Below are 57491 nucleotides of genomic sequence, written 5' to 3'. Positions count from 1 at the left end.
ACTTTCACGGGGGAATTCACTATGTCAGCCATTTCGCAATCTACTGCATTGCCAGCTGAAAAACTGCCAGCGCCGCTGGTGTTTACGCTCGCCGCAGGTGCCGGGCTTAGCGTGGCATCGATTTACTACAGCCAGCCGATGCTGGATATCATCAGCAAACAATTTAACGTCGGGATTGGTAGCGTCGGCATGGTACCCATGCTGACGCAAGCGGGATACGCGCTCGGCATCCTGCTGCTGGCACCGCTCGGCGATCGTCACGACCGCCGCACCATTATCCTGATTAAAGGCCTAATGCTGGTCGCCGCGCTGCTGCTGTGTGGCTTCTCTGGCGGCATCAACGCATTACTGATCGCCAGCTTTGTCACCGGCTTAACCGCGACAGTAGCGCAGGACATCGTGCCCGCTTCGGCGGCGCTAGCGCCGGAGCGCAGTCGAGGTAAAACCGTTGGTACGGTGATGACCGGCTTGCTGGTCGGTATTCTGCTGTCACGCGTGGTGAGCGGCGTGGTGGCGGAGTATTTGGGCTGGCGCACCATGTACATGGTGGCGGCGGTGGCCGTGCTGTTGATTAGCCTCGCGCTGTGGCGTGTGTTGCCGCGCTTCAAACCGGGCACCTCTGTCAGCTATCCGCGTCTGCTGCTGTCGCTGGCGCACCTGTGGCAACACCACCAGACGCTGCGCCGTGCTGCGCTGGCACAGGGTTTGCTGTCAGTCGCTTTCAGCGCCTTCTGGTCGACGCTGGCGCTGATGCTGAGTGAGCGCTTCCATTTTGACAGTGCGGTCGCGGGTGCATTTGGTCTGGCAGGTGCAGCGGGTGCGCTGGCCGCACCGCTGGCGGGAAGCGTGGCGGACCGCATTGGTCCAGCGCGCGTGACTCAGTATGGTGCTTCGCTGGTGATGGTCTCCTTTGCGCTGATGTTCCTGCTGCCACTCTTGCCGGTTCCGGCTCAAATCGGCCTGATTATCATCAGTACTATTGGTTTTGATTTGGGTGTGCAGGCCACGCTGGTGGCGCATCAGACGCTGGTGTACAGCCTCGCACCGGAAGCACGTAGCCGACTGAATGCGCTGATGTTTACCGTGGTGTTTATTGGCATGGCAACCGGTGCGGCGCTCGGCAGTCTGGCGTTGGCCCACTTTGGCTGGAGCGGTGTGGTAGCACTTTCCACACTTGCCGCTGCGCTTGCACTGATGATCCGTCTGGCGAGCCGCCATCTGAAAAACTGATCGAGTATCTTGTGCCAGGCTTAAGGGAGAATGTTATTTAAAAACGGAGCGTTATGAACTTCCTGGCCTGGACCGCCGCCACCGGTGGTCTGCTACTTCTCATGTCACTGGCTTCCGGTTGGATACACCGTGGGCCAGTGACTTCATTTGGGCTTTATCTGTTCGCGGGCATCTTGTGTGGCCCGTGGATGCTCAATCTTCTGCAGCTCGACATCATTGGTCATGCCAATTTGGCCGCCCACCTCACTGAAATCGCCATGGCAGCCTCGCTGTTTATTACCGGGCTCAAACTTCGTCTGCCGCTTAAGGCGCATGCCTGGCGGGTGGGTGTCCGTTTAGCTTTTCCCGCCATGCTGCTGACTGTGGGTGGCATGACGCTGCTGGTGCATTGGATTACCGGCTTTGACTGGGCGCTGTCGCTGGCGTTTGGTGCCATTGTGGCACCGACCGATCCGGTGTTGGCGAGTCTGATTTCCGTCAACGATGCGCGTGATGATGATGCGCTGCGCGTGGCGCTCTCCAGCGAAGCGGGGATGAACGACGGATCGGCGCTGCCGTTGCTGATGCTGGCGCTGCTGTTGCTGGCACCTGATAGCATGAGCCTCAGCCACCTGGGCGAGTGGGCGCTCAAGGATGTGGTGTGGGCCATTGCGGGCGGGTTGGCGATAGGTTATTTGCTGGGGCGATTAATCGGTCAACTGGCGACGCATCTGCGCAGTGCCCATGAGGATATCGCGCCCAATGATTTCCTCACGCTGGCGCTGATTGCGTTGAGTTATGCCGCCGCGCAATCACTGGATGCCTCTGGCTTCCTCGCCACCTTTGCAGCGGGCGTCGGGCTTCGTCGAGCCGAACTGCGAGTGGTGAAGCACTATCCACAAGAAGAGTTGTCAGAAGAGGAGCAATACCTGCCAGCAGAAGCGCGCGTCAATCCCAACCAACGACTGGCGCACGGTGGCAGCGGTATGGTCAAATCAATGGGTTTGGTGGTCGGCGATGCGTTGTCGTTTGGTGATACCATCGAACGCCTGCTGGCCGCGGGCATGATGGTGGTATTAGGCATCACGCTGGCGCAGCACTGGAATCTCACCGGGATTGGGCTGGCGCTGCTGCTGTTTGTGGTGGTGCGACCGCTGGCCGTGTGGATCACCACCTGGCGCTGCGACATCCCATTGATGCGCCGTTTGATGATCGGTTGGTTAGGGATTCGCGGCATCGGCAGTATCAATTACATTGCTTACGCCTGGGTGCACGGCATGCGCGGCCCACAGGCGGAGCAAATGGTGGATATGGCGTTGACGTTAGTGGTGTGCAGCATCGTGCTGCACGGCATCACGGTGACGCCGTTGTTAAACTGGCGTGCAGCCCGTCAGGCGGCACGTGCGCAACATCATCAAAAGTGATTTTCTGGAAATTACTGGAGCCTGTTATGAAAGCCTTGTTCATTGCCCTTGTGGGGCTCTCACTCTCCGCCAGCGTCTTCGCCGCCGATGGCGATAACACCAGCGAAGAGAATGTGTATGCCAGCCAGCTGTGTCATCTGGTGAGCAGCGAAAAGAAGACCAGCGACCTGGATACTTATACTGCGAAGATGAAGTCTCAGCTGGCCGCCAGTCAGTCTTCGTCTGCGGTGGATAAGCCTGAATTTAATGAAGAAATCGCGCAGGAAGTGATTAGCGCCTGGCTGGAACTGGGCGAGGACGAACGCACGCAGCTGCGTCATAATCAGCAGCAGTGCGAGCAAACCGTTATGACCCAATTCCAGCAGCAAGATTAAATCCCCGTCATACTTCGAGCTGTGGCGGCGTTGGCTGCGTTTGCTCGCCCCGGTCACTTACTGCAGTAAGCTCCCGGGGACTCACGCACTTGCCGCCTTGCTACAGCTCGAATTATTTAGGGAATTAAATCCCCGTCATACTTCAAGCTGTAGCGGCGTTGGCTGCGTTTGTTCGCCCCGGTCACTTACTGAAGTAAGCTCCCGGGGACTCACGCACTTGCCGCCTTGCTACAGCTCGAATTATTTAGGGGATTTCAGCGTCTAACTAATAACGTTATCTCGAGTGCCCGCTTTAATGTAGCGGCAAAAGTTTGGCGGATTCACTATAAAATAAGCGCCTTTATGGGCGCTTTTTCTATGGATCTTTTGTACAAAATGCGTACATAATCGCCAGCGTTGAAAGTTGACACGTATCACATAACGAGACGCAGCCCACAAGGCTGACATATTTTTCAATACTGGCTACCGGGCATGAAACTCACACGGCGTCACTTTTTGTTGGCAACCGGGGCAACCGCCCTGTCGATGACCACGGGCAAACTGTTTGCCCGCGATGACATCATCCCATTGTGGCCAGACGATCCGCCGGGCGGCGGTGGGCCATCTGGGCTATTGAAAGTCAGTATGAATGGCTCATGGACCAACATCGTCTCTCCCGCGATTCAGCGTTTCCGCCCGGAAAACCCCAACGGCGAAGCAGTGATCGTGGCGGCCGGCGGCGGCTACCGCTTTGTCGGCATGGGGCGTGAAGCCTGGCCGGTGGCGCGCTGGTTGAATGCCAACGGCTACACCGTGTATGTGCTGAGTTATCGCTTGCCGGGCGAGAAGTGGCAGGCGGGGAATCTTGCGCCGCTGCAGGATGCGCAGCGCGCGATTCGCCTGGTGCGTTCGATGGAGAGCAAAGTGCATCTGCTTGGCTTCTCCGCCGGTGGGCACCTGCTCGGTATGGCCGCGGCGCGTCCCGATTTTGTCACTTACCCGGCGCAGGACCCGCTCGATCAAATCCGTCCAACGGGTGACAGCGTTGGGCTGATCTATCCGGTGATCACCCTCGAAGCGCCTTATCAGAACACCAAAACGCACCTGATGATGGTGGGTGAACACGCCACGCCAACCCAGGAAGCCAACTGGTCAGTGCAAAACTACGTGACACGCCAGTATCCGCCGACGTTCCTCGCTCAGGCGGAAGACGATCACACCTCGAATCCGCACAACACCGAAATGATGCGCGATGCCTGCCGCCGTATGCAGGTGCCGGTGGAGTTGATTGAACTGAGCAGCGGCGGGCACGGCTTTGGTCTGGGGAAAGCGGGTACGCCTGCTGCGCTCTGGGATCAGGCGTATGTGCGCTGGCTGGATCTGCACAGTTAACTGAGCTGTGGTCGCCATGAATGGCAACCCTACGACGATATTGTACGGTTTTTCGTAGGGTGCGTATTTATGCGCATCGGGCAATTGGACGCATTACGTCAAATTAAAATGCTCATCCGGCTGGCGCGGTTCCGGCAGCGGGAAATCATTGTTCATCGCCTTCAAATTACGTTCGATATTCACGCACAGCGCATCCAGTGGCAGATGGTTAGGCGCAGTGCCGAACGGATCTTCCAGCTCTTCCGCCAGTGACTCCAGCGACAGGAAGGTGTAGGAGATAAACACTGACACCAGCGGCGTCATCAGATGCAAATCCGCCACCAGCGCAAACGGCAGCAGGGTACAGAACAGGTACACGGTGCGATGCAGAATCAGGCTGTAGGCAAACGGAATCGGTGTGCTGGCAAGGCGATCGCAGCCGCCCAGATAAGCCGACAGATGATTGAGATTGTCATCGATACTCTGCCAGACAATATCCGACACCAGACCCTCATCACGCCGCTGCGCCAGCCATTCGCCCATGCACATCAGCGTCTGCGAGGTTGGCATCGGATGGCTCAATACGGCAATGTGCCACTTCTCCGGCAGCAAGCGCGCTAAGTCCGTCCTGGCATCGGTTTGACGTAACCGGTGTTTCAATGCCCAGCTAAACGCCAGCTGTAGCCCGATAAACTCCTGCACCTGCGCTTCACTGATTCCGCGTATGCATTTTATCTGGCGCAGCAGCGAGCGCTGAGTGATGTGCATATTGCCCCACAATGTGCGGGCCTCGATAAAGCGCGCATAGCTGGCGTTGTTGCGAAAGCCGAGGAAAACCGCAATCGACACACCAATCAAGCTAAACGGCGCAGTAGTGAGGTGGATGCCAAAAGTGGAGTACCACGGATAGCCGAGGATGGCGATCACCGACATCAGCAGGTTGAGTGACAGGCGAAAGACAATGCTTACCAGTACCGAGCCGTGCCAGTCGAACAGCCGGAGGAACCAGTGTTGATGAGGACGTACGATCATTTTGCGATGGTGTTTTTTATGATTTTGTTGGCACAGGTTACGCCCGCTATTACACCGGACGCAATGTGAAAATCGGGTAATTTAAGGTGAAAAACGGTGTGTTATGGGTGGATTTTTCTTTTTAAATCAGCCTTCTAAAAACACTTTGAACAAGTTGTAAAATTCTTTGCGTTATCTCTTTTCGGCCCCTTTCTCTAAAGTTCATTCCAGCAGCACATCATACAAATTTAAAAACACTTTAGAGGAATACACCATGTCTAAACTTGACCTGCTCGACCCACAGAACTCAACCCTGATTTTTATCGACCACCAGCCGCAGATGGCTTTCGGCGTCGCTAACATTGATCGCCAGCAGCTCAAAAATAACACCGTCGCTTTGGCAAAAGCGGGCAAAGTTTTCGACGTGCCGGTGATTTATACCTCTGTAGAAACCGAAAGCTTTAGCGGCTACATCTGGCCAGAACTGCTGGCGGTGCACCCGGAATCCAAGCCAATCGAACGTACCTCGATGAACTCGTGGGAAGATGCCAAATTCGTTGAAGCGGTGAAGAAAACCGGGCGTAAGAAGCTGATCATCTCTGCGCTGTGGACTGAAGTGTGCCTGACCTTCCCGGCACTGATGGCGCTGAAAGAGGGCTTTGAAGTGTACGTCGTGACCGATACGTCCGGCGGCACCAGCGTCGATGCCCATGAACGTTCAATTCAACGCATGGTGCAGGCTGGGGCAGTGCCGGTCACCTGGCAGCAAGTGTTGCTGGAGTATCAGCGTGACTGGTCACGTAAAGAGACCTACGACGCGGTGATGGATCTGGTACGTGAACACAGCGGCGCTTACGGTATGGGCGTGGATTACGCTTACACCATGGTGCACAAAGCACCACAGCGTCAGGCTTAAGTTACGGTTGGCGCGGCAGGCTGCTTTTCAGTGCATCGATAAACAGCCGCAGCGCCATCGACTGATGCTGGTTTGGCGGGAACCACAAGGCCAGACCTGCCGACTGCACCCGCCAGTCGGCGAGTAACTCCACTAACTGGCCGGATTGCAGCGCCGCTTCGGCGTAAAGCGATGGCAAATAAGCAATACCCAATCCGCTGATGGCCGCCCGGGTCATCAGCGCGTTGTTGTCTAACGTTATCGTGCCTGGCACATCCAGTTACAGCGTTTCCCCGACTTATAATACTCTCGGAATTAGCATTTGCTTCTTTTGAATCAGTAGCATACTTCAAAAATTTTATTCTTAGGCACAAGAGCGTAGATCATATAATAATGTGAATCATTTCATATTGTTAAAATCGATATGATAAAGTCGGTTGACCATGCATGCTTATATAGTATTCTGATTATGCTAAAGATAATTTTACCAATCATTACCTATGATGCATTAGTAATGCTTGGCCCTATTGTTAGCATCATTTCTCATTAAAAATCTAACAGAAACAACTGCTTTTAATAAGTGATATCTATTTTTTTGGAGTTTAACTTTTCATTTATAAAAATTATTTAGAAAATAAATGCATTTAATTAAAATTAAAGAAATTTCTTTTCGATGATGAGCGGAAGAACTCATTAAAGGGGGTGTTAAAAAATACAATTAAATTTTCAGTGTCATTCTAATAATATGCTATTAAGAGTATCACAAAGAGTATGGATGAATTTAAAATAGAGGTGTTAAATGGAAATTAGTGAGAAATTAGCTGCACTTTCTGGAAAAATTAAAAATCAGGCACATATGATACAAACTGAAGAGGCTACGAAAGCAGCATTCGTTATGCCTTTCATCAGCAGTGTTCTTGGTTATGATGTATTCGATCCTGAAGAAGTTACTCCAGAATACATCTGTGACATAGGGACTAAAAAGGGAGAGAAGATTGATTACGCGATCAAGAAAGATGGCAATATACAGATTTTGATTGAGTGTAAAAAGATTGGTGAATCGTTATCCATAAATCATGCTATGCAGCTCTTTAGATACTTCCATGTCACTAGTGCAAGAGTCGCAATACTTACGAACGGTCAGTACTATAAATTTTTCACCGATCTTGATACGCCTAATAAGATGGATGAAAAACCCTTCCTTGAGCTGGATATGCTTGATATTGATGAGTATGCGATCCCAGAAATAATAAAGCTTAATAAACAAACATTTGATGTCGAATCCATAGTTAATGCGGCAGGTGAGTTGAAGTATGTTAGTCAAATCAAAAAGGTGATTGGCCTCATACTTAATGAAGGTGATGATGATTTTACAAAGTATATGGCATCAAAGGTTTATGATGGTGTGGTAACACAAAAAGTGAGAGATTTGTTCTCCATTTTAATTAAGAAAGGTTCAGCGCAATATCTTAACGATCAATTGAACATTAGACTGAAAAATGCAATGTTCAATACTAGCGGCCTTGCTGACGACACGATACCTGTCAAAGAGACTGTCAGTGATATTCTTGATGGTGGAGAGATCGAAACAACCGAAGATGAAATTAATGGCTATCTAATTGTTAAAGCTATAGCCAGTAAAGTTGTTTCTCCTTCCAAGGTCTTCCTTAGAGACTCAAAGTCATATTGTGCAATACTTTTCGATGATAATAACAGAAAGCCAATTTGCCGATTTAGATTCAACACAGCTCAAAAATATTTAAGTTTGTTTGATTCAGAGAAAAAAGAAATTAAACATGCGATTAATGATCTGGATGACATTTATAAGCATGCCGACGCTATTGTCGCAATGATCGAAGGGTACGTGAACGCTTGATTACATTGATGGAAGCCTGCTTGTTACTACAAGCAGGCCTAAACCATGGTGCACAAAGCACCACAGCGTCAGGCTTAAGTTACGGTTGGCGCGGCAGGCTGCTTCTCAGTGCATCGATAAACAGCCGCAGCGCCATCGACTGATGCTGGTTTGGCGGGAACCACAAGGCCAGACCTGCCGACTGCACCCGCCAGTCGGCGAGCAGTTCCACTAACTGGCCGGATTGCAGTGCCGCTTCGGCGTAAAGCGAGGGCACATAAGCAATGCCCAATCCGCTGATGGCCGCCCGGGTCATTAGCGCGTTATTGTCTAACGTTATCGTGCCTGGCACATCCAGCTCGCAGCGTTCTCCCGCTTTTTCATACTCCCAACGATAGCGTTTGCCGCTCGGTAAACGATGGCGAATGCACTGCTGCTGCATTAAATCCTGCGGCTGCTCTATGGGGTCGTGCTTAACAAGATAATCCGGTGAAGCTACGGTGATAAAGTTCAGTGGGCCGCCCAGTGCAATCGCCACCGTATCCTGCGGCACATCTTCCAATAAACGAATTCCGGCATCGAACCCGGCGGCAGTGATATCCACCAGTTCACCCTGCGCGGCTAAATCGAGCTGGATATTAGGGTAATCAGCGCAAAATCCTGGCACCACCTTTTCCAGCAGGATACCGATCGCGGCGTCGCTGGCGCTAATGCGCAACGTGCCCACATGCTGTTGGCGGCGGGCACTGACATCGTGCAGCACCTCATCCATCTCATTCAACAGCGGTGCCAGCCGATCCAACAGTTGTTGCCCGGCATCGGTGAGCGACACGCTGCGGGTAGTGCGCTGAAACAGTTGCACGCCGAGGTTGTGCTCCAGCGTTTTCACCAAATGGCTGAGTGAAGATCGCTTCAGGCCGAGCATTTCGGCGGCGCGCCGAAAGCTGCGCTGTTCACCCAGCGTTTTAATGGCCTGCAGTTCATGCCAGGAAGGTCTTCTCATTGGTGGTATTTCCTCACCAGGTCATGCGCGATTAGGGAGACGATAACCACCAGTAAAGCGATCTACCATCAGGTTTTCAACTGGAGGGCGTGAAAATGAAAACCTGGTTAATTACCGGTGCCAGCAGTGGGCTGGGCCGTTTGATGAGTGAAGAGTTACTGGCGCGCGGCGATCGCGTACTGGCGTGTGTACGCCGTACTGCAGCGATGGCTGATTTGCAGGAGCAATACGGCGAACAGCTACAAGTGATTGCACTGGATTTGGCGAACACCGCCAGCATCGCGCCCGCTATCGCCAAAGCCTTTGCGCAGGTGGAACGCGTTGATGTGGTGATAAGTAATGCCGCCTATGGTCTGTTTGGCGCAGCGGAAGAGCTGAATGATGCGCAGATTGAACGTCAGATTGCCACCAATCTTACCGGCTCGATCCAGCTGATTCGCGCGGTGATTCCGCTGCTGCGCCAGCAAGGCGGCGGGCGCATTGCGCAAGTTTCCTCAGAAGGCGGGCAGGTAGCCTATCCCAACTTCAGCCTGTATCACGCCAGCAAATGGGGCATCGAAGGATTTGTTGAAGCGGTACGCCAGGAAGTCGCCAGCTTTGGTATCGATTTTCTGCTGGTGGAGCCGGGGCCGACCGCTACCAACTTTGGTGCCGGGCTGGATATTGCTGAGGCGCAAGAAGTCTATCAGGACACCGCCTCCGGTGAAGTGCGCCGCGCGATTTTGTCTGGCGAGTTCGCCATCAAAGGCGATGCCGCGAAATCTGTCACGGCGATGATCGCCACACTGGATCAACCCGCCATGCCGCTGCGTCTGGCGCTGGGCAGTACGGCTTATGACAATATCGAAGCCGCACTGGAACGACGCCTGGCAGAATTGCGTTCACAAAAAGCGATAGCCTATCGTGCGGATGTGTAGAAGCTGTTCGCATTACCGCACGGAGTAACAGGCAGGGAAGCAGCATCGCTGCCAAACTTAGCGCACAAAAGAAGGCATGCACGTTTCGCAGCGGCATGCTTTGTATTGAGCATTTTGCTAAGGAGAAAATGGTTATGAAAGCGATGATCCTGAAACAACCTGGCGGTTTAGAGCATCTGCAGCTGGCGGATCGGCCCGATCCCGGTAAACCGGGCGCCGGAGAGATCCGCGTGGCGATCCATGCCACATCACTCAACTTCCACGATCTGCTGGTGGCTAACGGATCGATCCCCACCGAGCAAGATCGCATCATGATGGCGGACGGCGCGGGCGTGGTTGAAGAGGTCGGTGCAGGCGTCACTGACTTCAAGCCTGGCGACCACGTGGTTTCCTGCTTCTTCCCGCAATGGCAGGACGGGCTGCCTCTCGCTCAGGTCGGCAACTTCACCCAAACGCCAGGTGATGGCGCTGATGGTTTTGCCGCTGAAGTGGTAGTGCGTCCGGCGAATCATTTCACTCTGGCTCCACGCGGCTGGCGTCATGCGGAAGCAGCTACCATCACCACTTCGGGCCTGACGGCTTGGCGTGCCCTGGTGGGCGATGCACAGATCAAAGCGGGCGATACCATCGTCACGCTGGGCACCGGCGGCGTGTCGATTACCGCGCTGCAAATCGCCAAAGCGATGGGTGCGCGCGTGATCGTCACTTCATCTTCTGATGAGAAGCTGGCCAGAGCCAAAGAGTTGGGGGCCGATGCGGGTATCAACTATCGCAGTACGCCGGAGTGGGGCAAAGCGGTACAGCAGCTCACTGAGGGTAAAGGTGCGGATGTGGTAGTGGAACTCGGCGGGCCGGGCACCATGGCGCAGTCGATCGAAGCGGTGCGCGTCGGCGGCCACATTGCCTTAATTGGTGTGCTGACCGGGTTCGAAGGCGTTATCCCGACCTCGCTATTGATGGCGAAGCAGGCGCGCATTCAGGGGTTGATTGTCGGCCATCGTCGTCAGCAGCAGGACTTTGTGCGCGCACTGGAACACACCGGTATTCGTCCGGTGATCAGCGACAGTTACGGTGCGTTGAGCGATCTGCCTGCGGCATTCCAGCATCAGCAGTCAGCGGGACACTTCGGCAAAATCACCGTGGAGTGGTAGCGGGGAAGCCTGTTTTCCACATCGGGAAACAGGCTTATTACATCAGTAGTAATCGCCGTGGCGGTAATCCCATGACGGGAAGATATCCGACAGCAGCGCCATGATTTTATCGACATCAAGGCCTTTGCGGATCAGCACCGGGCACGGCGTGATTTTACGCTCACCGTTCTGCTGTGGAATCAGACGACCTTCGCTGTCCACCATCGACACCATCACGCCCTGTTCGTAGCGCACTTTATTGTCGTCGTTGGGCTGAATAGATTTCACGTAATCATTGGCTTCGATAATTAAATCGGCACGCGCTTCAATACGTTCGCCAATTCCTTCAACCAATCCACGGTTACCCTGACCTGATGGGTTCGCAGAACTGGCAAAAGAGAATTTCCCGTGATCTTCCCACAGGGCTTTCGCGATATTTTCGCCTGGGCGACCAAATTTAATCACGAAGCAGCTGGTCTGGCGGCCATCCATCATCAGCTCTTTTGAACCATCAGCCGGAATACGCGCCAACGCATCATCGCGCCACGGTAAGATACAGCCCAGCAAAATATCCTGATCCCAATGCTGCTGATAAAGCTGATCAATTTCCGGTGTCAGCTGAGCCAGAGAGCGTAGCTGCTCCAGCGAGCCACACAGCACCACGCCTGGCTTGTTGCGCTTGCGCTGCTTGGCTTCGAATTTACGTTCCAGCCCGGCTTTATCGGAGGTCATGATGATGTAACCCACTTTGGTGGGGCTTACAATCATGCCGCCGTCTTGTGACAGAATCTCGATGGCTTCAGGTTGTAACCCGCCATTCCACGTTATTTGCTTACCGCTCATGGATCTACCCTATCTGCGTATCAATAGATGACGTGCAGGAATATTACCTGCAATGTAATTAAGGAATTAATTAACCGGATAATTCATCGGGATTAATGGGTTTGTGCAAAACCATGCTGGTGATAATAGTACGATAATTAAAGGCGATGCAACTGATGAAAATAACGATGAAAGGAATAGGGTTAATTTAAAATAACACGCGGGAATTGTAGTGTTATTTAAGTTGGCGCTGAATAAGTGCTTCAGCGCCAGCGTTAATTAAAATATCAGGGCGTGTGCCACACCGCGCAGTGCGATGCCGAGGATGATGCCCGGCACGGCGAAACGGAACAGGCGTGGGAAACGGCTCGACAGGCCAAGGAAGATACCAATCCCCGGCAAATCAAAGGTCTGAATCAACCAACCCGCTGAGGCATTAATATTGTGCGCACTGTACAAGCCTTTTTCGACCAGTCCAGCCACCACGCCGTAATAGGCGGTGCCGCCCGCCAGGCATTTAGTCAGTGCAGGCAGAATGTACACCTCAGAGATGTTGAATCTGTCCAGCAGCGGAGAAACCAGCCGGGTAAGCATCTCAATCCCGCCGGATTCCTTCAAAATACCCACCACCGACAACGAAAGAATCAGCATCGGCAACGAGCCCAGCGCCAGGCGAATCGCATCGGCGCCGGCACTGTTGATAATGGCAATCAGCCCCATTTTGCTTTCATTATTGGCGACGGTTTCGTCTTCATTCAGTAACGATGCATCCGAGAGTTTGCGGCCAAAGAAGTGGTAAGTCGCTGCCGCCGCCAACACCCCGCCGCAGATGGAGATCAGCAACGCGGCGCTCCAGTTCAGGCCCGCCGGAATCAACGGGTAAAAAGCATTGGCTTGTCCCATGGCAAACAGCATCGCCAGCGTCGCCGCCATATGGCGATCGGAGGTGCCGCGTTTTTCCATAATCGCTAATGCCGCTAACGGAGCAGCGAAACTCACGAAGTTAAGCTGAATCAGCGCAAATAACGCCAGTCCGGTAATTCCTAAAGGTTTTAATAACGGTGTGGAATGGCGTACCACAAAATCCAGCACGCCTTTCACTTCCAGGTATTTCATGATGAATAACATCACCACCATGATAGGAATAAGCGTATACAGCGCGACATCGACCGAAGCTTTACCCGCAGACATAATAATGCTGATGATATTCATGCGGTTGCCTGAACCTCGAACCACTGCTTAATACCGACAAACATGCTGCTCCCCTTGCCTTGAAATACGCATAAAAATGCCAGCGCGAAGGGCGCCAGCAAAGGGATAAATAGTATCCCGGCGGCGTAAACTTGAGTAGTGAAGAAATTGAATTTTATCTTGCAGGAAATGAGAGAGGGAAATAACCGTGCGCCGACGTTTGTGCGGCGCACTGGAATATTATTCGACGTTTATTCGCTCATCTGGCGAATATTACGCGCGGTACTCTGCAATAATTTAAATGCATCATAACGGTGCTGATGCAGCTGCGTCAAAGCTGCCACATATGAAAATGGCAGCCTTCCTCAAACATAACCTTGGCTGACAAGCATGGCGGCAAATGCCGCCCCACTCATCAACGCATGGTCACAAATTCTTCCGCCGCAGTCGGGTGAATCGCTACGGTGTTGTCGAAGTCTTTCTTGGTGGCGCCCATCTTCAGTGCCACCGCAAAGCCTTGCAGCATCTCATCCATACCGTTACCGATTCCGTGGATGCCGACAATCTTCTCTTCTGCACCGACGCATACCAGCTTCATGCGGCACGGCTGGCGATGCTGGGTGACGGCGGTGTACATCGCGGTGAACGAGGATTTATACACTTTCACCTGATCGTCACCGTACTGCTCGCGCGCCTGCGGTTCAGTCAGGCCGACAGTACCAATGGGTGGATGGGTGAACACCACAGTTGGAACGTTGCTGTAATCCAGATGCTCGTCCGGTTTGTTGTTAAACAGACGCTCGGACAGGCGGCGACCGGCAGCCACGGCGACGGGAGTCAGTTCCACCGCACCGGTGTTGTCGCCCACTGCATAGATGCCTTGCACGTTGGTGTTCTGGAACTTATCAACGTTGATATAGCCTTTGTCGTTCAGCGCCACGCCGGTCACGGACAGGTTGAGATTGTCGGTCGCCGGTTCGCGCCCAATCGCCCATACCAGGCAATCGACGGTTTGCTCATGACCGTTTTCCAGCTGCAGCGTCAGGCTACCGTCAGCGTTCTTGATTACCGCTTTCGGGATCGATTCGGTGTGCAGCGCGGGGCCTTCGGCCTGCATCACTTCCACCAGCGTATCGACAATCAGCGGATCAAAGCTGCGCAGCGGTGCATGCTTGCGCACAAACAGATGGGTTTCGGCACCCAGCGCGTTGACCACTCCGGCCAGCTCAACTGCGATATAACCTGCGCCAACCACCGCCACACGCTTCGGCAGCGCATCCAGTTCAAAGAAGCCGTCAGAGTCGATACCGTATTCCGCGCCAGGCACTTGCGGATGGCTTGGACGGCCACCGGTGGCGATCAGGATGTGATCGGCCGTAATGGTCTCGCCGTTCACTTCCACGGTGTTCGCATCGATAAAGCGCGCGAAGCCTTTGATCACTTCAACGTTATTCTTACCCAGCACGTTGTCGTAAGAGGTGTGGATGCGATCGATATAGGCGCTGCGGTTTTTCACCAGCACCGACCAGTCAAAGTGGTTCACGGTGGTATCGAAACCGTAATCCGGGCCATACAGGTGGATGGCTTCAGCAATCTGCGCCGCGTGCCACATCACCTTTTTCGGTACGCAGCCGACGTTGACACAGGTGCCGCCCAGCTCTTTCGCTTCAATCAGCGCGCACTTCTGGCCATGCATCGCTGCACGGTTTATCGAGGCGATACCGCCGCTGCCGCCGCCGATGGCGAGGTAGTCAAAATGTCTGGTCATCCGTTGTGTCCATCAGTTGGAAGAAAATTGGCATAGAGTGTAACGCTGCTTGCGCAAGCGGCGCAAAGGTTCAGCCTATGATTATGATAGGGTTAAATCTCGGTTCCGCTAACATGGAAGACATTATGCACCTGACTTTTCTCGGCACCGGCGCGGGTGCGCCGAGCCTGCAACGTAACGTCACCGCCATTGCGCTGACGCTGTCGAAACGTGGCGACACCTGGCTGTTCGACTGCGGTGAAGCGACGCAGCATCAGTTTATGCGCTCCGCACTCAAGCCGAGCAAGCTGGAAAAAATCTTCATTACCCATCTGCACGGTGACCACATTTTCGGTCTGCCGGGCTTGCTCACCAGCCGTTCAATGGCCGGCCTGCTGGAGCCGCTGACGATTTATGGCCCGAAAGGCATCAGACAATTTGTCGAAACAACCCTCAGTCTCAGTGGCTCTTACACCGGCTTCCCGCTGGAGATCGTTGAAATTGAAGCGGGCGAAGTGCTGGATGATGGCGATTATCGCGTCACGGCCTATCCGATGAATCATGTAGTGGAGTGCTATGGCTATCGCATCGAAGAGCATGACAAACCGGGCTTCCTCGACGCACCACGCCTGAAAGCGGAAGGGGTGCCACGCGGGCCGTGGTATCAGGATCTGAAGGACGGCAAAAAGATTCAGTTAGACGATGGGCGTGAAATCAACGGCGCGGAGTATCTCGGTCCCGGCACCAAAGGCAAAGTGGTGGCCATCTTCGGTGACACCGGCCCGACTGAGGTGGCACTGCTGCTGGCGGCGGATGCAGATGTGATGGTCCATGAAACTACCATGGAAGCGGCGATGGCAGAGAAAGCCAACGGTCGCGGCCACTCCACCACGATTCAGGCGGCCGAAGTGGCAAAACTCGCAGGCGCAAAACGCATGATTGCCACGCACTTCAGTTCGCGGTATTTGTCGGGCGATAGGGAAAGATTGCTGGCGGAGTGCCAGTCGGTGTTTGCGGCGACCGAGCTGGCACGAGATTTCGCGGTGTTCGAGATTTAGTGCTGCAACGCCGGATAGGTGAAGAACAGCAGGTGTGTCATGTTGAACAGGAAATGGACGCCGGTGGCGACCCACACGCGTCCACTCCAGTGCCACGCCAGGCCGTAAATCAACCCGGCTAGGGTAGCGAAGGCAACCAGCATCATGCCGCCAGGGAAGTGCGCCAGCCCAAACAGCACTGACGCAATCAACAGCGCCGCCACGCCACCGATTTTCTGGCGCAGGCGCTGTTGCACATAGCCACGGAAGAACGCTTCTTCGGCCAGCGAGACAAAGAACAGGTTTGCCAGCATAAAGCTGCCGAGCCACTCTGGCCAATGCGGCTCAATCGCCAGTCCACCCAACAGCACCGCGACATACAGCAGCAGCGGAATCGCCGCCAGTAATAGCAGCCATAGAATCTTGTGCGGCGCGGGAAACTTCTGCGCACGGAACAACGTGGGCAATGCGGCCAGCAGCACAAATGGAATCAGTGCTTTATCGAAGTTGTAGTAGAAGCTAAAAGGCTGGCTATTGGGGCCAACCTGCATTTCCTCGATCTGGCGCGGGTTGTTAAAGCCCGGCAGCAGATGCAGGAACAGGCCGCCGGCAATCAGCACCAGCAACGCCTCGCTGATCAGCAGGACCGCGCGGTTGGTAGGGTTTTCCACCCGCACCCACGCCAGCAAAGCGATGGCGCCCAAAATGGCGAGAGCAGGCCAGTCCAGCACATCCTGGAATAGGCCCAATAGCGTTGCCAGTAACAACAGCAATACGGCAAGACGTTTGGCAGGCGATAGCACGGTGAGTGCGCCAGCCAGAATGATCCACATAAATAGTGTCCTTAGAAGGGCAACGGCAAAGGGCGGCTCAGGAGCCGCACCCTGTCAGCACGTTATTCTGGAACGATCTGCGTCACGCTATAGTGACCGGTGCCCGCTGGAACCAGCTTCTGATGCAGCCACGGCAACAGCTCTTCCATCTGCGCTTTCAACTTCCACGGCGGGTTAATCACGATCATGCCCGATGCAGTCATGCCGCGCTGATCGCTGTCCGGACGAACGGCCAGTTCAATCTGCAGGATGTTGCGGATATTGGTCGCCTGCAAATCTCTCAACATGTGTTTGATCTGCTGGCGCATCACTACCGGATACCACAGTGCGAACACGCCGGTGGCGAAGCGCTTGTGACCTTCCTGAATGCCTTTCACCACATCCTGATAATCGCTTTTCATTTCATACGGCGGATCGATCAGAATCAAACCGCGACGGCTCAGCGGTGGCAGCTTGGCTTTCAACTGCTGATAACCGTCACCACGCGCCACGCGCGCGCGATCATCTTTGCTGAACTCATTACGCAACAGTGGGTAGTCGCTGGAGTGCAGTTCGGTTAATTCCAGTTTGTCCTCTTCACGCAGCAAATAGCGGGCGATCAGCGGTGAGCCCGGATAGTAGCGCAAGGTGCCATGTGGGTTGAGGTTGCGAACGGCCGTCAGATACGGCTTCAGCAGTTCCGGTGCGTCCGGCTGCTGCCAGATGCGGCCAATGCCTTCCAGATATTCACCGGTGCGCTCGGCGTGCTCTCCGCTCAGCTGGTAACGTCCAGCACCGGCGTGGGTATCCAGATAGAGGAAAGGTTTTTCCTTCTCCATCAGGGCGGTGAGGATCAGGCTTTCAACGGTATGTTTGAGCACGTCGGCATGGTTGCCGGCATGAAAACTGTGGCGATAACTCAGCATAAAAAAGAGGGGTCCGCGGTTGGATCAAAGGAGATAAAAACATCGTGTGTGGCGCGATTATAGCCGCGCTGCGTAAAAATTGCTGACGTTTTGGCTCTCGCGCTTTTTTCTTAACGAGTCCATCCTTACTGGCATTGATTTTCATGCATGCTGACCGCATGTTAGAAGCATTGCGTCGCGCGAAACCTCGCGCCCGAACTCTATGATGAAAGGACTGCGCTGATGACCAATCCATTACTCACCCCTTATTCGCTACCGCCTTTTTCCGCTATCAAACCTGAGCACGTGGTTCCCGCTGTGACTGAAGCGCTGAACAACTGTCGTGCCGAAGTGGAACGCGTTGTGGCCCAGGGTGCGCCTTACTCCTGGGATAATCTGGTGCAGCCGCTGGCCGAAGTGGATGACCGTCTGAGCCGTATTTTCTCCCCGGTGAGCCATCTGAATTCCGTTAAAAACAGCCCGGAACTGCGCGAAGCCTATGAGCAAACGCTGCCGCTGCTGTCTGAATACAGCACCTGGGTGGGACAGAACGAAGGTCTGTATCAGGCTTACCGTGATTTGAAACAGGGCGACAACTACGCCGCACTGGATATTGCGCAGAAGAAAGCGGTGGATAACGCACTGCGTGATTTCGAACTCTCCGGTATCGGCCTCGATAAAGAGAAGCAGAAACGCTACGGCGAAATCGCCGCGCGTCTGTCTGAACTGGGCTCGACCTACAGCAACAACGTGCTCGACGCTACCATGGGTTGGAGCAAGTTGATCACCGATGAAGCGGAGCTGGCGGGCATGCCGGAAAGCGCGCTGGCTGCGGCCAAAGCGCAGGCCGAAGCCAAAGAACAAGAGGGCTGGCTGCTGACGCTGGATATCCCAAGTTATCTACCTGTCATGACTTATTGCGATAACGCCGCGCTGCGTGAAGAGATGTACCGTGCCTATTCAACGCGTGCTTCTGAGCAGGGCCCTAATGCCGGCAAATGGGATAACGGCCCAATCATGGCGGAAGAGCTGGCGCTGCGTCACGAGCTGGCACAGCTGCTGGGCTTTGACTCCTTCGCGCACAAATCACTGGCGACCAAAATGGCTGAGAATCCGGCTCAGGTGATCGACTTCCTGACCGACCTCGCCAAACGTGCCCGTCCGCAGGGTGAGAAAGAGCTAGCTCAGCTGCGCGCCTTCGCCAAAAAAGAGTGTGGCGTGGACGAGATGAATCCGTGGGATCTCACTTATTACGGCGAGAAGCAGAAGCAACATCTCTACACCATCAGCGACGAGCAGCTGCGTCCGTATTTCCCGGAAGAGCGCGCGGTGAGCGGCCTGTTTGAAGTGGTGAAACGCATTTACGGCATCACCGCCAAAGAGCGCAAAGACGTTGATGTTTATCATCCGGACGTGCGCTTCTTCGACCTGTTCGATGAAAGCGGCGAGCTGCGCGGCAGTTTCTACCTCGACCTGTATGCGCGTGAGCACAAACGCGGCGGTGCCTGGATGGACGATTGCGTCGGGCAGATGCGTAAAGCCGATGGCAGCCTGCAGAAGCCGGTGGCCTATCTCACCTGTAACTTCAACCGTCCGGTCCAGGGCAAGCCTGCGCTGTTCACCCACGATGAAGTCACCACCCTGTTCCACGAGTTTGGCCATGGCTTGCACCACATGCTGACGCGCATCGAAGCGCCGGGCGTGTCGGGCATCAGCGGTGTGCCGTGGGATGCAGTCGAGCTGCCGAGCCAGTTTATGGAAAACTGGTGCTGGGAGCCGGACGCACTGGCGTTTATCTCTGGTCACTATGAAACTGGCGAACCGCTGCCGAAAGATCTGCTGGATAAAATGCTGGCGGCGAAGAACTATCAGGCAGCGCTGTTTATCCTGCGTCAACTGGAGTTCGGCCTGTTCGACTTCCGCATGCACACCGAATTCAATCCGGAAAAAGGCGCGCAGATCCTCGAAACCCTGCGTGAAGTGAAGAAGCAGGTTGCCGTGGTGCCAAGCCCGGAATGGGGTCGCTTCCCGCATGCGTTCAGCCACGTCTTCGCCGGCGGTTATGCAGCGGGCTACTACAGCTATCTGTGGGCTGACGTGCTGGCGGCGGATGCCTACTCACGCTTTGAAGAAGAGGGCATCTTCAACCGTGAAACCGGTCAGTCGTTCCTCGACAACATCCTGACGCGCGGCGGTTCTGAAGAGCCAATGGAGCTGTTCAAACGCTTCCGTGGCCGTGAACCGCAGCTGGATGCGATGCTGGAACACTACGGAATTCAGGGATAAGCCTGCTTGTGAAAATCGGTTTAATCGATGAATCAGGCGCCGGAGACGGCGCCTTATTACATCTGGCGCAGCGCTGGGGCTTAGAGCATGACGATCAGGCGCTGATGGCGCTGGTGCTGACGCCGGAGCGCCTTGAGCTGCGTAAGCTGGATGAGCCTAAACTGGGCGGCATCTTTGTGGATTTCGTCACCGGTGCGATGGCGCATCGCCGTAAATTTGGCGGTGGTCGCGGCGAGGCGGTGGCAAAAGCGGTGGGCATCAAGGGCGGCTATCTGCCGGATGTGATCGACGCGACGGCAGGATTGGGGCGTGATGCCTTTGTGCTGGCGGCATTAGGCTGTCGGGTGCGCATGCTGGAACGCCATCCGGTGGTTGCGGCTTTGCTTGATGATGGTTTGCGCCGCGGTTATGCCGATGCGGAAATCGGTGGCTGGCTGCGTGAGCGTCTGACGTTGCTGCATGTGGTAAGCCAGCAGGCATTGAGTGATATCACGCCCGCGCCGGATGTGGTGTACCTTGATCCGATGTATCCCCACCGTCAAAAGAGCGCAATGGTGAAGAAGGAGATGCGCGTATTTCAGTCGCTGGTGGGACCCGATGAGGATGCCGATGCGCTGCTGGAACCGGCGCGTCGTCTGGCGAAGAAACGCATTGTTGTGAAGCGCCCGGATTACGCGCCGCCGTTAGCGGGGGTGGTGACGCAATCGGCGGTGGTCACCAAAAGCCATCGCTTTGATATCTATCCGCCGTTGGTTTAAAAAAACAGGGCCAGCTAAGCTGGCCCTGCTCTTATTCGTCTTCTTCGTCACGCAACGGCACAATCAACATATCGATATGTACCGTGTTAATCAGCTGGCGCGCTGATGACATCAGCTTGCTCCAGAAATCCTGGTGATGGCCACAGACCACCAAATCCACATCATATTTCTTAATCGCATCCACCAGCACCTGACCGAGATCGCCGCTGCCGCTCAGGGTTTCACTGATCGGATAACCGGCGTTGGTGGAAAGCTCTTTCAGCGCGGTGTGCGTCTCTTCAGAAATGCGTTTCTGCATATCGCCCAGATTGACGTCAATCAGCCCGGTGTAGAGGTCTGAGTAATTCACATCAACGTGGATCAGCGAGATTTTTGCATCGTAAGGGCGGGCCAGTGAAACGGCTTTATCAACCAACAACTGGCTTTCCGGGGAAAGGTCTACGGCAATCAGGATGTGTTTATAGGCCATGATAAAACTCCTTCTCAAGATTCTGGGGGCAACCCGTTGTTTGCCTTCACGGCAGGCGTTGTCCTTTGCGCACAATGGCGATGAAGCGCCGCCAGCCATAATTTATGCCATCAGGCGTATGTTGTTATGCTTTGAGTATAGCCAGAGTTGTTAACAAATGCTGCAATCCACGGCTCGCTTGTGAGGAAGATCAAGCGCTATCGCAATTTTCACTCGCGGTGAACGAAAATCATCGCTGGAAAAAAATTGAACAGATCTCCTACACTGAAAATGAGTGCCACTGCCGTCTGGGTGACGCGCTCGGGTTCGCACAACAACAATGCAATTCGATTCATCTGTGGCTGGTTAATTTCCCGTGGGACGTCAGCAGCATTTCCCCGCTGCCTTCGACGTCATTACGGCTCCAGCTGGGAGGGGAACATGATCAGCACTATCGCGCTTTTTTGGGCTCTGTGTGTGGTTTGTCTGGTGAATATGGCGCGCTACTTCTCTTCTTTACGCTCGCTATTGGCTGTGCTGCGCGGATGCGATCCGCTGTTGTATCAATATGTGGATGGGGCGGGTTTCTTCACGTCTCATGGTCAGCCGAGCAAGCAGGTGCGGCTGGTGCGTTATATCTGGGATAAACGCTATCGCGATCATCACGACGACGAATTTATTCGCCGCTGCGAACGCGTGCGCAGGCAGTTTGTCCTGACCAGCGGTCTGTGTTTTGTGGTGGTGGTGAGCCTGATTGGTCTGGCGATTTGGCATTAATCAGCGGCAATAAAAAAGGGCGACCTGTGTTGAACAGTCGCCCTCTTGTTTACTGATACCAGCTTAGATAATTTTCAGCGCGATCCAGTACAGCGAACCTGACAGCACAATACACACCGGCAGGGTGAACACCCACGCCATGGCGATATTTTTAATGGTGCGGCTCTGCAAGCCACCGCCATCTACCAGCATGGTACCGGCAACGGACGATGACAGGATATGCGTGGTGGAAACCGGCATACCGGTGTAGCTGGCGATACCAATCGACACCGCCGCGGTAACCTGAGCCGACATGCCCTGTGCGTAGGTCATGCCTTTCTTACCGATTTTCTCGCCGATGGTGGTCGCCACACGACGCCAGCCAATCATGGTACCGATGCCCAGAGCTAACGCCACGGCCATGATGATCCAGATTGGTGCATATTCCACGGTGCCCAGCAGATCGCCCTTCAGCTTATTGAGGAAGCGCTTATCATCCGGAGTGGTCTCTGGCAGCTTCGCGGCTTTATCGGCGGTGTCCGAGACGCACATCAGCAGGCGACGCATCTGGCTGCGCTGATCAACTGTCAGTTGGTCATAGCTGTTCAGATTAGTCAGCAACACCTGCGCACGGTCAATGGCTTGCAGCGCGCGGCTGCTGTCGCAATGGAACTCATGCGGACCGCCCACGGCTTCTTCCGGTGAAGGCACAGCAGGCGGTGCCATCTGGATGATATGCGTGAGTGAATCGCTGTGTTGCTGATAATACTGTTCCAGATGATTGACCGCATCGCGAGTACGCGTGATGTCATAACCTGAGGCATTCATGTTGACCACGAAACCAGCAGGTGCCACACCAATCAGTACTAACATAATCAGGCCAATGCCTTTCTGACCGTCGTTCGCACCGTGGGAGTAGCTCACGCCAATCGCCGAAACAATCAGTGCGGTACGCGTCCAGAACGGCGGCTTTTTCTTGCCATCGATCTTTTCACGGTCGGCGGGCGTCATATGGATACGCGCGCGTTTAGGCGTGTTGCTCCAGTAACGGCGCAGGATAAAGATCAACGCACCCGCAATCACCAGGCCAACAATCGGTGACAGAATCAGAGAAAGGAAAATATTGATCACTTTCGGCAGGTTGAGCGCATCAACCACCGAGGTGCCGGTCATCAGCGCATTGGTGAGACCAATACCGATAATGGCGCCAATCAGGGTGTGGGAACTGGATGCCGGCAAGCCCAGATACCAGGTGCCGAGGTTCCAGATGATGGCCGCCAGCAACATGGAGAACACCATGGCGAGGCCGTGCGCGGAACCCACATTCAGCAGTAAATCGGTTGGCAGCATATGCACGATGGCATAAGCCACGCTTAAGCCGCCCAGCAAAACGCCTAAGAAGTTGAAAACACCCGCCATCACAACCGCCAATTGCGCCCGCATCGCACGGGTATAAATGACTGTAGCGACTGCGTTAGCAGTGTCGTGGAAACCGTTGATTGCCTCATAGAACAATACGAACAGCAGAGCTATTACCAAAAACAGGCCGGTACTGAGGTCAAGACCAGCGAACAGATGTAGCATAAACGTTACGCCATTTTTTGGAGGACATGAACGCGGCGCATTATCTGCGACAACCCGCATGATGTGAAAGGAAAATATAGTCCCTTTTTGACTTAAATTTGCCATTTAAGCGCTGCGATTGGGTAAAAAGGCTGAAAAATAAGCGAGTTACAATATGACATATTTACGGCATTTTTTTGACGCTGGCGCGAAATGCCGCAGATCTCTACAATCACCGCCTTTCAATTGAGTGGATTAAGCGCAGTGGACAAGTTTGACGTTATCGTAATAGGTGCAGGCGCTGCCGGCATGTTCTGTGCAGCGCAGGCAGGGCAACTGGGCCGCCGCGTGCTGCTGCTGGATAACGGCAAAAAGGCAGGGCGTAAAATCCTGATGTCTGGCGGCGGTCGCTGTAACTTCACCAATATGTACACCGAACCGGCGGCGTACCTCTCGCACAACCCGCACTTCAGTAAGTCGGCGCTGGCGCGTTACACCCAGTGGGACTTCATCGATCTGGTGAATCGCCATAACATTGCGTATCACGAGAAGACCCTCGGTCAGTTGTTCTGCGATGACTCGGCGCAGCAGATTGTTGATCTGCTATTAAAAGAGTGCGAAGACGGGCAGGTCACGGTGCGTTTGCGCAGTGAAGTGCTGAGCGTGACGCGTGATGAAAATGGCTACACGCTGCAGCTGAACGGTTCAGAGGTGGAGGCAGAGAAGCTGGTGATCGCCAGCGGTGGCTTATCGATGCCGGGCCTGGGGGCGACACCGTTTGGCTATAAAGTGGCTGAGCAGTTTGGTTTGAAAGTCTTCCCGACGCGGGCCGCGCTGGTGCCATTCACTTTGCATAAGCCGCTGCTGGAGCAGTTAAACACGCTGTCGGGTGTGGCACTGCCCACCACCATCACCGCGCAAGATGGAACGCTGTTCAAAGAAGCGATGCTGTTTACCCATCGCGGCTTGTCGGGCCCAGCGGTTCTGCAAATCTCCAGCTACTGGCAGCCGGGGGAATTTGTCACCATCAACCTGTCGCCGGAAACCTCGCTGGAAGATTTCATCAATGTACAGCGCGAGGCGCATCCGAATCTCAGCCTGAAAAATAGTCTGGCGAAAATCCTGCCAAAGCGTCTGGTGGAAGTGTTACAGGAGTTGAAGCAGATCCCGGATGTGACGCTGAAGCAGCTTAACAGCAAGCAGCAGGCCGAGTTGGTGACCACGTTGCATCAGTGGCGCGTGCAGCCGAATGGCACCGAAGGGTATCGCACTGCCGAAGTGACGATGGGCGGCGTCGATACTACCCAGCTCTCCTCCAAAACCATGGAAGCGCGTGACGTGCCCGGTTTGTACTTTATTGGCGAAGTAGTGGATGTCACCGGCTGGCTCGGCGGATACAACTTCCAGTGGGCATGGAGCTCAGCCTGGGCGTGCGCGCAGGCGCTGTGAGTTATCACGTCGCCATCAATGGCGACGCTACAGGGTTAATGTGTGGGTCTGCGTAATGGCGACGCTACAGGGTTAATGCGCGGGTCAGCGTAATGGCGACGCTACAAGGCTAATGCGTAGATTGGCGTAATGGCGACGCGACAACCCAAATGCGCGGATTTTCGTAGGGTGCGCATTCATGCGCACCTGGTATTATTGAGCGGCTTTGCCCGCTAACGCTGCTGCGGGTGTCAGGGTTTTCGACTGATCGTGCAGCAACACTTGCCCCAGCAGGCTATCGCTGTTCACCACCCCATATTTAAGATGCGTCGCGATATATTTGCGGTCAAAGCTGGTGAGTTTATACACCGGCGGCAAAACCTCCGGTAAAGCATCCACCATCAGCATGCGGCTCAATTTCACCGGACGCCAGCCGCTCAGGGTTTGATACAACAACGCACCGGCTTCCGCTCTGCGTAAGTAGAAGTTGTAGTGATTCTCTTCCCGCAGCGCCTGCTGCTGAGCGATATACACCACCAGATAGTCCGGCGTCTTAATGCCCTGCAAAATCGTGTCGTAGTTCGGCAACGCCAGCAATTGCTGGAAGAAGGCTTCTGAGCCTAACTCGACAATCGGGCGGAAGCACTGCAGCCAGCGGCCGATAAAGGCATTGTTTTTCGGCGCGGCAAGAAACCAGGATTCAATCACCGGATAGGCGCGATCGCGGGTGGATTCATCGCGATAAAAGGCGATCAGGTCGTAACCGTCATCCGAATTTACCGCCAGCAACTCATCAAGGGTGCGGTTAAGGATGATGGTGGCATCCATCCAGATCCCACCATAGCGATGCAGCAACTCCAGACGAATAACATCGCTTTTATGCGAAGCCCGCATCCCCGCGTGAACAAATTTCAGGTCTGGCAAATATTCGTGCAGATTGAGATTGTTGATCACCGTCAGCGCATAGCCAGGATTTTCACGGGCAATTTTATCGACAAAAATCTGGACTTCAGCCGGGAGCTTTTCACTTTCCCAGTACATCCAAATTTGTCGCGGAATTGGCGCAGGCGGATTAGCGCGAGCCTGCAGGTTAATATCCTGCTCGGCCAAGGCGTGATAGGCGGGAAGGCGCTTGCGTGTGGTCAGCTTTTTTTCCGCCAGCAATGCCAGCGAAATCAAATGCATTTTAAGTATATGGTCAGACATGGTCATTCCTGTAACCCGGTCGGCCGCTATCCCAGCTTTTGCCACTTTCAGGCGAAAAACTGGCCCTGTGACAGCGGGCACGATGAAGCGCTAATGGCGTGAAAAGTGCCTCAAAATTAACAAACAGCGCCGGGCTGCTCAATAAATAAACGCTGAAAGCGTCACTTTAAGAGAATACGCAGGCGGCGTTTGCCAGGCGTGCCGTTGAAGCGGGTGTTTAAGGGCTGTTGACCGGCGAATCTGTTAAGATCGCCGCGTTTTTTTCTAACCGGCCCATGATTCTATGTTCAAACTTAAATTCCTTCTGCCCGTGCTTATCGTCATCAGCGCGGCTGTCTGGTGGCTGATGCCACACTATAGCGATGAAGACAAAGGCTATTACATCGCCATGTTCTGCACCCTGACGCATGACGGGCGCGATAACTCACCACAAGCGATGCAGCAGATCATTGAAGGCAGTAATTCCGATTACGCGTTGCAGAAAATCCATTTCCAGTCGGGTCTGGCAGAACATCTGCAAACAGTGTGGCAGGATTTGACAGCGGAGCAGCAGCAGCAGGCGCGGCAGGAAGCGCTTTCCTGCCGCAAGGTGATGTCGGAAAAGTTATTACCGGGTAAAGCGGTGCAGTGATTAATGCAGCGGCAGCGCTAATACCGCGTCGGTGGTTTTGATCTCAGCAAACACATCGGCAACGCCTGCTAATGCGCTCTGCTGCAGCACCTTGTGATCGACCACCTTGTTATCCCAGGTCGCCAGATCGCGCGTGGCGGTGGCATCTTCCGGAATGATCACTGCATAGCCGAGAGGCACGGCATCACGCGCGGTGGATGACACGCACATGTGAGTCATCAGGCCAGTGACAATCAGCTGTTTAATACCGAGCGCATCCAGCTGCTGTTGCAGGTCAGTGCCGACGAAGGAGCTGGGGGTGGCTTTGGTAATCACCCGGTCATTCTTACCCGGTTGTAAATCCTTGTGGAAATCGGCAAAGCGGCTGCCTTTAGCGAACAGCGGACCATCTGCCGCGCCAAGATGCTGTACAAAGAAGACGGGCATCCCATTTTTGTGTGCATGTTCCACAATACGTTTACTGTTTTGCAGGGCTTGCATACCATCTGGGATCGGCATCTTACCGCCTGGAAAGTATTCATTCTGAATATCAATGACGATGACCGCCGTTTGTTTGGCCGTGAGTTGCGTTGTCGCGGTGGCACCGCTGAGCGTGCGAATCGTTGGTGCCTGACCGGCCTGACGGTCTTCCGCAAATGCATTGCCGGAAATGGCCATAGCCAGTGCTAAGGTTCCTGAAGCAATCATGTTTTTCATCGATGATAATCCTTTGTCAGTGAGCGAATGCCAGAGGTCAGGCTGACCTCCGATACTCAGCAGTATGGCCATTTGACCGACAGTGAAGGAGTACGGCTGATGACAAAAAACGTTCACTTTGCGCCAAAAACCGCGCATGCCCATGCCCCGATTAAAGTGGGTGTGGTGGTGTTTGACGACATCATTCCGTTCCACCTGTCAGTGCCCTGCGCGGTGTTCGAAAAAGCAGAAAATGATGACGGTACGCCGTTTTATCAGTTACTGATCTGCGCGACCCATCCCGGCCCGCTGAAAACCAACAGCGGCTTTTCCATTGTGGCGGAACATGGACTGGAGCAACTGGCACAGGCCGATATGGTGGTGGTGCCAAGCTGGAGCGATCCCGCGGTGGCTCCGCCTGCAGCGCTGATAGCGGCGCTGCAGCAAGCCGCACAGCGCGGCGCACAGATTGTGGGCTTGTGTCTGGGCGCCTTTGTGCTGGGAGCGGCTGGCTTGCTGCAACAGCAGCGCGCCACCACGCACTGGCGCTGGATGAGCGATTTTGAACGTCTCTATCCTGATGTAACGATTGATCGCGACGTGCTGTATATCGATGAAGGGCAAATTGTGACCTCGGCAGGCACTGCGGCGAGCATTGATTGCTGCCTGCATCTGGTACGTGAGCAGTGCGGGGTGGATGTCGCCAACAGTGTGGCGCGCATGCTGGTGGTGCCGCCACATCGGCAGGGTGGCCAGGCGCAATATATTGAGCAGCCGGTGTATCACTCGGCGGGTAACGATCGCTTTATGTCGGCACTTAGTTGGGCAACGGAAAACTTGCAGCAGGCACTGACGCTGGAGCAGCTAGCCGAAAGGGCGCTGATGAGTCGTCGTAGCTTTACACGCCGTTTTAACCAGACCACCGGCAGTTGTTTCAGTGATTGGTTAGTCAATCAGCGCCTGGCGCTGGCTCAGCGATTTTTAGAAAAAACCGATCAGCCGATTGAACTGATCGCTGAAAAAGCCGGATTCTCTTCGCCGTTAATGTTAAGACGACATTTTAAAAAGAATTTGAATACTTCTCCGTTACAGTATCGGAAAACTTTTCGTGGTCGGATTTGAAGTAATAGTCGGTAAATCAATCCATTAATAAAATGCAGTGAAAATATAACGGATCATGTAATCACTGGATTGTTTTTAGCAGGTTGCCTGATGATGTGCATATTTTTGCGTAAATGATGGCTAATCTTATCAACGGATGGCGAACCATCCGTTGTGATAAATTTAGCGTGAAGAAAAATAGTTACGCGGTTTATTAACGCATCACACAATCGATGCGCGAGGGGAATTGGCCTGAACGCAGCGTTGGCGTTCTCACCTCTTTCAATTGATCGCTGCTGTTAAATTCATGCCTTCGGCAAATCACGCACGGGTCAGCGCTCTCTTTCAGTTGCTGCTGGGCTTCACTCCCCAGCTGGCGCTTACGGCAGAAGAGCGGGGTGCAGCCCATCACTTGCTTAAAGGAGCGAGTGAACGATTGCTGGCTTTCAAAATGGTATTTTACTGCCAGGCCGATGATCGGTGCATTGCTGTATTTCAGCTCGCTGACACAGCATGCCAGTTTCTTTTTACGGATATAGCGGGCCAGCGTTTCGTTATGATAGCGGGCAAATAATTTCTGCAAATACCATTTGGAATAACCAGATTTCACTGCGATATCATCAATACTTAAACGCTGATCCAGGTTGTCCATAATCCATTTGGTCACCGAATCAATAACCCCTTCGTTGTATTTTTGCGGCATCTTTATGATCCTCCATTAACTGGACACAGTGTAAAATAATTAATCTTTCCAATCATCCGATTAACGTAAAGTTTTATAAGGAATTGGCTGTTTTATTATTTGTCATCAAGACGGGTCTTGTATTTAGTGAAATTAAAGCCTTTTTTGTTGAGCCGATGTTGAATGTTTGGCGTAATCACGCCCGTTATTTTTAACTCAAATTCTCCATCGCTTTGTCGCGCTTAACAGTCTGAGAAAAGCATACCGCTGGCACACCTCATCAATACGCTTTGGTGCATACCGTGCCAGACTGAGGGCTTTTGCATAGCTCAGGAGAAGTGCGCATGGCTTTTCGTTTCCCGCTAAAACAGTCACTTGCCGTGATTTTGACCGCGATGGCTGTATTACCCACCACCTCCGCGTTAGCGGCCAATGAGTATGGCGAGCAGCTGGAAGGTTTTCAGTATCCTTATTCACTTGAGCATTTTAATTTCTCTTCTCAGCAGCAAACGCTGAGCATGGGGTATATGGATGTGAAGCCCGCTCAACAGCCCAATGGTCAGACGGTGGTGCTGCTGCACGGTAAGAACTTCTGTGGCGCAACCTGGGAAGACACCATCAAGGCGCTGAGTCAGCAGGGTTATCGCGTGATTGCACCGGACCAGATTGGTTTCTGCAGTTCGACGAAACCCGCCAATTACCAGTACAGCTTCCAGCAGCTTGCGCTGAATACCCATCAACTGCTGCAACAGCTCGGTATCGATAAGGCGGTGATTGTCGGGCATTCTACCGGCGGGATGCTGGCCACGCGCTATGCGCTGATGTATCCGCAGCAGACGCAGAAACTGGTGCTGGTGAATCCGATTGGGCTGGAGGACTGGAAAGCCAAAGGCGCGCCGTGGCGTTCAGTGGATCAGTGGTATCAGCGTGAGCTGAAGCTCAATGCGGCGGGCATTAAAAAGTATGAGCAAGCTACTTACTACAGCGGTCAGTGGAAGCCGGAGTATGACAAATGGGTGGATATGCTGGCGGGTCTCAACAGCGGCCCGGGCCACAAGAAGGTGGCATGGAACTCGGCGCTGATTTACGACATGATTTTCACCCAGCCGGTGTATTACGAATTCAAAGACCTGAAAGTACCCACGACGCTGATGATCGGTACAGCGGATACCACGGCGATTGGTAGCGATATCGCACCACCGGCAGTGAAAGCGCAGTTAGGTCATTACAATGTTTTGGGCAAGCAGGTAGCGAAGATGATTCCTGGCGCGCGCTTAGTGGAATTCCCTGGTATGGGACACGCGCCTCAGATGGAAGAGCCGCAGAAATTTAACCAGACACTGATTAGCGATTTGGCGCGTCCGCTGTAAGGGACGGTGGCAAATGGGCGTGCCAAGGCACGCCCTCACATCACTGCGCCAGTTTTTTCTTGCCGTTCTTGGCTTCGTACATGCGTGCATCGCTGCCTTCCAGCAACTGCTCCAGCGATTGCGGTTGGTCAGGATCAAACTCCACGATGCCCGAAGAGAAGTGCAGGGCGTAGCGGCGGTCGAGATCCTGAGTCTGCTTCTGCAGGAAATGGTCAAAGCGCGCGAGCACACCTTCGGCATCGTCGTGCTGTAAGCCGTTAAACAGCACCACAAACTCATCACCGCCCAGACGGGCAAAGATATCGGCATGACGGAAGCTCACCTTCATCGCGTCGGCAAAATCCATCAGCGCGCGGTCGCCTTCACGGTGGCCCAGCGTATCGTTAATGGCTTTAAAGCGGTCGAGATCAAGGAAGGTCAGGCTCGCCGGCAGTTGCTTCACCTGGCACTCATTCAGCGCCAGCTGTCCGAGCGTCATAAAGCCGCGACGGTTGGTGATTTGGGTCAGTTCATCTGAGGTAGCGGTTTGAAACGCCACCAGCTCGGCTTCTGCCATCGCGGCCAGATCGCGCAGCGTATGCATATCGTCTTCGTTGAACTCGCGGGCATGGTGATCGACGATACACAGCGTGCCGACTTTAGCGCCAGAAGGCGTACGCAACGGACAACCGGCGTAGAAGCGCACAGGGCTGTCTGAGGTATTCACTAACGGATTATCGTGGAAGCGCTCATCTTCGAGGGCGTTCTCCACCACCATCACATCATCTTGTAAGATGGCGTGGCCACAGAACGACGTATTGCGGGGTGCGGTCGCCGCGCCTGGCCCCGCGACAGATTTGAACCACTGGTGGTCCTCCTCCAGCAGGCTAACCAGCGCAACCGGCACGCCGAACAAACGACGGGCAAGGCGGGTTAAACGGTCAAAACGCTCTTCTGCAGGCGTGTGCAGAATGTTGAGCGCACGTAACTGGGCCAGACGAATCGCTTCGTCCGCAGGCAGTGCAGGTGCTTTCATCGCGTTACTCTTTCTTTTGAATTATTCGGGTACAACAACACTGGTGTTTTGGTGCCACAAAGGCATAAAGCGCCTGGCAATGGTAGCGATATCCACTGCCAAGCGTAACGGATATCAGAGCACTTTTTGCTCGGCGAGATCAAGGGCAAAATAGCTGAAAATCAGGTCGGCACCGGCACGTTTAATCGCACCAAGACTCTCCAGAACCACATTACGTTCGTCGATGGCACCCGCCTGCGCGGCGAATTTGATCATCGCGTATTCACCACTAACCTGGTATGCAGCCAGCGGCAGAGTAGTGCGTTCGCGGATATCACGCAGAATATCGAGGTAGGCGCCCGCCGGTTTCACCATCAGTGAATCGGCCCCTTCGGCTTCATCGATCAGAGACTCGCGAATCGCTTCACGACGGTTCATCGGATTCATCTGATAAGTTTTACGATCGCCTTTCAGCGCCGTTCCCGCCGCTTCACGGAATGGACCGTAGAACGATGAGGCGAACTTGGTGGAGTAAGACATGATGGCGGTATCGGTGAAGCCTGCCGCATCCAGCGCCTGACGAATGGCTTTCACCTGACCATCCATTGCCGCTGAAGGGGCGATGAAATCAGCGCCGGCCTGTGCAGCCACTACGGCCTGTTTGCCAAGGTTAATCAACGTCTGGTCGTTGTCCACGCCGTGATCGCACAGTACGCCACAGTGACCGTGGCTGGTGTATTCGCAGAAGCAGGTATCGGACATCACGATCATCTCTGGCACGGTGTCTTTGCAGATGCGCGACATACGCGCCACCAGGCCATTTTCATTCCATGCATCGCTGCCGGTTGCATCGGTGTGATGCGAGATACCGAAGGTCATCACCGAGCGAATACCGGCTTTAGCGATACGCTCAATTTCATACGCCAGACGTTTCTCAGGAATACGCCTCACACCCGGCATGGCGTTGATTGGCACGTAATCGTCCACGCCTTCTTCAACGAAGATCGGCAGAGCCAAATCGTTCAGGCTGAGGTTGGATTCCTGGAACATTTCACGCATTGACGCGCTTTTGCGCAGTCTTCTTGGACGCTGGAGCAGATTGAATTCAGACATGTTCGTACAACTTTTGCTGGTGAAAAAAGTGACAATAGTTTACCCCTTTTCGCCAGCGGGGATGAAGGATTGTGTGCGGAAACGAAAACTCCCGCCGGGCGGCGGGAGTAGAGAAGATTACTCGTTGATGTCCGGGTGCTGCTGCACCAGGTTTTTACGTTTCGCCTCTAGCTTGGCGATCTCATCATCAATATCTTCAATTTTCTGCTCAATATTGTCGTGATGCTCCTGCAGGATTTCACGCGCTTCTTCAATATCCGAAGCCGCCGGAGTGGCACCGCGCAGCGGCTTGTTGGCGGTCTCTTTCATGTAGATACCGGTGATCAAACCAATCACCGCCACCACCATCAGGTAGTAAGCCGGCATATACAGATTGTTGGTTGTCTCTACCAGCCACGCGGCGAAGGTTGGGGTTAAACCGGCAATCAATACTGAGATGTTAAAGGCACTCGCCAGCGCACTGTAACGAATGTGCGTTGGGAACATCGCCGGCAGCGACGAAGCCATCACGCCGGTAAAGGCGTTAAGGATTACCGCAAGCAGCAGCAGACCAGCAAAAATCAGACCCAGCACGCCGCTGTTAATCAGCATGAAGGCCGGAATTGCGCAGGCAAACAGCGCGATACTACCAATGATGATAAACGGACGACGACCAAAGCGGTCACTCAGCATACCCATCACCGGCTGGACAAACAGCATACCCATCATGATGGCGATAATGATCAGCACGCCGTGATCTTCTGAATAGTGCAGGTTATGCGACAGGTAGCTCGGCATGTAGGTCAGCAGCATGTAGTAGGTCACGTTGGTGGCAATCACCAAACCGACACAGGCCAACAGACTCTTCCAGTGCTTAGTGGCGATCTCTTTGAACGACACTTTCGGGCCGTCGCGCAGACCTTCACGGTCGCCTTGCTCCAGCTTCTCAACGTGCTGCTGGAACGCCGGGGTCTCTTCCAGTGCATGACGCAGATAAAGACCAATCAGGCCCAACGGCAAGGCAAGGAAGAACGGCAGACGCCAGCCCCACTCAAGGAACTTCGCCTCACCAATCACGGTGGAAATCAGTACGACGACGCCCGCACCCAGCACGAAGCCGGCGATCGAGCCGAAGTCGAGCCAGCTACCCATAAAGCCACGTTTACGGTCTGGCGAATACTCTGCGACGAATATCGACGCACCGGTGTATTCACCGCCCACCGAGAAGCCCTGCGCCATTTTGGCCAGCAGCAGCAGAATCGGTGCCCAGATGCCAATGGAGGCATAAGAGGGGATCAGGCCGATACAGAAGGTACTGATCGACATGATGACAATGGTGATGGAGAGGATTTTCTGACGACCGTATTTGTCGCCGAGCATACCGAAGAACAGTCCACCCAGTGGACGAATCAGGAAGGGAACCGAGAAGGTACCCAGTGCAGCAATCATCTGCACGCTTGGCGATGCATCCGGGAAGAACACCTTACCCAGTGCATAAGCCACAAAGCCATAAACACCGAAATCAAACCACTCCATCGCGTTGCCCAGAGACGCGGCGGTAATGGCTTTTCGTAAACGGGCGTCATCGATAATCGTGACGTCATCCAGCCCGATAGGTTTTACACGCTTCCTACGTAGTTTCATGATGTAACCCTGTATTGGAATTCGAAAAATCCTCAACGCTGCAGACTACATTTTGTGGCCAGTCCACGGCGTTGAGAAAATTTAAGCATAGCCGTGAAAGATGGTTTTATCCGGCATTGCTTGGGTAATAATTAGGGGCGAAATGATTACGTCCCGCGACAGAGTATACCGATTTTGTGTGATATTTGTCATGTTTCGGCCGGCAACTGGCTATTTTTTGGCTAAAGATACGGTTGAAAGCGGGCCGAAACGCAGCAAATAAAATCACATAAACGGGGCGAAGAGGCGCGTATTGCCTGCTTTTTATCGAAGCGGTGAGGGGCGAGGGGCTTTGATAACGAAAAAATTATTTTAGCGCTCCTGCGGAGTAAGGAAATCCTGATGGTTATCAGTGGGATCAACTGCGCACCACCTTTAAATTAATCCATTGTTCTGCTAAATCGTGGCTTTGTTTCCACACCTGATTGTTGCGCAAATAAATAAGAAAAGCTTACCAATAAGCGAAGCGGCAAGCTTTGCTTGCCAGCCTGACATCATTCGGTAATACTCTGCCGCCTGGCTCAGGTGGAGTGTTCATGTCGAGAAAAAACGCCCGATTGTTTGAGAATCCCTGGCTGTCGCAAATCGACAGTGTAGAAAGGAATCTTATCAATTATGCGCCTGATGCACGGCGAATTGCTCCTGTTTCCATCGTGCCGGTGGGGTGGATTGAGTGCGGTGAGCGGGCCGATGCACAGCTGACACTGTTGGCACAACGGCCCGATGAGCTGGTGAAGCGTTTGAAAAGCTGGAGGCAGGCGGGATTGCTGACCAGCCAGGCCGCGGAGAGCTTTCGTCAGTTGCAGCGTCTGACGCAAACCAGTATTGCGCGTAACCAACCGATTACGCAGCTTGAAGAGTATCAGCAGTTGGTGGGGCAATTAACGCCGACGCTGGAGCGCATTAACCAACGCCTAAACGCGCAACGCCAGTCCGCCAATTTGGCGGAAGACAGCCTGGAAGTGGCATTGCGCATCGCGGAGAAGCGCCGCCGTTCAGAGTAACGAGCGCAGCGGAGCACCCGTCACCCATCCCTGAATATCTTCCACGGCCTGCGTAAAGTAGGTGCGGTAGTTGCTATCTGCAACGTACCCAAGATGCGGTGTGGCGAGTACGTTGGGCAGATGGCGCAGCGGATGATCAGCGGGTAACGGTTCCTGTTCAAACACATCGATCCCGGCGCCAGCCAACTGACCCGATTGCAGCGCCGCAATCATCGCCTGCTGGTCGACAATCGCGGCGCGCGAGGTGTTAATCAACAGCGCACCCGGCTTCATCTGTGCCAGCGCATCGCTATCAATCAGATGACGCGAGCGCTCGCTAAGCACCAGATGCACGGAAACGAAATCGCTGATCCGCATTAGCGCATGTAACGAGTCCATACGCTCGACACCGCATTCGGCCGCACGCGCGTCGGTGAGATTCTGGCTCCACGCGCAAACGCGCATGCCAAACGCCTGTGCCACTTTGGCCATCTCGCCACCAATTTTTCCCAGCCCCACTAAGCCCAGCGTTTTGCCCTGCAAACCGAGCCCCAGCGTTTGCTGCCACGGCCCGTTATTGCGCAGTGCCTGACTCTCCACGCCAATGTGACGCGCCAGCCCAATCAGCAAGCCCCAGCTCAGCTCCATCGGCGCGGCGCTGCTGCTGGCGGTACCGCACACCGCGATGTAGCGCTCGGCGCAGGCGTGCAGATCAATTGACGCATTGCGCATGCCGGAAGTGACCACCAGTTTGAGGTTAGGTAAGCGGCCAATCAGCTCCGCAGTCAGCGGTGTGCGTTCGCGCATAACAACGAGGATATCGGCGTGTTCGATATGGCGCACCAGCTCATCTTCATTGTCAAAATGTTGGGTCAGTGCGGTGGTCTGTACGGTAGGTTGAAGCGATGCCCAATCGGCCAGCGACAGGGCAACGTTCTGATAATCATCAAGAATCAGGCAATGCAGGCTCATGGGGTTCCTCAACAAGAAGCGGCTGGCATCCTTGCTCGTTGAGCCAGGCGCGGAGCCGGTCATTATCCATCGGACGGGCATAATAATAGCCCTGAATCAGCACCACGCCACGCTGTCGCAGATAGTCATATTGTAACGAGGTTTCCACCCCTTCACCGAGCACATCCAGCTTGAGTTTGTGGCACAGGTTAATGATGGCATCCAGCACCGGCGTTTCCACCTCCAGACCTTCAATCGCGTTAATAAAGCCACGATCGATTTTCAGGTAATCGAGTGGGAAGGTCAGCAGGTAAGAGAGAGAGCAGTGACCGGTACCAAAATCATCGATCGCCACCTTCATGCCGTGTGACTGCAGATGGCGCAGCTTGCGTGCCACCAGTTCGCCGTCATCAATCAGGCTGCGTTCGGTCAACTCCAGCGTGACCACCATTTGCTTATCTTTAATCCGGCGGGCAAAGCGCTGAATATCCTGCACGAAATCGGCATGTTGCAAATGCTCTGCTGCCACGTTCAGACCGATATGGAAACCGGGTTCCACCTGCCAGCCCTGAATATCTTCCGCCATCAGATCCAGTAAATGCTGGGTGAGCGGTACAATTACGCCCTCTGCTTCAGCATGGCTAATAAAAATATCCGGACGGATCATCTCGCCATTCGGCAGTTGCCAGCGTAACAAGGCCTCCGCGCCTTTGCAGCGCTCGATCTCAGTACTGTAAACCGGCTGGTAATGCACCGAGAACTGACGATTACGGATGGCGCGACGGATTTCATCGCCCCAGGAAATGCGGCGGCGTAGCCAGTTGGCGGTCAGCACCATCAGCAGAATAGAGAAAATCGCGGCCATCGGCAGGAAGATAAACAGCGCCTGGCGCCAGGCTTTTAGCAACTCGGAGGCGGGAACCGTGACGTTGACGCTGATCGGGTAGCGGCTCGACTCCGCTTGATAAGGCTCACTCTTGAAATACAGCTCGGGTTCGATATCGGCAGGGCCGCTGGTGATCGCCGCACCGCCGCTAAAGCGCATGCTCATCTGGTAGCCACGTGACTCGCCGATCGCATGCATAAAGTCCATCAGATACTGACCGTCAATCACAGCCCAGAAGCCGGTGCTGTCGGGTAGCTGGCGCACAAATACCACGGCAGGACGATTGGGCACGCCGTAAGTGCCACGAATCGAGATACTCCACCAGGCTTTACCGGTGATTGGCGGCGGTTGCATCATCATCTGGGTCAGGGTGCCATGCACCAAACCAAAGGCCGATGAGCAACTGATGTTCTCGCCATTCAACAGACCGACGGAACGGAAATAGGCGTTAAGAGTGCCAGCACGCTGCAGCTGGTCTTCGATTTTATCGCAAGGCTGATAATGGTACTGACGCAACTGGGTGATCATATCCCAGGCGTTATCACTCATCTTTTCAGCTTGCGTTAAGAGGGAATTGGCCGTGGAAATCTGCTGCTGGCTCACCGTGTGCCGCGCTTCAATGGCTGTACAAAGGATGCCCAGTACCAGCGGTAATAACCCGGCACAGACAATTAACAGCCAGCCAAAATCGCGATTTCTTTTTTGCGGTGGCACCTGACTTTCCTCGGTCATTTTAAGCAGCAGATGAGGGCTAAGCTGCGGCGTCAGCAGCATAACACTTCCAGGGGCCGTGCATATTAGCGTTTTGATTTTGCTCTGGACTGACTCAGGTCAAATATCGGCGTCGCTTTGCGTTAATTGACAATGTTTTGCCGTTATTGGCATTTCCCAGCGGGAAAAGCGCTGTGCCACGATGTTGGGAAAGCATATTGAACCGAAATGCGGGTTAAAAAAGGGTAACGGTAATTCGGAGAGGGCTGTTGTCCAGCGGATCAGGCGCGGGGCGAATTGGCCGGTGCGCACGCGGGCGCACCTTCACCAAATCGGGAGTCAATGTCGTTTTAACGCGGACGCGATCCCGGCCGCCCATTGCCCAGCATAATCGCCAGTCGGCTGCCGCCTGGCGTGGTCTCCATTAATATTTTGGTGACGCTGGTCAGCGGCACCGACAGCAGCATGCCCACCGGTCCCAATAGCCAGCCCCAGAAAATCAGCGACAGAAACACCACCAGCGTGGAAAGCCCTAAGCCGCGGCCCATCAGCTTTGGCTCCAGCATATTGCCAAACAGCATATGAATCGCACTAAACAGCGCGACTACAAACAGCGCATCGTAGACGCCATTTAACACCAGCGCCTGAATAAACGGTGGGATGCCGGCGATGATGGGACCGATGTTGGGCACGAAGTTGAGGATAAACGCCACCACGCCCCAAAACAGCGCGAATTTTACGCCGATCAATTCCAGCACCAGCCATACCGCGAGGCCGGTGATGGCGCTGACTAAGGTTTTCAGCGCCAGATAGTGAGTCACGCCTTTGAACGCTTTGTGGAGTCCGGCAATGCGGATTTGTGGATTCACCATAGCGTTACGCATTTTGTACGGCAGATGACGCACTTCAAACAGCATAAACACGACGGTGAGGATCAGCAGCAGCACGTTGGTCATGGCACCGGAAAACTGTTTCAGCAGCGTGGTGGCCATATCCATCATCACGTTGGGATCGAGTCGCGCGGCTAAAGCTTCCGTGGAGATATTGATATGAAAGCGAGCGGCAAAGTGCTGCACCACGCCAAGTTTTTGCTCCAGCATGCTTCGGATTTGCGGATAGGTATCGCTGAAGTCACTGGCTGAACTGGCCATCACGCCAACCAGCAACAGGATAACGATGAATATCACGGTGATTACCGCAGTGATCGCCAGACCGCGCGGCACGCCGCGACGCATCAGCAGCGTCACCAGTGGGTTGAGCACAATCGCCAGAAAGCTGGCGAGCAGGAAGGGCACCAGAATCTCTGACGCGGCGCGAATGCCCGCCAGAATGATCACCAGCATCGCCATCTTGACCAGCATGTTCTGGCCAATTTTTTCCTGGGGCAGGTTGTTCATTTACTCTCCTGAGTCATCAATGGCTCAGGAGAGTGTAGTTGAACGAGATTAAGTGATTGTTTATTTAGGAATAAGCGAAACGTGTCGAATGCGTCTTTCGGCAAAGGGGCTGTGAAATGCGCAATAAATTGCGCCGCTACGGGCATGTGCAGCTGATTTGTAGCGGCGCGATTCATCGCGCTATTTATTCCCCTGGCGCTGCATCAGCACGGTGGCGCCCAGCATCAAGGTGAGGCTGGCGAGCAGCGTCACGGTGGCCATTGCCATCCCTTGTCCCACGGAGCCCTGTTCGAACTGCCGCCAGATAAAGATCGCTACGGTCTGCGTGCCGGCGGGTGCCAGCAGCAGCGAGGTCACCAGTTCGCGTGAAGCCACGGCAAACACCATCATCATCGCCGCCAGCAGACTCGGCGCCACCAGCGGTAACACAATCAAGCGCAGTGCCTGCATGCGTGACGCGCCATGCACGCGTGCCGCCGGTTCCAGCGTAGGAGCCAGCTGGCGCAGCGCGCTGCTGACATAGCGCACCGGCCAGGGCAATAGCAGGCAGCTGTAGGAAAGCAGCAGGATAAACATCGTGTTGTAAGGGGAAACCGGCCAGAAGCCGCGGTTCCACAGCAGAATCAAACCGACGCCGACCACCACGCCGGGCATGGCGGCAGGCAGCAGCGCCAGCCCATCCATCATCGCCAGCAGGCGCGTCTTGCCTTCTGACACGCGCCAGGCGATCAGGAAGCCGAGCAAGCCCGTGAGCAGTGCCGCGCCTAACGCCAGCCCAATGCTGGTGGAGAACGCCGCTAGCGCATCACCTTGCTGACTGAACAGCGCACCGAAGTGGCGCAGCGTCAGGTTATCCAGATGCAGGCCGCCGGAAAGGGTATTCAGTAACCCACTCAGCGTCATCGCGCCCAGCGGCAGCATCACGGCGAGTAAAACGGTGAGAATAAACGGCAACATCATGAGTGGCAGCCAGCGTCCGCCCTCAGCCAGTTCCTGCACCACCGGTTTGCCGTTCACTGCCGTCACATCGCTGCTGCCGGTCAGTTTCCGTTGCAGGAACCAGGCAGTCAGTGCCACCAGGCTCAACATCAACGAGAGTGATGCCGCGCCCGGTAAATCGATTGGCCAGTCTGCCAGTTTGGTTTCAATACCGACGGTCATTAGCGTCAGATGCGCCTGAGTGCCGAGCGCCGCAGGCACGCCGTACTCTTCAATCGCCAGGGTAAACGCCAGCAGTACGCCGCCTGCTAACGCCGGAAGCGTCAGCGGCAGTGTGATCTGGGCAAAAGCACGCCAGGCCGACGCACCGTGCACGCGCGCCACCCAGGCGAGACGCTGTCCGCTCGCCATCAGCGATCGCGACACCGCAAAATAGACCACCGGAAAGATATTTAGCGTCATCACCAGCGTCATCCCGGTGCTGCTAAACAGCAGGCTATCGAGGTTGAAGCCAGTGAGTTGTTGCAGATAGCCGTTGCGTTGCAGTGCCAGCGTCCACGACAGCGCCACGATATAGGGCGGCGTGAGGAAGGGGATAAGGAACAGCAGATCCCACATCGCCGCACCCGGCAGGCGGAACAGGCCGCGCAGCGCGCCGAGCGGTAAGCCCAGCAGCAAACTGCACAGCGCCACGCCGCCGCCGATTTTCAGCGTGCCCAGCCACATTGGCACCAGCTGCGGGTCCTCAAACAGCGCCGGTAGCGCGCTGAAAGCCCCACTCCAGTTGCCCTCGCCAAGCTGCGGAAACAGCGCCTGCAGCACGATAAACAGTAGCGGCAGCGCCACCAGCAGTATCAGCGCCAGCAGAATCAATCCATTCAGGGCACGCGACATCATTTACTGTCCGAACAGGGCGCCAAAGCGCTTCAGCACCGCCGAGCGCTCGCTGCTGCCATCGCTATTGGCGGGCAGCAGTTTAATCTCGGTGAACAGCGGGCGCTGCGCTTTGATATCGGTACGCGCCGGCATCAGCCAGGCTTTAGCCACTTGCTCCTGACCTTCATCCGACAGCACATAATCGACGAACTTTTTCGCGTCATCAGCATGCTGGCTGCTCTTCAGAATCATCATCGGACGCGGCGCCACCACGGTGCCGTTCTCCGGGAAGATCACTTTGACGCTTTCACCCTGGGCAATGTTGTTATAGGTGACGTAATCCACTGCACCAAACACCGCCGCTTTCGCACCTTGCAATACCGGCGTCACCGCCTGGGCATTCGGGCCGCTCATCACCATGCCGTTGGCTTTTAACTGATCAAACAGCTGCCAGGCTTTTTCACCTTCGCTGTTTTGCAGGCCAATCAGCAAGTCGAGTGAGGCACCGGAAAGGGCCGGATCCGGCGTGGTGACTTTGTCTTTAAACGCGGGCGCGGTGAGATCCTGCCAGGTTTTAGGTTCCGGGGTATCGCTCTTGGTATTCCACACGATGCTCAGTGCCGAAATGCCCTGCGCCACGTAGTTGGCAGTTTTGAACTGATCCGGCACTTTGGCCGCATTGGCACTTTCGTACGGCAGCAGCCAGCCACGATGTTGCAGATCTTCAGCGGTATCCCATGAGGCAGAGATCAGCACATCGGCTTGCGGATTGGCCTGTTCGGCTTCCAGACGCGCCATCACCTTGCCGGTGGTGGCCTGGAAGATATTCACTTTGATACCAGTTTGCTTTTCGAATCCGGTGGCCAGACTTTTTGATAGCGAACCCGGACCGGCGGTGTACACCGTCAGCGCCTGGGCATCGTTGATCATCATGGCGGAGGTCAAAATCATCGCGCTGATGGCTCCTGTTTTAACTGACTTGAGAGATGGCATTGCGGTCCCCTGAGAGGTGAGTAACGGAAACAATCTGGCCCTGTGCCAGGTGAATAATGCGGTCGGCGAGCGTGTTGGCTTCCTCGCGGTCATGCGTGACATAAACAGCGGTAATGCCCGCGCTGCGCAGCAGATCGGCCATGGTGTGCACCAGGGTTTCGCGCAGGTCGCGGTCAAGGTTGGAGAGCGGTTCGTCGAACAACAAAATCGCCGGTTTAGCGACCAAAGCACGGGCGAGGGCCACGCGCTGCTGCTGTCCGCCGGAGAGCAAGGCGGGTTTGCGATCGCCAAAATCGGCGAGGCCGACCTGCGCCAGTGCGGCATCGGCCTGTTCACGCGCAGCGGCTTTCTTCACTCCGCGCATCCTGAGCGGAAAGGCAACGTTCTGCGCCACGGTCATGTGCGGCCACAGAGCGTAATCCTGGAAAACCATGCCGAGGTTACGCATCTCCGGCGCATCGCAATGACGTGCGGAGGCGGCGCAGCGCTCGCCAATCCACAATTCGCCTGCAGTAGGTTGCAGCAAGCCCGCCAGCAGTTTCAGCAGCGTGCTTTTGCCACAGCCGCTTGGGCCGAGTAGCGCGACAATTTCGCCTGGAGAGATGGTCAGGGAGAGATCGTGCAGAATAGTCAGGTTGTTCACCGACCATCTGAGATTTTTCAGTTCGATAGGCACGGCATGCGTCACTGGCCACCTCCGGCAAAGGAGTGGCACTGCGGCACGCGCGCCTGACAGCAAATCAGGAGCAGCATCAGATTGTGTATCCTCTTTGGGATTTGATGGGCGCGAGTGTAAGTGGGTGATATGACGAAATGATGACCATAAATTAGGGCGATCGCCGGATGCAGTCGGCAGGAAAAGGCGTATAGTTAGCCTTCTATACAAATATTTAGTCACCCACGAGCGCAATCACTCATGCCTGACCAGCCTGCCGCGGCCCCTGAACACGGCCGACTTCGCCTGAATCTCCTGATCCTCTCCATTGTGAAGTTCAACTTCGCCAGCTATCTCACGATTGGCCTGCCGCTGGCGGTACTGCCGGGCTTTGTCCATGACGGACTGGGCTACAGCGCCTTTTGGGCCGGGGTAGTGATCAGCCTGCAATACATCGCCACGCTGCTGAGCCGCCCGCATGCCGGGCGCTATGCCGATATGTGGGGACCGAAAAAAGTGGTGGTGCTGGGATTGGTCGGTTGCCTGATCAGTGGCATCTGCATCTTGCTCTCGGCGCTTACTGAGGGGCAGGGCGTGCTAAGTCTGATCTTGCTCTGTCTGGGGCGCGTGATACTGGGCGTGGGGCAAAGTTTCTCGGGCACCGGCACCTCACTGTGGGGCGTGGCGCGCGTTGGGTCGCTGCATATTGGCCGGGTGATTTCATGGAACGGCATTGTCACCTACGGCGCGATGGCGATTGGCGCACCGCTCGGCGTGGTGATTTTCCGCAGCGGCGGTTTACTGCTGCTCTCCAGCATCATTATTGCCATCTGCGTGCTGGCGATTGCTCTAGCCCTTCCGCGTGCGCCGGTGAAAGGCAGCAAAGCCAAACCGCTGCCGTTCCGCGATGTGCTGGGAAAAATCTACGGCTTTGGCCTGATCCTGGCGATGGGATCGGCGGGCTTTGGCGTCATCGCCACCTTTATCACCCTGTTCTATCAGGATAAGGGCTGGGATGGTGCTGCCTTTGCCTTAACGATGTTCAGCGCGGCCTTTGTCGGCACGCGTCTGCTGTTCCCCAATGCGATTAATAAGCTCGGTGGCCTGCGCGTTGCCAGTATTTGCTTTGCGGTAGAGGCCGTCGGGCTGTTTCTGGTGGCCGGATCGTTTGACCCGTGGATGGCAAAAGCGGGTGCGTTCTTAACCGGAGCAGGATTCTCGCTGGTATTCCCGGCGATTGGCGTGGTGGCAGTAAAAGTGGTGCCGCAGCAGAACCAGGGCAGCGCGCTGGCGACTTACACCGCGTTTATGGATCTGTCATTGGGCATCACCGGACCGATTGCGGGCTTTATCATGAGTTACGCTGGGGTCTCGCTGGTCTATCTGCTTACCGCGCTGCTGGTGTGCCTGGCGCTGTTCTGCACTATCAGAATGATGAGACGTATGCCGGAAGAGGTGAGTGTAGAAATCAAAGAAAATGCCTGATTTTCAATTAACAAGGCATCATCAAATTATTCATGTCAATAGCTCAGGCACCCTCTAAACAGGGTGTTCAATCGCTCAGGCATCCTCTAAATAGTTTACGTCAGAGCAAGGCGGCAAGTTTGTAAGTCCCCAGGAGCTTACGCCCGTAAGTGACTGGGGCGCGCAAACGCAGCCAACGCAGCTATGGCGTAAAATATGACGAGGATGGAAAAAAGGGCCTCCGACCGAGGCCAACACTAACAAAGTGTGTCTTGTTAAAGACACAGATAAGGGTAGGGGAAGCGGCGGCACGTACCCTCAGCCGCCGTTTTAAATCAGGCTTGCAGCAACTCAATACTCTGGCGAATTTCGCGCTCAATCTCTTTTGCGCCCCACTTCTCCAGCTCAGAGGAGAACGGTTCAAAGGCGTAAATGCCCTTATAGCCAAGCATCTCCAGACGTTTCACCTGCGCCACGCTGTTCAGCACATCGCGGTCGCTCAGCATAATGCGTTCTTCATCGGTCAGTTCAGCAGTGGGACGGGTATCCTCCACGCCAGAGAGATGCACTAAACCAATCTGGTTAACATCAATCTCCTGCGGGAACTCCTGCTCGGCGTTCTCATAAAGATGATGATGGAAGGTATCCAGCAGCAACTTGAACGGTGCGCCGGACTGCTTAATCAGCTTTTGTGTCTGCACCGCAGAGCGCAGTGAACTCACCGGGAAACCTAAGGGTTCAACCAAACCCTGAACACCATATTCGGCAAACAGTGGTGCCAGCTTTTGCAGCGCTGCCAGCGTGTGTTCTGGCGCGATGGCGATTCCTTCATTCAGCGGGCACATCACCAACGCTTTGGCGCCAATCGCCCTGGCTTCCTGCAGCATCGCCTCGGCCTTCGCCAGCAACGCATCATCGGCGCGGTTAAACGGGTAGAGCGCATTAATGGTTTCAATCTCGATGTGATACTTATCCGCCAATGCGCGCAGCTGCACCGCACTCAGGTCATCGGTCACCTTGCCGCCCGACATATCATTACGCAGTTCCACTTTGCTCAAACCCAGTCGCTGAACCAACTGGAAGAAGGCTTCAAGGGAGAGTGCAGGGGCAATTTTACGGTTGATACAGAAACGGGTTGGATCGATGGCCATGAGTGGCTCCTGTAATAGGATACGGGTCAGATGCTGCAAAGAGAACATTTATTTCATTGTTAGTGAATTATGAAATATCAGATATTGGATCTTCCTCGCAAAAATTTCATATTTCGTTTCGCGTAACATCATGCTGGCGTGATCTCAGTGGAAATTGTTTGGTCACAGAGGGTTATGATTACGTGTCGGCAAGAGAGGCAGGGCGCCGATCGAGCAAGGTTTGCGGCCTTGCTGCAGGGAAGGCGGAAAAAATGCGATCCATGCCGCTAAAAGGAAATTTTCCAAAAAGAAGTATTTGAAAAATTTATTTCATTGTAATAGCTTCATAGCACGCTTTTCGTATTGCCTGGTCAGGTAGCATTGCAGTGTTAACCGACTGCCTGCAGGGAACTTCACATCAAAGAGGCAACGACATGACTATCGTAGGAAACTTTATCGGCGGCAAGATTACTCACAGCGCCAGCAATGAAACCATCCCGGTATACGATCCGGCCACCGGCAAAGTCGCGCGTGAACTGACGCAGAGCACCGCTGCTGAAGTGGAAAAAGCGATTGAAATCGCCCATGCCGCGTTCCCTGAATGGTCGAAAACTGCGCCGTTGCGTCGTGCCCGTGTGATGTTCAACTTCAAAGCGCTGATGGAAAAACACCGTGACGAGCTGGCTGCGCTGATCGTATCTGAGCACGGCAAAGTGTGGTCCGATGCTCTTGGTGAGCTGACCCGCGGTATTGAAGTCATCGAATATGCTTGTGGTATCCCGCACCTGATTAAAGGCGAAAACTCACCGACCGTGGGCACCGGCGTTGACAGTTATTCATTGATGCAGCCAGTGGGCGTGGTGGCGGGTATCACGCCATTCAACTTCCCGGCGATGGTGCCGCTGTGGATGTTCCCTATCGCCCTCGCGTGCGGTAATACTTTCATCCTCAAACCACCGGCGCTGGATCCATCAGCTTCTGTGCGTATGGCAGAGCTGCTGAAAGAAGCGGGCCTGCCAGATGGCGTGTTCAACGTGGTGCACTCCTCCAACGAAGACGCTGAGCAGCTGTATAAAGATCCGCGCATTGCCGCGGTAAGCTTCGTCGGTTCTTCCGGCGTGGCTGAGCACATCTATAAAACCGCCAGCGCCCACGGTAAACGTGTGCAGGCGTTTGGTGCGGCGAAAAACCACGCCATCGTGATGCCAGATGCCGATCTGGATGCCACCGTGAATGCCATCATGGGCGGCGCGTTTGGTTCTGCCGGTGAGCGTTGCATGGCGCTGCCAGTGGTGGTGGCGGTCGGTAATGACACCGCTGACAAACTGATTGCGCGTCTGACGCCGCTGATCAAAGCGCTGCGCGTCGGTCCTGGCATCCAGAAGGGTGCTGAAGAGAACGAAATGGGCCCGGTGGTTTCTGCCGCGCATCAGAAGAAAGTGCTGGGCTACATCGACAAAGGTGAAGCTGAGGGCGCGAAACTGGTGGTGGATGGCCGTGGCGTCAAAGTCCCGGGCCACGAAGAAGGTTACTACGTTGGCGGCACACTGTTTGATAACGTGACCCCGGACATGGTGATCTGGCGCGAAGAGATCTTCGGGCCGGTGCTGAGCATCATGCGTTCTACAGATTTTGACAGTGCACTGAAGCTGGTCAACAGCCATGAATTCGGTAACGGCAGCGCCATCTTCACCAGCAACGGTCACACTGCGCGTGAGTTTGTACAGAACGTGGAAGCAGGCATGGTGGGTGTTAACGTGCCGGTGCCCGTACCAATGGCGTTCCACAGCTTCGGTGGCTGGAAGCGTTCGGTGTTTGGTGCGCTGAACGTGCACGGTCCAGACGGCGTGCGTTTCTACACCCGCATGAAAACCGCCACCGTGCGCTGGCCGAGCGGTCAGCAGACTGTTTCAGAGTTCAGCATGCCAACGCTGGGCTAATCTCGCTTAACTTAGGAGATCGATGATGTCTTTGATTTCGAAAGCGCAGCAGCCAGACAGTAACGGTCGTATCCAGCATGTCACGCCAGAAAGTGCGGGCTGGGAGTACGTCGGCTTTGATGCCTATTTGCTGAAGAAGGGCCAGAGCCTGAAGCTCAGCAGCGGCGATAAAGAACTGTGTCTGGTGCTGGTGGCGGGTTTTGCCTCGGTAAAAACCCGCAATGCGGAGTTCCCGAACCTTGGTAAGCGTCTGTCACCGTTCGAGCGTATTCCACCGTACTCGGTGTATGTGCCACACGATGATGAAGTAGAAGTCTACGCCGATAGCGATCTGGAGCTGGCGGTGTGTAATGCACCGAGCAGTGGCAACTTGCCTGCGCGCCTGATTGCGCCGGAAGATGTGGGTGTGGAGCAGCGTGGTAAAGGACGCAATCAGCGTCTGGTGCACAACATTCTGCCGGACAATAAAGAAGCCGACAGCCTGCTGGTGGTGGAAGTGTATACCGACGAGGGTGCGACCAGTTCGTACCCAAGCCATAAGCACGACCAGAAAACCAGCCCGGACGAAACCTATCTGGAAGAGACCTACTATCACCGTTTCGATCCAGAGCCAGGCTTCGCGATGCAGCGCGTGTATACCGACGACCGTTCACTCGACGAGTGCATGGCGCCGTATAACCGCGATGTGGTGACCGTCCCGCGTGGCTATCATCCGGTGGCGACGATTGCGGGTTACGATAACTACTATCTGAACGTAATGGCGGGTCCGGAGCGTCTGTGGAAGTTTACCTGGGAGAAAGATCACGCCTGGGTGAACAGCGATAAGTATCCGCGCAGCAAATAATCCGTATCGAAGAAAGCAGAAGGGCAGCCATGTGGCTGCCCTTTTTTATGTGCAAGATTCAACGTGCTATACGTTGGTTCCAGTGGCGATTAAACATCGCTTCGCCATTGTGCTTAACCTGCATGTCTCCACTCACAATGAAATGCGTCAGATCGCTGCGCATCTCCAGCGTGATATCTGTTTCGGTCCACCAACCCTCGCGCCCGATTTTCATGCTTTGCGTCAGCAGATAATGAGCGGATAAAGGATCTTCATTTTGCAACGTCAACTGGCGTCGCAGGCTATGGTCCACGGTAGTATCAATATCATCAAAGCGGTAAACCCCTTCACCAAATACACCGCCGACACCATTGGTGATGCTCTGCCACTGATCTTTCACCACGTCGTAGTGCAACTCGCGATCAACCCGACCCGGAGAAAGGATCGTCAGTGGCGTATTGGCGGCCGTTGCAGGATGCGGATTCGGCCCGCTGATGGGTTCGACCTGCTGGCACACCGGTAGCTTGAGCGTTGCGCTGGCAAGGTTGATGCTCAGTATTGCCTGTTCCGCCATGGGCCAAATCATTGGCCAGAAGGTGGTGGCCAGGGAGACGCGCAGGCGATGACCCGCCGCGAAGCGCCACGCAATCCCGTCAAGTTGCACGGCAACCTGAACGTTCTCACCTGGCGTAAGAGGCGCACATTTATCCTGACCTTGCAGATGGCTGAGGTTGACCCAGCCATGGGTGACCCGCGTCGATGCACCATCGGGTGCCACATCCGATAAGCGAACATAGAGCATCGCGGCGGGCTTATCGCTGGACAAGGTGACGTTAAACTGCGGGAAACCATAGATGCTGAGACTTTCACTCAGCACCGGGCTATCGTAGTTTTCAGTTAAGCCCTCATCCATGCGCTGATCGCTCGGACTTTCGCCTAAGACGCCCGCGCCCATCCATTCACCTGCAAATAACCCATGGTTTTGCGGCGTGCATACGGATTGCCAGTGATCCTCATCCAGCGCTGTGGATGCCAGTACGGCAGGATGCAAATGCCAGCGCTGGGCAGTCGTGACCTCATCGGTATCGCCGTCAATCGCGATCCACTCACCTACCGCCTGCGGGCGTTGCGAGTTAGGCCGCTGACTGTCATTCAGCCAGGCTTGAACGCGTGGCCCTGCCATCACATCGTTATCGTCTTGTTTTAACCAGCGATCCCACCATTGCACCGCCTCTTGCAGGAAGCCGATGGCCGGTTCAGGGGTGCCATCCTGCGGGTAGATGTGCGCCCATGGGCCAATAATGGCTTTGCGCGGCACCTCAAGATTATCCATCAGGCGAAAAATGGCATTACTGTAAGAGTCAGCCCAACCGCCGACCGCCATCACCGGACACTGAATGGCAGACCAATCTTCCCCCACCGAGCCGTGCTTCCAGTAGGCATCCTTCAGAGGATGCTCCATCCACAAGGCCGGGAAGAAGGGCATGTTTTCTAGTCGATGCAGCCAGTCCTGATACCATCCTTCTCCCACCAGTACGGGATCCTGTGGGCGGCTCTGATAGGCCAGCATAATGCCGGCCCACCACAGGTTGTCATTCAGTAAGCAGCCGCCCTTGTAGTGAATATCGTCGTTGTAGCGGTCATCGGTGGAACACACTGTGATGATGGCCTTCAACGCTGGGGGACGGCGTGCCGCCAGCTGCAGGCAGTTGAAGCCACCCCATGATTTACCCATCATGCCGACGGCACCGTTGCACCATGGCTGTTGGCTCATCCACGCGATCACTTCCAGCGCGTCTTCCTGCTCCTGTAGCAGATACTCATCCGCCAGCAGACCTTCAGATTCACCACTGCCGCGCATATCAACGCGCAGCACCGCGTATCCCTGACCCGCAAAATAGCCATGCATCGGTTCATCACGCGTGCGTGTCCCATCACGTTTGCGATAGGGAATATATTCAAGTATTGCGGGAACCGGTTGCTGTGAGGCGGATAAGGGCAGCCACATGCGGGCCGCCAGTCGCGAGCCATCTTTCAGGGTGATCCACAGATGTTCTGTCACGCTGACATTGTGTGGAAATTGCGTTACCAAGGTTTTCATGAGGCTCCTGCCATCGCGTTTGACTGGCGCTGACCCAACACCTCATCCAGCCAGGATGGGCGCATTTCCGGAACGGAGGTCAGCAATTTTTCGGTATAACTGTGCATCGGTGCGCTGAATACTTGTGCGGTTGGGCCTTGCGCCACCACGTTACCCTGATACATCACTGCAACTTGCTGCGCGATACGTTTCACCGTGCTCAGGTCGTGCGTGATAAACAGGTAGGAGAGTTGTAACTGCTCCTGCAAACGACGTAACAGGTTGAGCACTTCTTCAGCCACCAGTGGGTCGAGCGCCGAAGTGGCTTCATCGCAGATTATGAGATCCGGCTTAGCTGCTAGCGCTCGTGCAATGCACACTCGCTGCTTTTGTCCGCCAGAAAGCGCGCCAGGGTAGCGATCAATCAGGCTGAGTGGCAGCTCGGTCAGGCGCAGCAACTCCTCCACGCGCACTCGCACCTGGCGTTTATCCAGACCAAAATAGAAGGCAATCGGTCTGCCAATGGATTCAAGAATGGTCTGGCGGGGATTCAGCGCCACATCGGGTAACTGATAGATCATCTGAATGCGACGCAGGGTTTCTTTGTCGCGCTGCTGATAACGATTGGCCAGCGTTTGTGCTCCGAAGGTCACTTGCCCCTGAGTATCATTCAGCAGGCCGCACAGCGCGCGAGCAAGGGTACTTTTACCACTGCCAGACTCGCCAATAATCGCCAGAGTCTCTCCTTTGGCCAGGCGCATTGAAACGCCATGTACCACCGTTTTGCCGTTATAACCGGTCGAGAGATTTTGCAACGTCAGCAACTGTCCCTGCGGTGCCGTGTCAGCGTGAATAGCGGTCAGAGCATGCGCGCGTTCGGACACCAGTTGCTGAGTATAACTTTGGACGGGGTTTTCCAGAATATCGACGGTGCGTGCGCATTCGACTTCGCTGCCCTGGCGTAACACCATAATGCGGTCTGCAATCTGCGCGACAACGGCCAGATCGTGCGTGATGTAAAGTGCGGCAGTATTAAACTCCCTGACCAGCTTACGCAGCATCACCAGCACTTCAATTTGCGTGGTGACATCGAGTGCGGTTGTGGGTTCATCCATGACCAGCAAGTCGGGCTTGCATGACATCGCCATCGCCGCCATGGCACGCTGGAGCTGTCCACCGGAAAGTTGATGCGGGTAGCGTTCACCAATCGTGTCTGGTTCTGGCAGGTCGAGTGCGCGAAAAAGCGCGATAGCCCACTCTTTGGCTTCAGCAGAATTCATCAAGCCGTGGCGAATCGGTCCTTCACAAACTTGCTTACCAATAGTCAGAGCGGGATTGAATGCAGCCGCGGCACTCTGCGCAACATAGGCGACGCGCTTGCCGCGGATTTCACGCTTCTCTTTCGTGGAGAGCGGCACAATATCCCGACCGGCAATGCGGATCTCTCCGCTCGCGATACGGCAGCCGGGGCGAGCATAGCCCAGAGCTGCCAGACCAATGGTGGATTTGCCTGCGCCGGACTCGCCGATCAAACCCAGCACTTCACCGGGTTGCAGGCTCAGGGAAATATCCTTAACCAGCGGGATTCCCTGTTCCGTTTCAATGCGCAGATTGCGCATCTGTAAAATAGGTTGAGTCATCCTTCATCTCCCAGGGAAAGATTATTTCGCACCAGCAGCCAATCCACCACCAGGTTGACGCCGATGGTAAGCAGCGCAATGGCCGCAGCGGGATAAAGGGGAGCGAACTGACCAAAGTTAATCGCCTGAGCGTTGTCACGAACCATGCTGCCCCAATCGGCCCACGGTGGCTGAATGCCCAGTCCAAGGAAACTTAACCCGGCAATGAACAGGAAGGTAAAACAGAAGCGCATGCCGAATTCCGCCAGCAAAGGGGGCATGGCATTGGGCAAGATCTCTTTACGTACAATCCATGCTAAACCTTCACCGCGCAAGCGTGCCGCTTCGACATACTCCTGACAGACAATGCCTTGCGCCACTAAACGGGCAAGACGATAAACTCGCGTGGCATCCAGCAGCGCAATGGTAACGACCAATACCGGAATTGATGTGCCCAGCACCGACAAAACAATCAACGCCAGAATCAGCACGGGAATCGACATCAGCGTATCGACAATACGCGTCAACACGATATCGACCCAGCGGCCGTAAATCGCTGCCGTGAAGCCGGTAATAATGCCGACCACAAACGAAATAGCCGTGATGGCGAGCGCAATGGCAATGGTGGTGCGCGCGCCAAACAGAATACGCGACAGCATGTCTCGCCCAAGGCTGTCAGTGCCCATCGGCATGGATAATGACGGCAGCATCCAGATATCGCCGACCTGCGCTGTCTCAGTGTGTGGCGCTAGCCAGGGAGCAAAAACAGCGGCGATCAGGTTAATGGCGATGATGGCAAGGCCCAGTATCGCGGAGAGAGGGACCGCTCGTATGTTGGCTTTTTTCATCATTTACCTCGCATGTCGCAGTCGCGGATTGCACCAAATGGCCAGCAAATCGGCGGTGGTGTTGAGCAGGATATAGGTGCCGCCAAATAACAAACCACAGGCTTGCACCACGGGGATATCGCGTTTAGTCACAGCATCCACCATCAGTTGCCCAATTCCGGGATAAACGAAGACCACTTCCACCAGGATGACGCCGACAACCAAATAGGCGAGGTTGAAGGCGATAACATTGATGATCGGGGCCAGTGCGTTAGGCAGGGCATGACCCAAAACGATTTGCCAGCGCGAGAGTCCTTTGAGCAGGGCCGTCTCGATGTAGCTGCTGGACATCACCGCACCAACGGATGCGCGAGTCATACGCAGCATATGCGCCAACACCACCAGAACCAGCGTTAGCATCGGCAGAGTACAGGCGTATAGACGAGCCATAAAACTTGCATCCGGATCGACTAACGCCAGGCTGGGGAACCACGCCAGGCGGATGGCAAAGAAAATCACCAGCACATAGCCAACAAAGAACTCTGGTACGGAGATACTCATCAAAGTCAGTGAGTTGGCTAAACGGTCAAACCATGAACCGCGCCACACGGCGGAGGCAATCCCCAACATTACCGCAAGTGGAATCGCAATCACGGCTGCATAACCTGCCAGAAACAGGGTGTTTGCCAGGCGCGGCAATAACTCAGCGCTGATGGGCTGGTTATTGGCGAGAGAGGTTCCCAAATCGCCATGTAACACGCCACCCAGCCAATGCAGGTAGCGATAGAGGGCGGGTTGATCCAGCCCCAGTTGGCTGCGCAAGGCCGCAATAGTCTCCGGCGTGCCATTCTGTCCGAGAATGGCACTGGCGACATCGCCGGGCAGTAATTCAGTGCCGATAAAAATCAGCACTGATACCAACCAGAGTGTTAAGAGCCCCAATAGCAGGCGATGAACAATCTGCTTTTTCATTACGACTCCAGCCAAACACGTTCTGCAAGACGGCCGCCCATAAAGTTGAACAGCGGATGCGGTTTGACGCCGCCTACTTTTTTGCTGGCTGCATCCAGATAGTCACCAAACAGCGGGATCATCGCGCCGCCATCATTACTTGCGATGCTTTGTAACTCGCCATAGATTTCGGCACGTTTTTGTTCATCCAGCAGTGAGCGTGCTTGCAGCAGCAGCGCGTCGAATTTCTCGTTCTTCCAGTGAGTGTCGTTCCATTTGGCGGTGGATTGCCAGGCGGTGGAGAACATCTGATCGGCGGTGGGACGACCACCCCAATAACCCATACTGAAAGGCGCTTTCATCCACACATCGTCCCAGTAGCTGTCTGCCGGTTGGCGTTTGATACTGACCTGAATACCGGCTGGGGCAGCCTGTCCCTGGAACAATGCAGCGGCATCCAGTGCGCCTGCAAAGGCGGCATCGGAAGAGGCGAGTTCAACGGGCAACGTGCTGAGACCTGCTTTGTTGAGATAAAATTTTGCTTTGTCGGGATCGTAGGCACGCTGAGGCAGCGCCTTGTTGAAGAAACGGTCGGTTTTCGGGATGGGATGGTCGTTACCCAAAGCACCGTAGCCGCGTAATACCGTCGCCAGCAATTTTTCACGATCGATCCCGTACTTAATCGCCATGCGCACGTCGTTGTTATTGAACGGCGCTACGCGGCAATCCATCAGAAAGGTAAAGTGCTGTCCACCCGATGAGCGGACGATGTTGAGCGCCGGGCTACGCTTCAGGAAATCAACCGTTTTGAAATCAACGCGGTTAATGGCGTGAACCTGACCAGAAATCAGTGCGTTGGTGCGTGCGGTGGCATCATTGATCACCAGCACTTCCACGGCATCAACGAAGGCACGATTCGGTTTCCAGTAATTGGGATTACGTTTGAAGTAAGAGCGCACACCCGGCTGGTACTGATCGAAAATGAAACCGCCGGTGCCAATCGGATGCTTCCAGTCGGTAAAGCCATCAGGCACGACGACGAGGTGATAATCCGCCAGCAGGAATGGCAGGTCAGCATTGCCGCTATCCAGCACGATAGTGATTTGGTTGTCGCCACTCTTCTTCAGCTCTTTAATACTGGCCAGCTGTGTCTTGATGGCGCTACGCGACTGCTCGCCCCGGTGCAGGTTAATGGAGTAGAGAATGTCTTCGACGGTCAGCGTTTTGCCATTATGGAAGGTCACGCCCTGGCGAACGTTAAAAGTCCATTCCTCAGCACCCGGTTTTGCCTGCCAGCTTTCCAGCAATTCAGGTGTGGCTTGATTTCTTTCATCAATTTCCACCAGGCCGTTCATCAGCATGTAGGCCTGATTGAGCGGCACCCAGTCACTGAACAGCGTAGGATCTAACGAGTCACTGGTGTTGCCACCTGACATACCCAGTTTTAACACGCCCCCTTTTTTTGGTGTTGCTTCAGCGGAAAACCCAGAGAATGAGGAGAGTGACAACGCCGTACCCGCCCCGATAAGTGCGGCGGTGTTGATAAATGAACGGCGGCTCACGCTCATGGTTTGCAGATATTTATTAGAATTAGAATGCTCGTCTTTCATTTATTTTATTCTCCGTTGAAATTCACCCTGTCTCACTATTCACAAACCTAAAGTCGCAAAGTGATTTATGTTTTATATCAAAATCGATAAATTCTGATGTATGAATTTTGCGTATTAGACTATGCGAAAAACGCGGAGCAGAACACCCACAAAAACGATAACTTGCCGATCATTACGTCATGTCAGGAAAAAAGATGTGGAACTGCATACTGTCGTCGGTCTCATAGGAGTGGTGTGTTATTTGCTGGCCTATGCTCTCATGCAGATGAGAAGGTTAGCTATTGATTCATATAGTTACGCCTGTCTCAATATTGCAGGTGGCATTTTCGGCTTGTACTCGCTTAGCCATGATTTTAATTTGGCAGCGGCTATTTCACAGTCGATGTGGTTAATTTTTACTCTGATAGGAATGCATGCTTCATATCGCCGACGTGGGGCAATGAAAAATAAATTACCGCCGTTTGATACCCAGCAATAATGTGCGGTTTTGAAACGCTGGAAAATAAATTGCCGTGTGAAGTTAAGTATAAGAAAATGTTATGACGAGGCGGTGAGAATAATTATCTGCTCCTGATTTTAACTGGCAGATATTCTGCTGAAAGAATATAACGTCAATTACATGTGGCTATAGCTTGTTGTTGCTGTAGCCAACTCATCACATGACGCACAATCGGCTTGATATAGCGATCCTGAGGGGTAAGTAAAAAACATTTTCCATTGGCCGCCAGTTTACCTGGATGCGCCGGGACTAATTCTCCACGATTAAGATGATCCTGTACCAATCCTTCCCAGCCGAGCAATATCCCGTCTCCACGCAAAGCGGCCTGCACTAAAAATGGATAATTATTCGCCCGCCACGTCTGGCGAGGAATCAAACTCAGCACCTCTTGTGAGGCAAACCAATCACTCCAGCCGGTCCATTCCCGCTGCGGATCATCCTGGATGAGCAAAGTATGTTGTTGCAGTGCCTCTGCGGGGGCGTTGATATCTAGTCGCGATAGAAATGCCGGTGCGCACATCGGATAACAAATTTCATCAAACAGCGGGGTAGCATCAAAACCGCTCGGTGCTTCGCGCAGGTAAAAGATGGCCAGATCGAATTCGGACGAGCGCAGCTCAGCGAAGCTGTCGGAGATTTTCATGCGAATCTGAAGGTCGGGCATATCACGGTGCAGGTCGGAAAGACGCGAGGAGAGCCAAAGTGAGCCCATCGCACTGGTGCAGGCTATCGTCACCTGAGGCAAGCCATTCCAGCCCATCACTTCGGCGGTGGCGTGGGATAAGGCAGCGAGTTGCTGGCGCACTAGCGTGGCGTAAATTTCACCTTTAGGCGTGAGCAAGACGCGTCGCTGTGTGCGGGTAAACAGCTTACAGCCCAACATCTCTTCCAGTTGCAGGATCTGCCGGCTGGTGGCGCTTTGCGTCAGATTAAGCTCTTCAGCCGCGCGCGAGATGTTGCCATAGCGAGCCACACACTCGAAGGCAATTAAGGTATTGAGGGGCGGTAAGGGTTCAATCTGCATCTATCCAGCCTCAGAACAGGGGGAAAGCAGCGCCTCAGCGGCTGCAATCCCCACACACTAGCGATCCTGATCAGGACTGGCAAGAGGCAACTAGACGGGTTGTTCTGAGGTGTTATTTAACGCTAATGAAACTGCCAGCGTCTGCGCCAGGCAAAGTGAAGCCACCTGCGAACGGAAGCCATCAACCTGCGCTTCACGGACCACGAAGCACACGTCGCTGAAGGCGGCCAGTGGGCTCACCTGGCTGTCGGTGATGGCAATCAGGTGTGCACCGCGTTTGGCACCCAACTCCACCAGCTCAACCGCTTCACGCGCATACGGCGAATAGCTAATGGCAATCACCACGTCTTTCGGATTCACCATGCTCAACTGCTCGGTAAACATGCCACCTAGACCGTCGATCAGGAATGCGCGGCGCTCAAGATGGCGCAGTGCGTACACCAGATAGGAAGCAACGCTAAACGAACGGCGCAGACCAATGATGTAGATGTTCTCCGCTTCATCGAGCATTTTCACTGCTTTATTCAACTGGTCCGGATTGGTTTGCATCGCCAACTGCTGCAATGCCTGGCTGTTGACCATAGTGAACACGTTCAGGATTTCAACCGGGCTTTCCGGTGAGCTGGCGCTGTCATCGGTTGCCGTCTGGCGGAACAGACGCGCGCGCTCGGTGTAGTTCACGGTTTCTTCCATCAGATGCTGACGGAAAACCTGTTTCATTTCATTGAAACCGCTGAAGCCAAATGCGTTGGCAAAGCGGATCAGCGTCGAGGGTGGC

Annotated in this window: 52 protein-coding genes (1 of these 52 only partly in view); 21 read left to right on the top strand and 31 right to left on the bottom strand. The window is 54.5% G+C overall.

Going from position 1 to position 57491, the window contains the following annotated elements; genetic code table 11:
- Positions 1-21 precede the first annotated feature (21 nt).
- The 4 genes from ACXI0A_RS20475 (at position 22) to ACXI0A_RS20460 (ending at position 4378) form a co-directional block, all read left to right on the top strand.
- Entirely contained in the window at positions 22-1230 is a 1209-nt protein-coding gene (locus ACXI0A_RS20475; protein WP_224934309.1) for an MFS transporter, read from the top strand.
- A 53-nt stretch (positions 1231-1283) separates the two neighbouring features.
- On the top strand, positions 1284-2633 hold the full coding sequence (locus ACXI0A_RS20470; protein ID WP_224934310.1) for a cation:proton antiporter: 1350 nt from the start codon (positions 1284-1286) through the stop codon (positions 2631-2633).
- A 26-nt stretch (positions 2634-2659) separates the two neighbouring features.
- Positions 2660-3007 carry a hypothetical protein gene (locus ACXI0A_RS20465; protein WP_224934311.1) on the top strand — a complete coding sequence of 116 codons (348 nt, stop codon included), beginning with the start codon at positions 2660-2662 and terminating at the stop codon, positions 3005-3007.
- 525 nt (positions 3008-3532) lie between these two features.
- Entirely contained in the window at positions 3533-4378 is an 846-nt protein-coding gene (locus ACXI0A_RS20460; RefSeq protein WP_224934439.1) for an alpha/beta hydrolase, read from the top strand.
- Positions 4379-4471: 93 nt separating this feature from the next.
- On the opposite strand, the gene ACXI0A_RS20455 is transcribed toward ACXI0A_RS20460, so the two are convergent.
- On the bottom strand, positions 4472-5389 hold the full coding sequence (locus tag ACXI0A_RS20455; protein ID WP_476150745.1) for a bestrophin family protein: 918 nt from the start codon (positions 5387-5389) through the stop codon (positions 4472-4474).
- 253 nt (positions 5390-5642) lie between these two features.
- Here ACXI0A_RS20455 and ACXI0A_RS20450 point away from each other — a divergent pair, with 253 nt between their 5' ends.
- Positions 5643-6284 carry a hydrolase gene (locus ACXI0A_RS20450; RefSeq protein WP_034819796.1) on the top strand — a complete coding sequence of 214 codons (642 nt, stop codon included), beginning with the start codon at positions 5643-5645 and terminating at the stop codon, positions 6282-6284.
- A gap of 1 nt (position 6285) precedes the next feature.
- On the opposite strand, the gene ACXI0A_RS20445 is transcribed toward ACXI0A_RS20450, so the two are convergent.
- Positions 6286-6537, bottom strand: a complete 252-nt coding sequence (locus ACXI0A_RS20445) for a LysR substrate-binding domain-containing protein (protein ID WP_476150746.1) — start codon at positions 6535-6537, stop codon at positions 6286-6288.
- Between the two features lie 525 nt (positions 6538-7062).
- On the opposite strand from ACXI0A_RS20445, the gene ACXI0A_RS20440 reads away from it, so the two are divergent.
- Complete coding sequence (locus tag ACXI0A_RS20440) at positions 7063-8139, top strand: type I restriction endonuclease (RefSeq protein WP_476150747.1); 1077 nt, start codon at positions 7063-7065, stop codon at positions 8137-8139.
- Positions 8140-8218: 79 nt separating this feature from the next.
- Here ACXI0A_RS20440 and ACXI0A_RS20435 read toward each other — a convergent pair whose 3' ends face one another.
- Complete coding sequence (locus ACXI0A_RS20435) at positions 8219-9121, bottom strand: LysR substrate-binding domain-containing protein (RefSeq protein ID WP_476150748.1); 903 nt, start codon at positions 9119-9121, stop codon at positions 8219-8221.
- A 95-nt stretch (positions 9122-9216) separates the two neighbouring features.
- On the opposite strand from ACXI0A_RS20435, the gene ACXI0A_RS20430 reads away from it, so the two are divergent.
- Positions 9217-10038: an SDR family oxidoreductase gene (locus ACXI0A_RS20430; RefSeq protein WP_476150749.1), complete on the top strand. Its 822-nt coding sequence runs from the start codon at positions 9217-9219 to the stop codon at positions 10036-10038.
- Between the two features lie 134 nt (positions 10039-10172).
- Entirely contained in the window at positions 10173-11189 is a 1017-nt protein-coding gene (locus tag ACXI0A_RS20425) for a zinc-binding dehydrogenase (protein WP_476150750.1), read from the top strand.
- Positions 11190-11231: 42 nt separating this feature from the next.
- On the opposite strand, the gene ACXI0A_RS20420 is transcribed toward ACXI0A_RS20425, so the two are convergent.
- The 3 genes from ACXI0A_RS20420 to gorA form a co-directional block, all read right to left on the bottom strand.
- The gene (locus ACXI0A_RS20420; RefSeq protein WP_476150751.1) at positions 11232-12011 is read right to left on the bottom strand and encodes a Sua5/YciO/YrdC/YwlC family protein; all 780 of its coding nucleotides are present in this window, start codon (positions 12009-12011) and stop codon (positions 11232-11234) included.
- 258 nt (positions 12012-12269) lie between these two features.
- Positions 12270-13202 (bottom strand): nucleoside recognition family protein, encoded by a 933-nt coding sequence (locus ACXI0A_RS20415; protein ID WP_476150752.1) that lies wholly within the window; start codon positions 13200-13202, stop codon positions 12270-12272.
- Positions 13203-13596: 394 nt separating this feature from the next.
- Entirely contained in the window at positions 13597-14949 is a 1353-nt protein-coding gene (gene gorA / locus ACXI0A_RS20410; RefSeq protein ID WP_476150753.1) for a glutathione-disulfide reductase, read from the bottom strand.
- 125 nt (positions 14950-15074) lie between these two features.
- On the opposite strand from gorA, the gene rnz reads away from it, so the two are divergent.
- The gene (gene rnz / locus ACXI0A_RS20405) at positions 15075-15986 is read left to right on the top strand and encodes a ribonuclease Z (protein WP_476150754.1); all 912 of its coding nucleotides are present in this window, start codon (positions 15075-15077) and stop codon (positions 15984-15986) included.
- Here rnz and ACXI0A_RS20400 read toward each other — a convergent pair.
- Together ACXI0A_RS20400 and ACXI0A_RS20395 are read right to left on the bottom strand one after the other, a co-directional pair.
- Positions 15983-16798, bottom strand: a complete 816-nt coding sequence (locus tag ACXI0A_RS20400) for a CPBP family intramembrane glutamic endopeptidase (RefSeq protein WP_224934323.1) — start codon at positions 16796-16798, stop codon at positions 15983-15985. The genes rnz and ACXI0A_RS20400 overlap by 4 nt on opposite strands.
- Before the next feature lie 62 nt (positions 16799-16860).
- On the bottom strand, positions 16861-17703 hold the full coding sequence (locus ACXI0A_RS20395) for a 23S rRNA (adenine(2030)-N(6))-methyltransferase RlmJ (RefSeq protein WP_476150755.1): 843 nt from the start codon (positions 17701-17703) through the stop codon (positions 16861-16863).
- A gap of 222 nt (positions 17704-17925) precedes the next feature.
- Here ACXI0A_RS20395 and prlC point away from each other — a divergent pair, with 222 nt between their 5' ends.
- Both prlC and rsmJ read left to right on the top strand, forming a co-directional pair.
- Positions 17926-19968, top strand: coding sequence for an oligopeptidase A (gene prlC / locus ACXI0A_RS20390; RefSeq protein ID WP_224934325.1), 2043 nt, complete (start codon positions 17926-17928; stop codon positions 19966-19968).
- 8 nt (positions 19969-19976) lie between these two features.
- Positions 19977-20726, top strand: coding sequence for a 16S rRNA (guanine(1516)-N(2))-methyltransferase RsmJ (gene rsmJ, locus ACXI0A_RS20385; RefSeq protein ID WP_476150756.1), 750 nt, complete (start codon positions 19977-19979; stop codon positions 20724-20726).
- Positions 20727-20757: 31 nt separating this feature from the next.
- On the opposite strand, the gene uspA is transcribed toward rsmJ, so the two are convergent.
- Positions 20758-21195, bottom strand: coding sequence for a universal stress protein UspA (uspA, locus tag ACXI0A_RS20380; protein ID WP_034819767.1), 438 nt, complete (start codon positions 21193-21195; stop codon positions 20758-20760).
- Between the two features lie 420 nt (positions 21196-21615).
- Between uspA and uspB the strand changes: the two genes are divergently transcribed.
- The gene (gene uspB / locus ACXI0A_RS20375; protein WP_100701850.1) at positions 21616-21951 is read left to right on the top strand and encodes a universal stress protein UspB; all 336 of its coding nucleotides are present in this window, start codon (positions 21616-21618) and stop codon (positions 21949-21951) included.
- Between the two features lie 63 nt (positions 21952-22014).
- On the opposite strand, the gene pitA is transcribed toward uspB, so the two are convergent.
- Positions 22015-23514: an inorganic phosphate transporter PitA gene (pitA, locus tag ACXI0A_RS20370; protein WP_160868875.1), complete on the bottom strand. Its 1500-nt coding sequence runs from the start codon at positions 23512-23514 to the stop codon at positions 22015-22017.
- A 192-nt stretch (positions 23515-23706) separates the two neighbouring features.
- Here pitA and ACXI0A_RS20365 point away from each other — a divergent pair, with 192 nt between their 5' ends.
- Complete coding sequence (locus ACXI0A_RS20365; protein ID WP_476150757.1) at positions 23707-24942, top strand: aminoacetone oxidase family FAD-binding enzyme; 1236 nt, start codon at positions 23707-23709, stop codon at positions 24940-24942.
- Between the two features lie 192 nt (positions 24943-25134).
- On the opposite strand, the gene ACXI0A_RS20360 is transcribed toward ACXI0A_RS20365, so the two are convergent.
- The gene (locus ACXI0A_RS20360; RefSeq protein ID WP_476150758.1) at positions 25135-26127 is read right to left on the bottom strand and encodes a capsular polysaccharide synthesis protein; all 993 of its coding nucleotides are present in this window, start codon (positions 26125-26127) and stop codon (positions 25135-25137) included.
- A gap of 283 nt (positions 26128-26410) precedes the next feature.
- Between ACXI0A_RS20360 and ACXI0A_RS20355 the strand changes: the two genes are divergently transcribed.
- Complete coding sequence (locus tag ACXI0A_RS20355; protein ID WP_476150759.1) at positions 26411-26758, top strand: hypothetical protein; 348 nt, start codon at positions 26411-26413, stop codon at positions 26756-26758.
- Here ACXI0A_RS20355 and ACXI0A_RS20350 read toward each other — a convergent pair whose 3' ends face one another.
- Entirely contained in the window at positions 26759-27454 is a 696-nt protein-coding gene (locus ACXI0A_RS20350; RefSeq protein WP_476150760.1) for an isochorismatase family protein, read from the bottom strand.
- 99 nt (positions 27455-27553) lie between these two features.
- Here ACXI0A_RS20350 and ACXI0A_RS20345 point away from each other — a divergent pair, with 99 nt between their 5' ends.
- Positions 27554-28555, top strand: coding sequence for a helix-turn-helix domain-containing protein (locus ACXI0A_RS20345; protein WP_476150761.1), 1002 nt, complete (start codon positions 27554-27556; stop codon positions 28553-28555).
- Positions 28556-28748: 193 nt separating this feature from the next.
- On the opposite strand, the gene ACXI0A_RS20340 is transcribed toward ACXI0A_RS20345, so the two are convergent.
- Positions 28749-29237 (bottom strand): helix-turn-helix domain-containing protein, encoded by a 489-nt coding sequence (locus ACXI0A_RS20340; protein ID WP_224934332.1) that lies wholly within the window; start codon positions 29235-29237, stop codon positions 28749-28751.
- 323 nt (positions 29238-29560) lie between these two features.
- On the opposite strand from ACXI0A_RS20340, the gene ACXI0A_RS20335 reads away from it, so the two are divergent.
- Positions 29561-30586 carry an alpha/beta fold hydrolase gene (locus tag ACXI0A_RS20335; RefSeq protein WP_224934333.1) on the top strand — a complete coding sequence of 342 codons (1026 nt, stop codon included), beginning with the start codon at positions 29561-29563 and terminating at the stop codon, positions 30584-30586.
- A gap of 40 nt (positions 30587-30626) precedes the next feature.
- On the opposite strand, the gene ACXI0A_RS20330 is transcribed toward ACXI0A_RS20335, so the two are convergent.
- From ACXI0A_RS20330 to proP, 3 genes are all read right to left on the bottom strand, one after another.
- Positions 30627-31601: a diguanylate cyclase domain-containing protein gene (locus tag ACXI0A_RS20330; protein WP_476150762.1), complete on the bottom strand. Its 975-nt coding sequence runs from the start codon at positions 31599-31601 to the stop codon at positions 30627-30629.
- A 114-nt stretch (positions 31602-31715) separates the two neighbouring features.
- A complete protein-coding gene (hemB, locus tag ACXI0A_RS20325; RefSeq protein WP_476150763.1) occupies positions 31716-32693 on the bottom strand; it encodes a porphobilinogen synthase in 978 nt (325 codons plus the stop codon).
- A gap of 117 nt (positions 32694-32810) precedes the next feature.
- On the bottom strand, positions 32811-34316 hold the full coding sequence (gene proP / locus ACXI0A_RS20320) for a glycine betaine/L-proline transporter ProP (protein ID WP_224934336.1): 1506 nt from the start codon (positions 34314-34316) through the stop codon (positions 32811-32813).
- A gap of 575 nt (positions 34317-34891) precedes the next feature.
- Between proP and ACXI0A_RS20315 the strand changes: the two genes are divergently transcribed.
- The gene (locus ACXI0A_RS20315) at positions 34892-35359 is read left to right on the top strand and encodes a hypothetical protein (protein ID WP_476150764.1); all 468 of its coding nucleotides are present in this window, start codon (positions 34892-34894) and stop codon (positions 35357-35359) included.
- On the opposite strand, the gene ACXI0A_RS20310 is transcribed toward ACXI0A_RS20315, so the two are convergent.
- The 7 genes from ACXI0A_RS20310 to ACXI0A_RS20280 form a co-directional block, all read right to left on the bottom strand.
- Positions 35351-36310: an NAD(P)-dependent oxidoreductase gene (locus tag ACXI0A_RS20310; RefSeq protein WP_476150765.1), complete on the bottom strand. Its 960-nt coding sequence runs from the start codon at positions 36308-36310 to the stop codon at positions 35351-35353. The genes ACXI0A_RS20315 and ACXI0A_RS20310 overlap by 9 nt on opposite strands.
- Positions 36285-37889 carry an EAL domain-containing protein gene (locus ACXI0A_RS20305; RefSeq protein WP_476151199.1) on the bottom strand — a complete coding sequence of 535 codons (1605 nt, stop codon included), beginning with the start codon at positions 37887-37889 and terminating at the stop codon, positions 36285-36287. The genes ACXI0A_RS20310 and ACXI0A_RS20305 overlap by 26 nt, the downstream gene beginning before the upstream one ends.
- 117 nt (positions 37890-38006) lie before the next feature.
- Positions 38007-38198 (bottom strand): hypothetical protein, encoded by a 192-nt coding sequence (locus tag ACXI0A_RS20300; protein ID WP_224934339.1) that lies wholly within the window; start codon positions 38196-38198, stop codon positions 38007-38009.
- A 38-nt stretch (positions 38199-38236) separates the two neighbouring features.
- Positions 38237-39283 carry an AI-2E family transporter gene (locus ACXI0A_RS20295; RefSeq protein WP_224934340.1) on the bottom strand — a complete coding sequence of 349 codons (1047 nt, stop codon included), beginning with the start codon at positions 39281-39283 and terminating at the stop codon, positions 38237-38239.
- Between the two features lie 180 nt (positions 39284-39463).
- Positions 39464-41119, bottom strand: coding sequence for an ABC transporter permease subunit (locus tag ACXI0A_RS20290; protein WP_476150766.1), 1656 nt, complete (start codon positions 41117-41119; stop codon positions 39464-39466).
- Positions 41120-42091 carry an ABC transporter substrate-binding protein gene (locus tag ACXI0A_RS20285; RefSeq protein ID WP_479485284.1) on the bottom strand — a complete coding sequence of 324 codons (972 nt, stop codon included), beginning with the start codon at positions 42089-42091 and terminating at the stop codon, positions 41120-41122.
- Entirely contained in the window at positions 42069-42779 is a 711-nt protein-coding gene (locus tag ACXI0A_RS20280; protein ID WP_224934343.1) for an ABC transporter ATP-binding protein, read from the bottom strand. Before ACXI0A_RS20280 ends, ACXI0A_RS20285 begins: the two co-directional genes overlap by 23 nt.
- A gap of 228 nt (positions 42780-43007) precedes the next feature.
- On the opposite strand from ACXI0A_RS20280, the gene ACXI0A_RS20275 reads away from it, so the two are divergent.
- Complete coding sequence (locus tag ACXI0A_RS20275; RefSeq protein ID WP_224934344.1) at positions 43008-44231, top strand: MFS transporter; 1224 nt, start codon at positions 43008-43010, stop codon at positions 44229-44231.
- Positions 44232-44545: 314 nt separating this feature from the next.
- On the opposite strand, the gene ACXI0A_RS20270 is transcribed toward ACXI0A_RS20275, so the two are convergent.
- The gene (locus ACXI0A_RS20270; RefSeq protein ID WP_476150767.1) at positions 44546-45361 is read right to left on the bottom strand and encodes a TIM barrel protein; all 816 of its coding nucleotides are present in this window, start codon (positions 45359-45361) and stop codon (positions 44546-44548) included.
- 413 nt (positions 45362-45774) lie between these two features.
- Here ACXI0A_RS20270 and ACXI0A_RS20265 point away from each other — a divergent pair, with 413 nt between their 5' ends.
- The gene (locus tag ACXI0A_RS20265; RefSeq protein WP_200575909.1) at positions 45775-47280 is read left to right on the top strand and encodes a CoA-acylating methylmalonate-semialdehyde dehydrogenase; all 1506 of its coding nucleotides are present in this window, start codon (positions 45775-45777) and stop codon (positions 47278-47280) included.
- 25 nt (positions 47281-47305) lie between these two features.
- Positions 47306-48124: a 5-deoxy-glucuronate isomerase gene (iolB, locus tag ACXI0A_RS20260; RefSeq protein WP_476151200.1), complete on the top strand. Its 819-nt coding sequence runs from the start codon at positions 47306-47308 to the stop codon at positions 48122-48124.
- A 58-nt stretch (positions 48125-48182) separates the two neighbouring features.
- Here the strand turns inward: iolB and ACXI0A_RS20255 are convergent, their stop codons facing one another.
- Genes ACXI0A_RS20255 through ACXI0A_RS20235 form a run of 5 tightly spaced genes read right to left on the bottom strand, consistent with a single transcriptional unit; the run spans position 48183 to position 55190 of the window.
- Positions 48183-50204 carry a CocE/NonD family hydrolase gene (locus tag ACXI0A_RS20255; RefSeq protein ID WP_476150768.1) on the bottom strand — a complete coding sequence of 674 codons (2022 nt, stop codon included), beginning with the start codon at positions 50202-50204 and terminating at the stop codon, positions 48183-48185.
- A complete protein-coding gene (locus ACXI0A_RS20250; protein ID WP_476150769.1) occupies positions 50201-51823 on the bottom strand; it encodes a nickel ABC transporter ATP-binding protein NikE in 1623 nt (540 codons plus the stop codon). The genes ACXI0A_RS20255 and ACXI0A_RS20250 overlap by 4 nt, the downstream gene beginning before the upstream one ends.
- The gene (locus ACXI0A_RS20245) at positions 51820-52650 is read right to left on the bottom strand and encodes an ABC transporter permease subunit (RefSeq protein ID WP_476151201.1); all 831 of its coding nucleotides are present in this window, start codon (positions 52648-52650) and stop codon (positions 51820-51822) included. Before ACXI0A_RS20245 ends, ACXI0A_RS20250 begins: the two co-directional genes overlap by 4 nt.
- A 3-nt stretch (positions 52651-52653) precedes the next feature.
- Positions 52654-53601 (bottom strand): ABC transporter permease subunit, encoded by a 948-nt coding sequence (locus ACXI0A_RS20240; protein ID WP_476150770.1) that lies wholly within the window; start codon positions 53599-53601, stop codon positions 52654-52656.
- Entirely contained in the window at positions 53601-55190 is a 1590-nt protein-coding gene (locus ACXI0A_RS20235) for an ABC transporter substrate-binding protein (RefSeq protein ID WP_476150771.1), read from the bottom strand. The genes ACXI0A_RS20240 and ACXI0A_RS20235 overlap by 1 nt, the downstream gene beginning before the upstream one ends.
- Before the next feature lie 196 nt (positions 55191-55386).
- On the opposite strand from ACXI0A_RS20235, the gene ACXI0A_RS20230 reads away from it, so the two are divergent.
- On the top strand, positions 55387-55668 hold the full coding sequence (locus ACXI0A_RS20230) for a CBU_0592 family membrane protein (protein ID WP_476150772.1): 282 nt from the start codon (positions 55387-55389) through the stop codon (positions 55666-55668).
- A gap of 133 nt (positions 55669-55801) precedes the next feature.
- On the opposite strand, the gene ACXI0A_RS20225 is transcribed toward ACXI0A_RS20230, so the two are convergent.
- On the bottom strand, positions 55802-56713 hold the full coding sequence (locus ACXI0A_RS20225) for a LysR substrate-binding domain-containing protein (protein ID WP_476150773.1): 912 nt from the start codon (positions 56711-56713) through the stop codon (positions 55802-55804).
- Between the two features lie 90 nt (positions 56714-56803).
- Positions 56804-57491 carry the 3' portion of an SIS domain-containing protein gene (locus ACXI0A_RS20220; protein WP_476150774.1) on the bottom strand. 161 nt of this gene lie beyond the right edge of the window, so the window shows 688 of its 849 coding nt (coding positions 162-849); its start codon lies beyond the right edge, outside the window — the gene reads right to left on this strand; the stop codon is at positions 56804-56806.

It is taken from the genome of Pantoea sp. C1E2 (assembly GCF_056491465.1).
This window is presented reverse-complemented; position numbering and strand designations above follow the sequence as displayed.

Excerpts from the sequence above, each read along its gene's own strand:
- ACXI0A_RS20475 (WP_224934309.1), top strand. The coding sequence starts at position 22 with ATGTCAGCCATTTCGCAATCTACTGCATTGCCAGCTGAAAAACTGCCA.
- ACXI0A_RS20470 (WP_224934310.1), top strand. The coding sequence starts at position 1,284 with ATGAACTTCCTGGCCTGGACCGCCGCCACCGGTGGTCTGCTACTTCTC.
- ACXI0A_RS20465 (WP_224934311.1), top strand. The coding sequence starts at position 2,660 with ATGAAAGCCTTGTTCATTGCCCTTGTGGGGCTCTCACTCTCCGCCAGC.
- ACXI0A_RS20460 (WP_224934439.1), top strand. The coding sequence starts at position 3,533 with ATGACCACGGGCAAACTGTTTGCCCGCGATGACATCATCCCATTGTGG.
- ACXI0A_RS20455 (WP_476150745.1), bottom strand. The coding sequence starts at position 5,389 with ATGATCGTACGTCCTCATCAACACTGGTTCCTCCGGCTGTTCGACTGG.
- ACXI0A_RS20450 (WP_034819796.1), top strand. The coding sequence starts at position 5,643 with ATGTCTAAACTTGACCTGCTCGACCCACAGAACTCAACCCTGATTTTT.
- ACXI0A_RS20440 (WP_476150747.1), top strand. The coding sequence starts at position 7,063 with ATGGAAATTAGTGAGAAATTAGCTGCACTTTCTGGAAAAATTAAAAAT.
- ACXI0A_RS20435 (WP_476150748.1), bottom strand. The coding sequence starts at position 9,121 with ATGAGAAGACCTTCCTGGCATGAACTGCAGGCCATTAAAACGCTGGGT.
- ACXI0A_RS20430 (WP_476150749.1), top strand. The coding sequence starts at position 9,217 with ATGAAAACCTGGTTAATTACCGGTGCCAGCAGTGGGCTGGGCCGTTTG.
- ACXI0A_RS20425 (WP_476150750.1), top strand. The coding sequence starts at position 10,173 with ATGAAAGCGATGATCCTGAAACAACCTGGCGGTTTAGAGCATCTGCAG.
- ACXI0A_RS20420 (WP_476150751.1), bottom strand. The coding sequence starts at position 12,011 with ATGAGCGGTAAGCAAATAACGTGGAATGGCGGGTTACAACCTGAAGCC.
- ACXI0A_RS20415 (WP_476150752.1), bottom strand. The coding sequence starts at position 13,202 with ATGAATATCATCAGCATTATTATGTCTGCGGGTAAAGCTTCGGTCGAT.
- gorA (WP_476150753.1), bottom strand. The coding sequence starts at position 14,949 with ATGACCAGACATTTTGACTACCTCGCCATCGGCGGCGGCAGCGGCGGT.
- rnz (WP_476150754.1), top strand. The coding sequence starts at position 15,075 with ATGCACCTGACTTTTCTCGGCACCGGCGCGGGTGCGCCGAGCCTGCAA.
- ACXI0A_RS20400 (WP_224934323.1), bottom strand. The coding sequence starts at position 16,798 with ATGTGGATCATTCTGGCTGGCGCACTCACCGTGCTATCGCCTGCCAAA.
- ACXI0A_RS20395 (WP_476150755.1), bottom strand. The coding sequence starts at position 17,703 with ATGCTGAGTTATCGCCACAGTTTTCATGCCGGCAACCATGCCGACGTG.
- prlC (WP_224934325.1), top strand. The coding sequence starts at position 17,926 with ATGACCAATCCATTACTCACCCCTTATTCGCTACCGCCTTTTTCCGCT.
- uspA (WP_034819767.1), bottom strand. The coding sequence starts at position 21,195 with ATGGCCTATAAACACATCCTGATTGCCGTAGACCTTTCCCCGGAAAGC.
- uspB (WP_100701850.1), top strand. The coding sequence starts at position 21,616 with ATGATCAGCACTATCGCGCTTTTTTGGGCTCTGTGTGTGGTTTGTCTG.
- pitA (WP_160868875.1), bottom strand. The coding sequence starts at position 23,514 with ATGCTACATCTGTTCGCTGGTCTTGACCTCAGTACCGGCCTGTTTTTG.
- ACXI0A_RS20365 (WP_476150757.1), top strand. The coding sequence starts at position 23,707 with ATGCCGCAGATCTCTACAATCACCGCCTTTCAATTGAGTGGATTAAGC.
- ACXI0A_RS20360 (WP_476150758.1), bottom strand. The coding sequence starts at position 26,127 with ATGTCTGACCATATACTTAAAATGCATTTGATTTCGCTGGCATTGCTG.
- ACXI0A_RS20355 (WP_476150759.1), top strand. The coding sequence starts at position 26,411 with ATGTTCAAACTTAAATTCCTTCTGCCCGTGCTTATCGTCATCAGCGCG.
- ACXI0A_RS20350 (WP_476150760.1), bottom strand. The coding sequence starts at position 27,454 with ATGAAAAACATGATTGCTTCAGGAACCTTAGCACTGGCTATGGCCATT.
- ACXI0A_RS20345 (WP_476150761.1), top strand. The coding sequence starts at position 27,554 with ATGACAAAAAACGTTCACTTTGCGCCAAAAACCGCGCATGCCCATGCC.
- ACXI0A_RS20340 (WP_224934332.1), bottom strand. The coding sequence starts at position 29,237 with ATGCCGCAAAAATACAACGAAGGGGTTATTGATTCGGTGACCAAATGG.
- ACXI0A_RS20335 (WP_224934333.1), top strand. The coding sequence starts at position 29,561 with ATGGCTTTTCGTTTCCCGCTAAAACAGTCACTTGCCGTGATTTTGACC.
- ACXI0A_RS20330 (WP_476150762.1), bottom strand. The coding sequence starts at position 31,601 with ATGAAAGCACCTGCACTGCCTGCGGACGAAGCGATTCGTCTGGCCCAG.
- hemB (WP_476150763.1), bottom strand. The coding sequence starts at position 32,693 with ATGTCTGAATTCAATCTGCTCCAGCGTCCAAGAAGACTGCGCAAAAGC.
- proP (WP_224934336.1), bottom strand. The coding sequence starts at position 34,316 with ATGAAACTACGTAGGAAGCGTGTAAAACCTATCGGGCTGGATGACGTC.
- ACXI0A_RS20315 (WP_476150764.1), top strand. The coding sequence starts at position 34,892 with ATGTCGAGAAAAAACGCCCGATTGTTTGAGAATCCCTGGCTGTCGCAA.
- ACXI0A_RS20310 (WP_476150765.1), bottom strand. The coding sequence starts at position 36,310 with ATGAGCCTGCATTGCCTGATTCTTGATGATTATCAGAACGTTGCCCTG.
- ACXI0A_RS20295 (WP_224934340.1), bottom strand. The coding sequence starts at position 39,283 with ATGAACAACCTGCCCCAGGAAAAAATTGGCCAGAACATGCTGGTCAAG.
- ACXI0A_RS20290 (WP_476150766.1), bottom strand. The coding sequence starts at position 41,119 with ATGATGTCGCGTGCCCTGAATGGATTGATTCTGCTGGCGCTGATACTG.
- ACXI0A_RS20285 (WP_479485284.1), bottom strand. The coding sequence starts at position 42,091 with ATGCCATCTCTCAAGTCAGTTAAAACAGGAGCCATCAGCGCGATGATT.
- ACXI0A_RS20275 (WP_224934344.1), top strand. The coding sequence starts at position 43,008 with ATGCCTGACCAGCCTGCCGCGGCCCCTGAACACGGCCGACTTCGCCTG.
- ACXI0A_RS20270 (WP_476150767.1), bottom strand. The coding sequence starts at position 45,361 with ATGGCCATCGATCCAACCCGTTTCTGTATCAACCGTAAAATTGCCCCT.
- ACXI0A_RS20265 (WP_200575909.1), top strand. The coding sequence starts at position 45,775 with ATGACTATCGTAGGAAACTTTATCGGCGGCAAGATTACTCACAGCGCC.
- iolB (WP_476151200.1), top strand. The coding sequence starts at position 47,306 with ATGTCTTTGATTTCGAAAGCGCAGCAGCCAGACAGTAACGGTCGTATC.
- ACXI0A_RS20255 (WP_476150768.1), bottom strand. The coding sequence starts at position 50,204 with ATGAAAACCTTGGTAACGCAATTTCCACACAATGTCAGCGTGACAGAA.
- ACXI0A_RS20250 (WP_476150769.1), bottom strand. The coding sequence starts at position 51,823 with ATGACTCAACCTATTTTACAGATGCGCAATCTGCGCATTGAAACGGAA.
- ACXI0A_RS20245 (WP_476151201.1), bottom strand. The coding sequence starts at position 52,650 with ATGAAAAAAGCCAACATACGAGCGGTCCCTCTCTCCGCGATACTGGGC.
- ACXI0A_RS20240 (WP_476150770.1), bottom strand. The coding sequence starts at position 53,601 with ATGAAAAAGCAGATTGTTCATCGCCTGCTATTGGGGCTCTTAACACTC.
- ACXI0A_RS20235 (WP_476150771.1), bottom strand. The coding sequence starts at position 55,190 with ATGAAAGACGAGCATTCTAATTCTAATAAATATCTGCAAACCATGAGC.
- ACXI0A_RS20225 (WP_476150773.1), bottom strand. The coding sequence starts at position 56,713 with ATGCAGATTGAACCCTTACCGCCCCTCAATACCTTAATTGCCTTCGAG.